Genomic DNA, 57,671 nt, shown 5'->3' with positions numbered 1-57,671 from the left:
CCTCTGCCTGTGCTTCGGTACGTGGAAAACCATCAAAAATAAATCCATTAGCTCCTTCGTTCTTCTCCACCTCAGCCTGCAGCATATTAATGGTTACCTCATCTGGCACCAACTGACCTTTATCCATAAAAGATTTAGCACTTAGACCTAATTCAGTTTGGTTTTTAATATTAAACCTGAAAACGTCTCCTGTAGAGATATGAATAAGTTGATACTTATCTTTAAGAATAGTTGCCTGAGTTCCTTTACCTGCGCCCGGAGGGCCAAAAAGCACTAAATTTGTCATTTTACTTATTTGCGTTTATATACTTGTGTGAGATTACGGCCTAAACCATCATAATCCAGACCAAAACCTACAATAAATTCATTTGGTATTTCCAATCCCTTATACTGAATAGGAATATTCTTGCTATAAGCCTCTGGTTTAAAAAACAGAGTAGCTACTTTATAATCTTTCACCTCAGCCTTTTTAAGAATCTGATCAATTTCAACCAGCGTATTTCCTGTATCTACAATATCTTCCAGCAAAATCACCTGTCGCCCTTTCAAATCCTGATTTAAACCAAGAAGGGTTCTCACATTTCCGGTAGTTTCAGTCCCATCATAAGATCCCATTTTCACAAAACTGACCTCGCAATCTCCATTAAATCGCTTAATAATTTCTGAAGCGAACATAAAAGAGCCGTTTAAAACTCCAAGGAAAACCGGCTTCTTATCTGCATATTCTCTGTTGAGTGTTGCTGAAATTTCGGTAATCGCAATCATAATTTTCTCCTCAGAAATGAAGGGTTCAAATTCAAGATCATGTAATTTCACCAAAATTGTCAAATTTTAAGTGGCAAAGATAAGGAATCTCAATAAGCCTTACCCCTTGATTTCTTATTGAATATCTATGGCAGGAATTACGAATAGGTTATTTTTGCGAAAAGCCTATTTAATTTATGGTAAATTATTTTTCTTCAGACTTTAAACTTGGAATTCTAGGTGGAGGCCAGTTAGGTAAAATGATGTTATATGAGACCAGAAAATATGATATCCAAACCCTGGTTCTTGACCCCAGTGAGGAAGCTCCATGTAAAATTTCATGCAATCACTTTGAGCAGGGTGATCTTATGGACTACGAAACTGTCCTGGCCTTCGGTAGAAAAGCAGATGTTGTTACCTTCGAAATTGAAGGAGTAAATATTGATGCACTCAAAAAACTTGAATCTGAAGGAATAAAAACTTTTCCATCAGCAAACACTCTGGAAAAAATCCAGAATAAGGCTGTTCAGAAAAAATTTTATCAGGAAAAAGATATTCCAACCGCAGAATTTAAAGTTTTTAAATCTATTCAAGACTTGAAAAATGCTGTAGAGAATGAAAATATAAAAATTCCTTTTGTATGGAAAAGCGCCACAGGCGGATATGATGGAAAAGGAGTTTCTGTTATAAAGAAAAAAGAAGAATTAGAAATTTTACCAGAAGGAGAATGTATTGCAGAAAAATTGATTCCGTTTAAGAACGAACTGGCGGTGATCGTGGCAAGAAATCCTTCCGGAGAAATGAAAACCTATCCCGTGGTTGAAATGGAATTTCATCCAACAGCCAATCAGGTAGAATATGTGATCTGTCCGGCTCGTATTAATGAGAAAATTGCCGGTAAGGCCAGGAAAATAGCAGAAAAAGTCTCCGAAGCCTTTCAACATGTAGGCTTACTAGCCGTAGAAATGTTCCAGACCGAAGATGATCAGATTTTAATAAACGAAGTCGCTCCCAGACCTCATAACAGTGGCCATTATAGCATTGAAGCCTCTTACACCAATCAATTTGAGCAGCATATACGTGCAATCCTTGATCTTCCCCTGGGAAATACCGAAAGTAAGGTAGGCGGCATCATGGTAAATTTAGTGGGAGATAAAGATCATGAAGGCGAGGTTGTTTATGAAAATATTGAACAGATCATGAAAATGGACGGAGTAACACCTCATATCTACGGAAAAAAGATCACCAGGCCTTTCAGAAAAATGGGACATGTAACTATTGTGGATAAAGACTTGAAGAAGGCACGTGAGGTTGCGGAAAAAGTTAAGAATAGTATTAAAGTGATAAGTAAACAACAGTAAGAATGGGAAAAGTAGCAGTTATTATGGGTAGTACCAGCGATATGCCGGTAATGCAGGAAGCCATCGATATTTTAAAAGGTTTTGATCTTGAGGTAGAAGTAGATATCGTGTCGGCTCACAGAACACCTGAGAAACTTTTTGAATTCAGCAAAGCAGCCCATGAAAAAGGAATTAAAGTTATTATTGCCGGAGCCGGTGGAGCGGCACATTTGCCAGGAATGGTAGCCTCCTTGTCTCCGCTTCCCGTAATTGGTGTACCTGTGAAATCCAGAAATTCTATTGATGGCTGGGACTCTGTACTTTCTATACTTCAAATGCCAGGAGGTGTCCCTGTAGCAACAGTTGCCCTCGATGGTGCTAAAAATGCCGGAATCCTGGCAGCTCAAATCATTGGAACTTCTGATAAATGTGTATTAGATAAAATTCTTGTGTACAAAGAAGGATTGAAACAAAAGGTTATTGAAGGAGCAAAATCTCTTAAAAAATAAGAAAGGCCGCTGATGCGGCCTTTCGAGTAGTAAACATTTTTTATCTGTACTTATTATTTATTAACCATTCTAAATATAAAACCAGAACTTTGTAAACTACTATATCTTAATAGGTTCATTTTAACTTGAATCGACTAAAATATTAAAAAAATCTTAAAAATCATCATTAGCGTTAATTTATTTCATCTATAGCGTTAAACTAAAATATACCAAAATGAGTTCTGAGAATATACTACTTACAGATTTCGAATACGCCCCCTTCTCAAAAATTAGAACCGGGGATTACCAACCGGCTATTTTAAAAGCGGTAGAGCTTGCCCGAGAAGAAATTAAGGAGATCGTAAATTCTGAAGAAACACCAACATTTGAAAACACCATTGAAGCTCTGGAATTCTCTGGCGAAAAACTGGATAGAGTCACAAGCATCTTTTTTAATATAAATTCTGCAGAAACTAACGAAGAAATCCAGAAGATAGCCCAGGAAGTATCTCCCGTTCTTTCAGAATTCAAAAATGATATTATTTTAAACAAAGAGCTTTTCGAAAGAATTAAAGAGGTATACGCTAAAATTGGTTCTCTAGATCTAACCAAAGAGCAAACTACACTCCTTGAAAAAAAATACAAAGCATTTACTCGCAATGGAGCCAACCTGCCAAATGAAAAACAAAATGATCTTAGGGAAATAGATAAAGAACTTTCAAAACTAAGCCTTCAGTTTGGAGAGAATGTCTTAGCTGAAACTAACAAATACGAACTACTTGTAACCGAAGAATCAAGACTTACCGGTTTGCCTGAAAGCTTTAAAGATGAAGCCAAATCTGTTGCTAAGTCTAAGAATAAAGAAGGCTGGGTTTTCACCCTAGAATATCCAAGCTATATTCCTTTTATGAAATATGCCAGTGATCGTGAACTTCGAGAAGAGCTATCTATGGCTTTTGGTTCAAGAGCATTTCATAATGATAAATTAGACAATCAGGAGAATGTTCTCAAAATTGCAAAATTAAGGTATAAGAGAGCTCAACTATTGGGCTTTGAATCTCATGCTCATTTTGTACTGGAAGAACGTATGGCAGAAACTCCAGAAAAGGTAAATTCTTTTCTGGATGAAATGCTTGATAAAGCAAAACCAGCAGCCGAGAGAGAATTCAAAGAACTTGAAAATTTCGCTAAAGATCTTGAGGGGATAGATCAGCTTCAAAAATGGGATGCTGCTTATTACGGAGAAAAACTAAAACAAAAGCTTTTTGAGCTTGACGATGAAAAGTTAAAACCTTATTTCAAGCTTGAAAATGTAATCGATGGTGTTTTCACAGTAGCCCAAAAGCTCTATGGGCTTAATTTTAAGGAGGTTCAGAATATTGACAAATATCATCAAGATGTAAAGACATTTGAAGTCACAAATGAATTAGGTGAAGAGGTTGCTTTATTTTATGCTGACTTCCACCCACGCCCAGGAAAAAGAGATGGTGCATGGATGACCATATACAAGAATCAATACGTGCAGAATAATAAAAATGAACGCCCCCATATTTCTATCGTTTGTAATTTCACAAAACCAACAGAAAAAGCCCCTTCATTACTTACTTTCAATGAGGTAACTACACTTTTCCATGAGTTTGGTCATGCTTTGCATGGTATGCTGGCTAACACTACCTATCCCAGCCTTTCGGGACCTAACGTATATTGGGATTTTGTAGAGTTACCAAGCCAGGTGCTGGAAAACTGGTGTTACGAAAAAGAATCGCTTCAGCTTTTTGCCAGGCATTATAAAACAGGGGAAGCCATTCCTCAGCAATATATAGACAAGATTAAAGAATCAGCAAATTTCCTCGAGGGAATGGCTACTTTAAGACAGTTGAGTTTTGGAATGCTGGATCTGAGCTGGCATGGGATTGACCCTTCTAATATTGAAGATGTTAAGCAGCATGAATTAAAAGCTTTTGAGGCAACCAAACTTTACCCGGATGTACCTTCAAATTGTATGAGCACCGCATTTTCTCATATTTTCCAGGGAGGCTATTCTGCCGGGTATTATTCTTATAAATGGGCAGAAGTTCTGGATGCTGATACTTTTGAGTACTTTACCGAAAATGGCATCTTCAGCAAAGACATAGCCGATAAATTCAGGGAAAATATACTATCTAAAGGTGGAACTGAACACCCAATGGAACTTTATAAACGTTTTCGCGGAAAAGAACCAAAACCAGATGCATTGTTGAGAAGAGCCGGTTTAATATCAAAATAGCCAAAACAGGTGTAGGCACCAGAAATCTTATGTTCTCTATAGCTTTAGATAAACTTTCTTTTGCTATTTTTGATTAGAATCGTTTTAATCTAGATCATGCCAGCTAACTCCCTCGACCCGAATAAATGGGTTGATAAATATTCAGATTATCTCTTTAATTATACGATCGTTCGGGTAAACAATCGTGAGGTGGCGAACGATCTTATTTCAGAAACTTTTCTGGCAGCATTAAAGTCGGCTAAAAATTTTAAAGGTGAGGCAAGTGAAAGAACCTGGTTAATTTCTATTTTAAAGAGAAAAATTATAGATTACTATCGCAAGATCAATTCAAGAAAAGGGAAAGCTGAAGTAAAGATCAAATATTCTGACGATTACAATGAAGGTGAATGGCTGGAAGAGCAAGTAGCAGATCAATTTGACAGAAGTGCGGAGGATGAAATGGAGAATAATGAACTGGGGTTGGCTATTTTAGATTGTCTTGATTCTATTAACGAAAAGCACGCAGAAATTTTCAAAAGAAAAACAATCGATGGTGCAGATACTGAAGCCATATGTAATGAATTTAATATCACCCCGTCTAACCTCTGGGTTATTATACATAGAGCCAGAACAGCACTGGCAGCTTGTTTAGAAAAAAACTGGTTTTAATTATGAGTAAGAAAGGTAAGTTTCTTTTTTTTGACTGTTCTGAAGCAGCTACGTGTTGCGATAAATCTCAGTACGACGAAGCGAATTTATTTGAAAAGGCAAAATTGTTATTACATCTTGCTTTCTGTAGAACCTGCCGGAAATTCTCAGCCAAGAATTCTAAACTTACAAATCTTATACACAAGTCTAAACTTGAACCATGTCCTGAGGAAAAAAAACAGCAATGGCGTGAGCAAATTAAAAAGGAATTTGCGGAAGAACGAACTCAAAAATAAGATATATTCCAAGGTATACTATTGGAACCCCTTCCACCCAGAATGAACAGTAATATTTTTTCTGTGTTTCTTTAGCCCGCCACAATAAAACTCCGCTTAACATAAGAATTACTATCAACACCAAAAATTCGTTTGATCTAAACGATTTCTGATATAGTTCTATTAAGAAAATCAAAACGATCAAAAAAGTTCCAAAAACCTTGGTCATAAAACTCCCAAGTTTCTGAGGAATTGTGCCCAGCCTCTCATTATCAAAGTTTAGATCTCTAATCTCAAAAGGAAGCGTGAGAATAATCACCAAGAGAAGCCTCTGTATAAAATCAACGATTAATTCTGTTCCTAAATATTTCTCAGCATTAATTAGGGGAAGTATTACTGTACTCCCGGCCCACACCGTTGCTATTATAAAGATTTTCATCCCTGGTAGACTGCGAAGACTATTGCCACTGCCAAAAACAGGAAGCACATAAAGCAACGTAAATATGCCTAATATTCCTGTTGCAATTAGAACATCCATTTTTAATTGGAAAGAAAAATAAACCAGTGCAATAAAGCAGATTCCAGAAAAGACCTGGATTATTCTAAGATTTTTAGCCAGGCTGAGATGATGAAGCTTTGCTATTCCAGCATACTTCACAAAATTATAGCCCGTAATTGAGGCAAAAAAAATGAAAAATATTAGAATTAGATCAAGGTTAAGATCATGTTCTAAAAAAGTGATAAATGTAAAAGCAACAACTGCGAGAGATACATGAATGCTGCTGTTTAGATAAAGTTCGAAAGCATTTCTCCAATACTTCATGCTGCGAAATTACGTATAAAATCACATAGTAATTAAAGCCCTCGAAATCTTAACAACTGTATCCCCCTAAACTTTAAAAAATTAGCATGAAATTATGTACTTTCGCAGCACGAAAAACACAACTATTTATTTTAATGAGAACAGATTCTTTCGCATTACGTCACATAGGCCCTAAAGCAGAAAATCTACAGGAAATGCTGGATACTATTGGCGTTGAGTCTATAGAGCAATTAATTTACGAGACGATCCCGGATGATATAAGGCTAAACGAGGCTTTGAATCTTCCAAAGGCGATGAGTGAAAATCAATATGCCGAGCATATTAAAAAGCTTTCGGAAAAGAACAGGGTTTTTAAAACGTATATAGGCCTTGGTTATCATCAGGCTATTCTCCCTGCCGTCATTCAACGAAATATTCTTGAAAATCCGGGTTGGTATACTGCCTATACACCTTATCAGGCAGAGATTGCACAAGGCCGTTTGGAAGCTTTACTTAATTTCCAAACCATGGTTAGTGATCTAACGGGAATGGAGATTGCAAATGCATCTCTACTTGACGAGTCTACTGCAGCAGCTGAGGCTATGGCATTATTGCATGCAGTTCGCGATAGAAAACAAAAGAAAGATAATGTAAATAAGTTCTTTGTTTCTCAACAAACTCTGCCACAAACGATCTCTTTAATGGAAACCAGGGCAGATTTTCTTGGGATAGACATGGTGGTTGGTAATCATGAAGAATTCGATTTTTCTGAAGATTATTTTGGTGCTTTAGTGCAGTATCCAGGGAAATTCGGACAAATTTTTGATTATGGAGATTTTATTGAAAATTGTAAAAAAGCAAATATAAAGACCGCCGTTGCTGCAGACATCTTAAGTCTTGTAAAACTTCAGGCGCCCGGAGAATTGGGAGTGGATGTGGTTGTAGGAACAACCCAACGCTTTGGAATTCCTCTTGGTTACGGAGGACCTCATGCTGCTTTTTTTGCTACCAAAGAAGAATACAAACGTAATCTCCCAGGAAGAATTATAGGTTTAACCAAAGATCTGGATGGAAACAATGCTCTAAGAATGGCTCTTCAAACAAGAGAGCAACATATCAAAAGAGATAAAGCAACTTCAAATATTTGTACTGCCCAGGTTCTACTGGCTGTAATGGCCGGGATGTATGCTGTGTATCATGGACCAAAAGGTCTTGAATATATTGCGAATATCGTACATGCATCGGCGGTATCCTTAGAAGACCGTTTAAAGGAACTTGGTTTTGAACAATTGAATTCAGCATATTTTGACACTATTCATGTTAAAGCAAGTGCATCAAAATTAAAAGAGATTGCTGAAAAGCATGAGATCAATTTCTTCTACCCAGATGCGGACAGCTCGTGTATTTCTATAAATGAAACAACCACTACCGATGATCTTAATGCGATAGTTGCCGTTTTTGCTGAACTTGCCGATAAAAATAAAACGGAGATCGAAGAGCTTTCTAAAAGATCGGCGATCCCTGAAAACCTTGAAAGAAAAACTGAATTTTTAACGCACGAAGTATTCAATCTTTATCATTCAGAGACTGAATTGATGCGTTATATCAAAAAACTGGAACGCAAGGATCTTTCTCTGAATCATTCCATGATCTCATTGGGGTCATGTACTATGAAGCTCAACGCAGCTTCAGAAATGCTTCCATTAAGCAACCCCCAATGGGGGAATATGCATCCATTTGCTCCGGTAGATCAGGCAGAAGGATATCAAACAGTTTTAAAAGAACTGGAAGATCAATTAACTGAAATCACCGGATTTTCTGCAACTTCTCTTCAGCCTAATTCAGGTGCGCAGGGAGAATATGCCGGATTGATGGTTATCAGAGCTTATCACGAATCGAACGGAGAAGGGCATAGAAATGTTTGTCTTATACCTTCATCTGCACACGGAACCAATCCTGCCTCTGCAGTAATGGCCGGAATGAAAGTGGTGGTTACAAAAGCTTCTGAAAATGGCAATATAGATGTTGATGATCTACGAGAAAAAGCTATAAAACATAAAGATAACCTTGCCGCATTAATGGTTACATATCCTTCTACGCATGGGGTGTTTGAATCTGCCATTAGGGAGGTTACAAATATTATCCATGAGAATGGAGGACAGGTGTATATGGACGGTGCCAATATGAATGCTCAGGTTGGATTGACCAATCCCGGAAGAATTGGAGCAGACGTTTGTCACTTAAATTTACATAAAACATTTGCCATTCCTCACGGAGGTGGCGGGCCTGGAGTTGGACCAATTTGTGTTGCAGAACAGTTAAAACCATTTTTACCTGGAAATCCAGTAATTAAAACCGGAGGAGAAAAAGCCATTGGAGCAATTTCTTCTGCACCATGGGGATCTTCTTTAGTTTGCCTTATTTCATACGGATATATAAAAATGCTTGGAACCGGCGGTCTTCAAAAAGCCACTGAGTATGCTATTTTAAATGCCAACTATATTAAGGCCAGGCTCAACGGCCATTATAAAACCTTATATTCAGGGGAAAGAGGAAGAGCTGCTCATGAGATGATCATAGACTGCAGACCTTTTAAAGACCAAGGAATTGAAGTAACCGATATCGCCAAACGACTAATAGATTATGGTTTTCATGCTCCAACTGTTTCCTTCCCGGTTGCAGGAACAATGATGATCGAACCAACAGAAAGCGAAAGTAAACCTGAATTGGACCGTTTTTGTGACGCCCTGATCTCTATTAGACAGGAAATAGATGAGCTAACATCTGAAGATACCAATAACGTATTAAAAAATGCACCGCATACTATTCATATGTTAACTTCAGATGAATGGAAACTACCATATTCCAGGGAGAAAGCGGCTTATCCGCTTGCACATCTTCATGATAATAAATTCTGGCCTAGCGTTAGAAGAGTTGACGAAGCTTTTGGAGACAGAAATCTTATGTGTACCTGCCCCCCAACAGAAGAATATGCAGAAGCATAGATAAATTATTAAATTTTATTACCGAAAAAAGCTTTTCAATTGAAAAGCTTTTTTATATTTAACACAACTCCTGTTAAATACTTAGATATAGTTGTGAGTAAAGCTTCCATTTTATCAGTGTACCTGATAATAATGAGCATAAATTGCTTTTTTATGGCAGTATATGCCCAGGAAGTAGATTATCGCTATTTAAAGAAAAAAGATCTCGAAACAGGTAACTATCTTAATAGAATCACCACTGCCAAAATAGAGGGATACGAGGGTAATCAGGATAAAAAAGTTACCGAATACTGGGAAAAATCAAGGGATAATTTTATTGAAAATATTGAAGACAGCCTCTTTATTTATAGCGAATCTATAGACCTAAGAGTTGGTGATATTTTAAGGAAAATCTATAGATCTAACCCTGAGATAGATCATTCAGATTTTAAATTTGTCGTTAGAACCTCCCCTATTCCTAATGCCTCTTCTTACGGCAATGGTATTTTTGCCATTCATAACGGTCTTTTTTCTATTACAGATAGCGACGATGAAATTGCCTTTATTTTGTGTCATGAAATTGCGCATTATAAACTAAAACATATTGATGAATCTATTGAAACCTTTTTTCGGAATACAGAGTCTAAGGCAGCTAAAGACCAGATAAGTGAAATTAAAGCGAGGCGATATGGCCAATTTTCTATGGCAAGGGAATTCTTTCAGGATCTGAGTTTCCTTATGAGAAAGAATTCCAGACAAGCTGAAATTTCTGCCGATTCATTAGGAAATACTTATTATTCAAAAACCACTTACGCCCCGCAAGCAGCTTCAGAAATATTGGAAAAACTGGATTTTGATGAAGGCGCATTCTTTAATCACCCAACAGATTTAAAAAAATATTTCTCCTTTGAAGAATATCCGTTTAAAGATTACTGGACAAAAAAAGAGGAAACAAATCTGTTTAGTATTGAAAAGCCAGATAACGAGTATTCTCTAAACGAAGATTCCCTGAGAACTCATCCTGCTGTTAAAGAGCGTGCAAATATCCTAAGAGAACATATCGATCAAAACAAACCTAAAATCAGTACAAATTCTGCTGAGCTTAGATCAATTTCAGCATTAATAAGCACACATGTAGCCTTAGACAGAAAACAATTTGACCTCGCGCTTTATTTCCTACTTCAGCAATATGAGTTGGGAAACATCAATGCCGAAGAGTTTAATATTCAAATAGCCACATTGCTCAGGAAAATTTATGAATTAAAAGGAAGTCATAGCATTGGCAAATACATAAGCCCTGAAAATCCATTTTCCAAGGAAGAAGAATTAGACAAGCTAAGACGCTTTATAGTGAATATAGAAATGAAGAACACCAGAAAAATTGGTTATTGGTTTTGCGTTTACAATAAAGCAAGTTTAAGTACCACCACTAAGGGTAAAGATTTAATCAATTATTTCGAAAATATTAACGCTAACTAACACCTATTAAATATGAAAAATTCAAAACTTCTTGTTTTCTGTTTTCTATTAACTACACTATGTTTTGGCCAGTCAAGAACATTAGACAATATTACCGATTTCAAACTCCGAAATTCTGGAGCAATGCTTAGCCACGAAAAAAATGTGGATGGTTACTACTTCTTTTATGAAATAGATAAAAAGAGCCGAAAAGATCGAGAGTTTGGAATTCAAATTCTGGATAAAAATCTAAATGAACTCGCGCTGAAATCTTATGTTGCCCACAAGAGAACGCAGCTTATTGATGGGAGGTATAATAATGAAGCAATCATGTTCGCTTTACTGGATAATTCAGAAAAGCAGATAAAACTTGTATCCTTTGATAAGAATGCTCAAAAATTGCCTGATGAAACTATTTCTTTAAGCAATAGAGAGTACAAGCTAATCAACCTGTATAGTGTAAGCAATGAATACTTTCCGCTATACGCAATTCCCAATAAAGGCTTTATTTTCAATAAGGTAACTGATGATAAAAAAATTGGCTACGATATAAATTTCTATCCTACGGGAGATTCAAAACCATGGTCATATTCCTCTCCAGAAGGAGCCAAAGACATGTTCTTTATCACCCCGCTAGATGTAAACGAGGAGTTTATTGTTTTTCTTGAATATAAGAAAGGTGGATTATTGTCACGACAGGTGGATGTCACTACAAAAATCCTTAATGCAGCTACAGGAGAACTCATCATAGAGAAAAAATATGAAGAAGATAATCCCAGGTTGATCACTAATGCCTTTTTAAAGAATGATAATCATCTTATTCTAATGGGAGAATATTTTAAACCCAATGCTAAAATTCTGAATGATAAAAGCGAGGGGGTATTTCTTGAAGAACTGGACGGTAATGGACAGAGTGTTCGTGAAAGTCTTGTAAACTGGGATGAGAATATTTATCCGTATATGCAGGTAGAAGAAAGAGATAATAGTTACGTTTTCTTTCATGATCTTATTCAAACCGGCGACGGAAAGTTTTTTGCCATAGGTGAAAAATTCAAAAAAACAGTAAGTGCTCTGGGTGTAGCCTCTCTTGCCCTGGGGGGCGGAGGAAGCGCAACTCAGCTTACTATTTCTGATGCTGTGGTTTTTGAATTTAAACCAAATTTTGAGTTGCAGGAGATCAAAACATTTGAAAAAGGAACTTCAAGGGTTTTATGTGCTACCGACTTTGGCAGCCCGCAATTGAACGCCAGAGCTTTAGTAAATTATGGAGCATTTGATTATACCTACACACAAAATGATCCTGAAAAAAATAGATTTTATAGCTCTTTTGTGGACTACGAAAGGATTAAAGGGGAAAAGAATAAGAATGCTTTTAAAACCCTCATCTATGACTATAATGAGATATCTGAAGATAAAATTTATTTAGAAAGAGGAGATATTAACTCCTCTATTCTACCAGCAAAACTAGGAAATGTTTTAATCGTAGAATATGACAAAAAGGAAAAAACCATCACAGCTCATCTGGAGAAGATGAATATCAAGTAAATCTATGAAAGTCTGGAACTCAGGCAGGATTGAGCTCCAGACTTTTAATAATTTTTCAAAAGCAATTAACGCATTTAATCAGCTATTTAGTAACTTACCCCCCAGAATAAAACCTATGGTCAGATGAATTGCAAAATAACCGGAACGGGGAGCTATATACCAAATGTCGTAACAAAAAATGCTGACTTTGATCAACACGAATTTTATAATCTTGACGGTTCTTCATTTCCTCATGATAATGAAACGACCATTAGAAAATTCAAAGCGATTACTGGAATTGAAGAACGACGCTATTTAGATGAAAATTTAAACACTTCAGATATTGCTGTTATTGCAAGTCAAAAAGCCATTGAAAGCTCTGGTATAGATCCCGAAACCCTGGATTACATTATAGTAGCCCATAATTATGGAGACGTAAGGTCAAATTCCATTCAAAGTGATACGGTTCCCAGTTTAGCTACCCGTGTAAAAGCACATCTAAGAATTAAAAATCCAAAATGCGTAGGCTACGATCTTCTTTTTGGTTGCCCGGGCTGGATTGAAGGAATGATACAGGCACAGGCATTTATTAAAGCAGGAATTGCCAAAAAATGCCTTATTATTGGAGCCGAAGCGCTTTCAAGAGTTGTAGATAAGCATGACAGGGATTCCATGATATTTTCAGACGGTGCTGGAGCAGTGATCCTTGAAGCTTCTGAGGATGCTTCAGGTGTACTTTCCCATGAATCTGCCACCTATTCTTTTCAGGAAGCTGAATATATTTATTTTGGGAAATCCAATCATACCACTGCACCAGAAGATATTAAGTATATCAAAATGCACGGCAGGAAGATTTATGAATTTGCTTTGGTAAACGTTCCTAAAGCGATGAAAGAATGTCTTGAAAACAGCGGGAAATCTATCAAAGATCTAAAGAAGGTATTTATTCATCAGGCTAATGAAAAAATGGATTATGCAATTATCCAGCGTTTCTACAAATTGCATGGCATGACTCCTCCAGATGATGTAATGCCAATGACCATCCATGAACTAGGCAACAGTAGCGTCGCAACGGTGCCTACCCTTTTTGATCTTGTTCGAAGAGGAAAAATTGACAACCAGAAACTTGAAAAAGGTGACATTGTCATGTTCGCAAGTGTGGGTGCAGGGATGAACATCAATGCGATCACTTATCAGATCTAGAATGTACGAGAATACTTTTCCTGAAAAGCGTTATCAAAAAACTCTGGAATTTCTAAAAGAACTGGTGCCTCCTCCGGCCAGAATTCTTGATCTGGGCGTAAAAAACCCATTTTCTGAGATCATGACTCAAAATGGTTATGATGTTTCAAATACTTCAGGTGAAGATTTGGACGATCATTTTGATGCTGTAAAAAGTGAGGAATATGATCTGGTTACTGCATTTGAAATTTTTGAGCACCTCCTGGCTCCTTATAATATTCTCCGGGAAATAAAAGCAAAAAAAATTATCGCCAGCGTTCCGCTTAGACTATGGTTTTCTCCGGCATATCAAAGTAAAACCGATAAATGGGACCGGCATTATCATGAATTTGAAGATTGGCAGTTTGACTGGCTATTTGAAAAAAGTGGTTGGGAAATAAAAAAAACTCTCAAATGGACCAATCCCGTAAATAAGATTGGAATAAGACCTGTACTTAGAAAATTCACCCCGCGTTATTATGCGGTTTACGCTGAAAAGATCTGAACATCTTCTTCTAAAATTTTATCTTAGCCCCTCATAATAACTAATTTTCAATTGAAGATCTATATTATCATTCCTGCTCATAATGAAGCCAGTTTTATAGGCCAAACGCTTCAGTCTCTGGCAGATCAAAGCCTTAAGCCGGATAAAATAGTAGTGGTTGATGATAGTTCTAAAGACAACACTTCTGAAATTGTTGAAAAGTTCGCCTCAAAATATCCATTCATCGAACTAGTTAAAAACAGTTCTTCCAACGAACATGCTCCGGGCAGTAAAGTGATAAATGCTTTTTATAAAGGCTATTATAAATTAGATGATAATTTTGACGTGATCTGTAAATTTGATGCAGATCTTATTTTTCCTGAGAGTTATCTGGAAAAGATTTCAGCATATTTTGAAAATGATAATCTGGCCGGGATAGTAGGTGGTTTTTGCAGCATTCAGCAAAAAAATAAATGGATTCCGGAAAACCTTACCGGGAAAGATCACATTCGCGGAGCCCTTAAAGCATATAGAAAACATTGTTTTATCCAGATAGGCGAATTAAAACCTGCGATGGGATGGGATACTGCAGATGAACTACTGGCTCGCTTTCATGGCTGGAAAGTAGTGACCGATGATTCTCTTTTGGTAAAACACCTTCGCCCTACAGGAATGAACTATTTTGAACATTCTGGAAGAAAGCAGGGTGAAGCTTTTTACAGATTACGATATGGCACTCTTCTAAGTCTTATTGCTTCGGCTAAATTAGCAGCCATGAAGATGAATCCGTTCGCATTTTTACATTATATCTCTGGATATTTCACGGCTAAAAATAAGAAACGACCTTTTCTTGTTTCAGAAGAAGAAGGCCGTTTTATTAGAAAATTACGTTGGGCGAATATCCGAAAGAAATTCGCTTAATCTTCCAGCATCTCAACCAAAGGTCGCCCTATGGAAGCATCAGGAAAGGAAATTCCTAATAATGCCGAGATCGTCGGAGCGATATCTGGAATTACCGAATGCTCAAACGTACTTCCAGGTTTGATCCCTTTTCCGAAGAAGATCAATGGCACATGCGTATCATACATAAAACCCGAACCGTGAGTAGTTCCTTTTTCGGGATAAATAATATACCCGGGATCCAGCACAAATAGAATATCACCACTACGTTCCTGATTAAATCCATTTTGAATCAGCGCGCTAATCCCTTCAGTAAAACTTGCAGATTGAAGTTGCTCCCTGGTATATACCCGAGAAATATTTTTCTGCTGAAGTAAGTAGTGAGCAATTTTTTGCTGCACTTCATGTGCATCAAGATCTTCTTCTTTTAATACCTTATAGTCCAGAAAAACCTGTGTATTTGAAATATTCTGAATTAGACTATCAACTTTAAATTCTTCGTTTACAAATTTTTCTATTTTCTCATTCATTTTTACGTCCTCAAAATATCCCGAAGGGATCTTTCTACTTTTTAAATAGGCAGGAACATCTACTCCACCATGATCTGCAGTTAGAAAAACGGTATACTCGCCCGCTCCTACTGTCTTATCCAAATACGCTAGAAAATCACCAATGGCAAGATCTAATCGTAAATACGTATCCTGAATTTCTTTAGAGTTCACCCCAAAGTTATGTCCCACATAATCTGTACTGGAAAAACTAAGCGTTAAAATATCTGTTATATCATCTTCCCCAAGGGATTCTCCTTCAACTGCCGCTTTTGCAAATTCAGCAGTTAGGTCATTCCCAAAAGGTGTTGCCTTGATTAGCTCAAAATTTCCGTTTTCAGCAGCGAGTGTTTTGAGGTCATATGGAAATGTAGCCTTTTCTTTCCCCTGGTACCCAAATTCAAAATTATTCTCATCTACTCCACTTTCTGTATAAGATTTGATATCCCTTAAAGTATTCCATGTTTTCAAATAGGCCTTCGCCTTCCCAGAATTATTAAATTCCTTTACCCAGCCAGGAAGATCACTCATGTAATAATTACTACTTATCCATTTTGCCTCATCCTGGCCATGAAACCAATATGCTGCATTTGCAGAATGACCTGCAGGAAGAATAGCTCCCCGATCCTTTAGAGCAATCCCAATAGTCTTCCCCTTCATTTGAGTATGAAGGCGGTTTTCATCTGTAAAAGTAGTAGACTTCATTCGGTGTGGAGACATCTTCCCTGCTTCACTTTCGGTTCCTACTGGTTGAACAGATTCGTCTGAAACACAATAAACAGATCTATCCTCAAATTTATCAAACCAGCCGTTGCCTATAATTCCGTGATATTCCGGCGTTGTACCTGTAAAAACTGAAGCATGACCAGGCCCGGTATACGTTGGAACATAATTAAAATGGTTATTCTTAAAATTATAGCCATTATTCACCAGCCTCTTAAAACCTTCTTCCCCAAACTGATTCCAAAAACGGGTTAAATAGTCATACCGCATTTGATCTACGACGATTCCAACCACGAGCTTCGGTTTCTCATTTTTAATCTGCGCTTTTAAGGGCGACATAAGAAGCAGCAAGAACATTGCTAATAAATACCTTTTCATTAGGTTAAGTTTTTAAATAGACCCCAAAAATACTAAACTTGAAACGCTAAAGTTTAATTAAGCGTTAAATAGTTTAGCGCGAAATTTTAGTATTTTAGCTTTTCAAAATTCAATTAATGACCTACCTGCACTCCATTGGGGAATATTTTTTAATGCTTAAAGGAGTTTTTGGCCGAATGACCAAAGGTTCGGTTCTTAAAAATCTTATTTTTAAAGAAATAAATGAACTCATCATGGGTTCTCTGGGAATCGTTGCGTTCTTGTCGTTCTTTATTGGAGCGGTAGTAGCGATTCAAACTGCATTAAACTTAAACAATCCTCTTATACCCAAGTCTCTTGTAGCATTTGCTGCAAGGCAATCTGTAATTTTAGAATTTGCTCCCACTTTTATATCCATTATCATGGCGGGTAAAGTAGGCTCTTTCATTACTTCCAGTATAGGATCTATGAGAGTTACTGAACAGATTGATGCGCTGGAGGTGATGGGTATCAATTCTAAGAATTACCTTATATTACCTAAGATTATCGCCATGCTAACCTATCCCTTTTTAATTGCTATAGCAATGTTTCTAGGGATCGCAGGGGCCTATTTTGCTGCAGTTCTTGGTGGATTTGTTACTTCAGATCAGTTTTTAACGGGACTTCAGGATGATTTTAATGGCTTTCACCTTACCTATGCTTTTATAAAAACATTTCTTTTTGCGTTTATCCTGGCAACAGTGCCTTCTTATCATGGTTATTATATGAAAGGAGGGGCGCTGGAAGTTGGAGAAGCTTCAACAACCTCTTTTGTATGGACCAGTGTGGTTCTAATTATCACTAATTATGCAGTTACTCAACTATTATTAAGCTAACGAATGATACAGGTAAAAGATTTACATAAAGGTTTTAACGATCAGGAAGTGCTGAAAGGAATAGACTATACCTTTGAAAGAGGGAAAACCAATTTGATCATCGGGCAGTCTGGATCTGGTAAAAGTGTTTTCCTGAAATGCATGCTGGGACTTTTTAAAGTTGATAAAGGCACTATTGAATATGACGGCAAACCTTATTCAACATTTTCAGATGAAGAACAACGCGAGCTAAGAACAGAAATGGGAATGCTTTTTCAGGGAGGCGCCTTATTTGATTCTATGACTGTGGAGGAAAATGTGATGTTTCCTTTAAGAATGTTTACCAGACAACGAAAAAAAGAAATGCTCACCAGGGTTCACGAAGTACTGGAACGTGTTAATTTAGATGGGACGGGAGCCAAAATGCCTTCAGAAATCAGTGGTGGAATGCAAAAAAGGGTTGCCATTGCCAGAGCGATTGTAAATAAGCCTAAATATTTATTTTGCGATGAACCTAATTCAGGCCTGGATCCGCAAACGGCCACTGTAATAGATAATTTAATTCAGGAACTTACCCATGAAAATGATATCACTACTGTTGTGATTACCCACGATATGAATTCAGTTCTAGAAATTGGGGAACGTATTGCATTTCTTAAAGATGGAGAATTAGCCTGGAAAGGTACTAAAGAAGAAATTTTCAGGACTGATGACCAGACGGTAACCGATTTTGTTTACTCTTCCAATCTTTTCCAAAAAGTTAGAAAAGCCCAATTAAAAGGTTTATAGTTAGCGAATATTTTTAATCGCAAGCGTATCAAGATCTAATCTCACCCTCATCCAGTCTGCAAATTTTTCCTGCTGTGAGTTTAACTCCTGCCTGGATATTTTAGTATTCCACAATACTGTAAAAGTTGGAATAGTATCGGTTTTTTGAAAATTGGTAGTTATTAAATTAGAATAACCAATTTCCTCGATGTTCTCATAATTGATCTTTGCTTCTTTACTTAAGTTAACAAAAGAAAATTTATCACCTCTATACTTAGAGAGTTCAGACTCGAGCAACTGTATTCGTCTATCTTTATTTTGCAAAACTTCCTGGTTCTTCACATAAAGATCTTCAAGTATCCCACTCCTAACCTCTGTGGAGAGTTGATTAATATCCTGACTCTGATCGTTACCCTGATGTACTATAAGTTGAGTTTCCTTTAAAGCTTCCACATCATCCAAAGATTCCTGCCAAGTAGTAATTGTTGCTAAAGGAATTGAATTACCTATCATATATACATCTATCGTTCTGTCTTTATAGTCACTTGTAAACTTTAAAGTTTCAGCACCCGAATATCTTACGGTATTTTCAATAAATTCTGTCGCCTTACTCTGGAAAACCTGCTCCCTGAGCAATTTTACAAAAAGAACAACACTGGGGATCATTACAATTATGGCAACGGTAGAAGCTATTTGAGCTGTTCTTCTTCGCCTTTTACTATTAGCATATTTAACTAAAGGAAAACCTAACAATTTTGAAACAACAAAAGTAGACAGTGCTATAAATACCGCATTTATCGAAAACAAATAAAGGGCTCCTAAAGCAAAATCCCATTTTGCAGTTGCCAAACCATAACCAACAGTACAAAGCGGTGGCATAAGTGCTGTAGCGATCGCTACCCCTAGAATAACACTTGCTATAGTTCCTTTTTTAGTTTTAGCCACAATTAGAGCAAGTCCGCCAAAAATAGCGACCAGTACATCTAAAATTGTGGGATATGTTCTGGCAATTAATTCAGGAGTTTCCTGTTTTACTGGTGAAATAAAGAAATAAATAGTGGCCGTGATTACACTTAGGCCCACCATAATACCCAGATTGACAAAAGAGCGTCTTAAAGTATCTACATCGTTAATAGCTACTGCCATTCCTATACCTACAATGGGACCCATAAGAGGAGAAATAAGCATCGCGCCAATAACCACAGCAGTACTACTAACATTAAGTCCTATGGATGCTACAAATATTGAAAAGATTAGAATCCATGCATTATGCCCTTTGAATGAGATATCCTTCTGGACAGCCTCAACCGTTGACTCCCTATCAGTATCTTCCCGAATATCCAGAAGGCGGCTTAAAAATGTACGTGCCTTTTTCTGAATTTCCTTTGCGTCCTCCCTAAGATTTTCTCCACTGGAATTCTTAGACTCAGTTTCTGTATTCTTTATTTCTGCCATTTTTAACCTAGGTCTTCACCAAAATCTTTCATAACCTGATCTCTTAATTCTTTAATATACTGTTCATCAGATTTTGGAACGATCATTAAAATATCTTTATCTTCAACTATTATAAAATCTGACAACCCTTTTAAAACTACGATCTTTTTATCAATTGCAGAAACAATATTATTTTTTGAATCTTCTGAATGAAGTCTGCAGTTTATCGTTGTATTATCATCTTCATCTGCAGGTAATTCGGTTTGTACCGAAGACCAGGTTCCAAGATCATTCCAGTCAAAACTTACCGGAATCACATACACATCATCAGATTTCTCCATGATCCCGTAATCAATTGAAATATTAGAAGCTTTGGAGTAATTCTCTTTCAAAAACTGCTGTTCTTCATTTGTATTCCACTTTCTTTCTCCTTTATTAAAAATATCAAACATATCTGGCAGATACTGCTTAAAATTTTCAATAATAAATTTTGCACTCCATATAAAAATACCGGCATTCCAGGCATAATTTCCAGCTTCAATAAATTTCTTCGCCTTTTTTACGTTTGGTTTTTCTGTAAAAGCATCTACCTTCTTAACGTTTTCCTTTCGCTCCTTATCATACTTAATATATCCGTAACCCGTATTTGGCATTGTTGGTTCCACACCAAGCGTTATAAGTTTGTCATCATTCTCTACATTGTCAAAAGCTTCCTGGATAGACTCGATAAAACCGTCTTCGTCCTTTATCCAGTGATCACTGGGAGCTACGATTGTTAAAGCATTCTCATTCTTTTTGAAAATCTTCAATGCCCCTAATAAAATGCTGGGTGCAGTATTTCTCATTTCGGGCTCCGGAACAATTTGCTCGTTTTTTATTTGCGGAACCTGATCTTTGATCATATCTACATACTTTTCATTGGTTAGCACATAAATATTTTCAGCAGGAATAAGTCTTGAAAGTCTTTTAAAAGTAGTTTGAAAAAGCGTTTCCCCTACGCCCAAAATATCTATGAACTGCTTAGGATTTGATGCTTTACTTGCTGGCCAAAATCTTGACCCAACACCGCCTGCCATAATAATTGCATAGTAATTATCTTTTTTAGTCCCCGTCATAATTTTTTAAACCTTAATTAAATGTACTTCAGCATTTGGCTGAAATAAATAAATTTTTCCTGAATCGATTTCCAGGCATTCGTATCGTTTCACTTTTCTAGGACCTTTTTTAAAAGTCTTCCCGTTATGGATCTTGAACACACTTCCTAAAGGAATCTCAAAAATATAGTTTTTACCATTCTCAGGATCAAAACTTTTGAGCGCAACAGATAATTTTGCATCTGTATCACTACTGGCTTTTGGATTTCTAAAATGATTTGCGATCACCGGCAATAAGGAATTTGGAAATATCTCTGGTCTTATAAAAGGTAACATCAAACTTCTAAAACAAAATTTCCATTCCAATCCATGAGGTTTTATTTCACGTCCATATTTTTCAAAAGCGATTAAATGAGCGATCTCATGAATACTGGTTATTAAAAACCGGTATTTATTCAAATTTGCATTAATGGTGATTTGCTGAGAGCCATCCGGTAATCTTCTGTAATCACCATGTCTGGTTACACGTTCATTGACAATCTTTAAGTGAACCCCATTCATTTTTATCAATTCTGAAACGGGTTCTACCGCATTTGCCGGCAGGTATTTTGAAAGAATCTCCTTCATTCATCAGGGTGTACTATTGGACACCTGCAAAATTTTACCGTTATAGAATTTTTGCCCGTTCAAACTAAAATCTGCAATATATTTGGCCATTTCCTGAGCATTCACAGGAGCTTTATACCCGGGAAAAGCCTCTTCGAGCATTTCTGTTTGAACTGCACCAAGGGCCAGTGCATTAAAAGATGGCCCACTCTCTTTATACTCTTCCGCTAGCAATTCAGTGAGTGTTAACAACGCACCTTTACTGGAACTGTACGCCGCTAGTCCAGGAAACTTCATACTTCCCTGAATTCCGCCCATACTACTGATATTTAGCACATGGGAGTCTTTGTACATAAAGCGAAGTAATTTTCTGGTAATGGAGGCAACCCCAATTACATTTACTTCATATACCTCTCTAAAATCATTTGACTTTGTTTCTTCAAACGGCTTATTTAAAAAGGCACCGGCGTTATTAACTAAAATATCTACTTTGGAGCTCCACTGATCTTCAATAAAACTTTCAGCTCGAATATGACTGTCTTCATCTGTGATATCAAAAGAAAAAGCATTTACATTAGATAATTCCATGTTTGCCACGGGTTTTTTATTGCGGGATAAGGCCAGTACATTATGCCCCATTTTTGACAAAATGGAAACCAGTTCAAACCCAATACCTCTGCTGGTACCTGTAACTACAATATTCTTCATTACTCGTTCATTTTAATTTCCTTCTCAGCAGAACTGGACATTTTCACTAATCCAGGAATGAGATCTTCTATCAGGGAAGCCATAAATTCAGCATTCAGAAATTCAGATTCGTCATCTACATGATGATAATATGGATAATTAGAAAAATCAAAAGTACTCACAGTTTGCGAAGGCACTCCAAAAACCTGATAGAACGGATAGTTATCACTTCGTTGGAAAAGGCTCATCTGCTGAGCCTGTGGCAAAAATCCCAGTACCTGTTCTCCATCAGAATATTCATTAAATTTTTCAGCGAGATTCGATTTTTCGAATCCGGTCAAGTAAGCCTTAAAATCTTTCGCCTTCATTGGTACCCCAATCATTTCAAGGTTGAACATCACATATAAGTTCAGATCTTCTTCTTTCAACTTTTCAGCCAAATGCTTTGAACCTTTTAATCCCATTTCTTCCCCTGAGAACAAAGCGAAAATAATACTCCTTTTATTTCCTCCATTTTCAGCAAAATATTTCGCCAGCTGAATTACTCCAACGGTACCTGCGGCATTATCGTTAGCACCATTCGCAATTGTATCTCCTTCAACTTCTTTTCCAGTTCCAATATGATCATAATGCGCCCCTATCACTATAAACTCATCTTTCAACTTGGAATCGCTACCTTCCAGATATCCTACTACATTAAATCCCTTAATGTCATTGATCATAAAATGATCTCTATAGGTCTCAAAATATGGTTTCAGCCCATAAGTCTGAAATTTATCTTCAATAAATACTGCAGCATCTTCAATCCCCTGGCTTCCTGTTTTTCTTCCCATTAAATCATCTGAAGACAGGTAGTTGAGATCATTCTGAACTTCAGCGATAGAAACTTCAGCATTTATTACTTCTGAATTGTTTTTGGTTTGGCCAGTACATGCCAGGATAGAAAACAGCATAATGAACATGCCGCAAAATGTATTGAACTGTGTTATTTTTCTCATAGCGCTAAAGATAAAAAAATCCCGCGATTAGGCGGGATTCTCATAATTTATTAAAGCTTCGAATTAAGCCAGCATGGTCACCGGGTTTTCCATATAAGTCTTTAAAGTTTGTAAAAATGCAGCACCTGTTGCACCATCAACCGTTCTGTGATCGCATGCAAGTGTAAGTTTCATGGTATTCCCAACCACGATCTCGCCATTCTTAACCACCGGCTTCTCTACGATTGTCCCAACAGAAAGTATCGCTGAGTTTGGTTGATTAATAATACTGGTAAATTCTACAATTCCAAACATTCCAAGGTTAGAAACTGTAAAAGTACTTCCTTCCATATCTGCCGGCTGGATCTTTTTATTTCTAGCCTTTCCTGCAAGATCTTTTACATTCCCGCCAATTTGCGTTAGCGACATTTGATCTGCAAACTTAAGCACAGGAACCACAAGACCTTCTTCTACCGCTACAGCCACACCCATATGGATATGCCTGGCAATTTTAGTTGCATCCCCTGTCCACTGACTGTTTACCTGTGGATGTTTTCTAAGAGCCATTGCTGAAGCTTTGATCACCATATCATTGAAAGACACCTTCACATCTGGCATTTCGTTGATATGTTTTCTTGAAGCCATCGCGTTCTCCATATTCACCTCGATAGTAAGATAGTAATGAGGAGCAGTAAATTTAGATTCACCCAAACGCTTGGCAATCACCTTACGCATTTGTGAATTTTTACGATCTTCAAAACTTTCTTCTCCCGCCGGAGTATATGGCTGAGCCGCAGCAGTAGATTTTTCAGCTGAATCTGCTTTTGCTTCTGCTGGTTTATCAGACTCTTTATAGTTTTCTATATCTTTCTTTACGATCCTTCCATTCTCACCAGATCCTGAAACATTGGAAAGGTCAATTCCCTTATCTTCAGCCATTTTTTTGGCCAATGGAGAAGCAAAAATTCTTTTTCCGTCCTTAGCTTCAGACTGGCTGGAAGAACTTTTCTCTTCTTTATCCTGTTTTTCTGAATCTTTAGAAGAATCGGTATTCTCTTCTTTTTTATCTGCTGAATCAGATTTCTTTTTCTTTTTATCGCTTCCGCCCGAAGTATCAATTTTTGAAACATCGGTTCCTTCAGGGCCAATAATTGCCAGAAGACTATCTACTTTTGCAGACTCCCCTTCCTGGATTCCTATTTTCAACAGCGTACCTTCATAGAAAGACTCAAATTCCATTGTAGCCTTATCGGTTTCTATTTCAGCAAGAATATCTCCTTCCTGAACTTTGTCCCCTTCCTGCTTAAGCCATGCAGCCACGGTTCCTTCTTCCATCGTGTCACTTAAACGAGGCATATTTATAATTTCCACACCCTCGGGAACACCTTCATCATCTCCACCGTCATCATCGGAATCTGACTCATCATCTTTATCAGAATCGTCTTTAGATTTTTTCTTATCCTTAGACTCTGCAGATTTATCCTTTTTCTCATCCTTATCATCTTCAGAATCATCATCACTGCCACCTCCATTGATAAGGTCAGAAATATCTTCACCTTCTTCACCAATTATAGCCAGCAATTCATCCACCGGGGCGCCATCGCCCTCTTCAACCCCAATATGAAGTAAAGTCCCATCATAAAAAGATTCAAATTCCATCGTGGCTTTGTCAGTTTCGATTTCAGCCAGAATATCACCTTCTTCTACTTTATCTCCCTTTTTTTTCAGCCACTTTGCAACGGTACCTTCTTCCATGGTATCGCTCAAACGTGGCATTTTGATAACTTCTGCCATAGTTTAGTCTAATTTATGTGCTAGAAAAGGATAATCCTCTTGTTCGTAAACAACGTCGTACATGATATTCTTATCCGGGAAATCTGATTCATCTGCAAATTTCTCACATTCTGAAACTTTCTCCTTAACGCGTTTATCGATCTCTTTTATTTCTTTTTCTGAAGCGTATTTCTTCTCCTTAATTATCTCCTTAACTTTAGTGATAGGATCTAGTTTCTGATATTCAGCAACTTCATCCTTGGTACGATATTTCTGAGCATCACTCATAGAATGACCTCTATATCGATATGTTTTTAACTCAAGGAAAGTTGGACCATTTCCTTTTCTCGCTCTGGTGATTGCCTCATCCAGTGCTTCAGCAACTTTTACGGGATCCATTGCATCTACAGGGCCACATGGCATCTCATAGCCATTACCCAATTTCCATATTTCAGTATCCTTGGAAGTACGTGCCACAGAGGTTCCCATAGCATACCCATTATTCTCCACACAGAAAACAACCGGTAAATTCCAGTTTACAGCCATATTCAGGGTTTCATGAAGAGCTCCCTGTCTTACTGCACCATCACCCATAAAGGTTAAGGTTACATTATCTCTTTTGTGGTATTTATCGGCAAAAGCAAGTCCAGCTCCCAGAGGAATTTGACCTCCAACAATCCCGTGACCACCATAGAATCTTTGTTCTTTGGCGAAAATATGCATAGAGCCCCCAAGTCCCATCGAGGTACCAGTCTTCTTTCCATAAAGCTCTGCCATTACTCTTTTAGGATCCACTCCCATCCCGATTGGCTGAACATGGTTTCTGTAGGCGGTAATCATACGGTCTTTTTCAAGATCCATCGCATGAAGTGCACCTGCTAAAATAGCTTCCTGCCCGTTATATAAATGTAAAAATCCTCTAACTTTTTGTTGAATATAAACCTGCGCAAGCTTATCCTCGAATTTGCGCCAAAACAACATATCCTCGTACCACTTTAAGTAGGTGGCTTTTGTAATTTTCTTCATCTAAAATTTATATTTAATGGCCAGACAGATTGGTTTTGCCAAGCGGATAACAAAAATACTATTTTCGACAAGAAACGAAAACAGTTTTACTGCAAAAAAATTACGAAAACCTTATAGACAGGAATTATCAAACACTAAAGGCAACAAATCCTTTATAGACTCAGCTTTTACAACTTTTCCTGTTTCTCCCATGAAATAAAGTTCAATGGCATCTTCCTGCTTTACTTCATATTCAACCATAGCTTGTCTGCATGCACCGCATGGAGGCACCGGCGAAACAACTTTATGTCTTAAAGATTTTGCTGTGATCGCAATTTTTAAAATTCGGGAATTAGGAAACTTAGCCCCAGCTGCATAGATAGCCGTTCTCTCAGCACATAAACCGGATGGATAGGACGCATTCTCCTGATTACTCCCTACTACGACTTCTTCATTCTCCAAAAGAATAGCAGCCCCTACTTTAAATCTGGAATATGGCGCATAAGCATGCTCCCTCACATCAATAGCTTTCTGCATTAGATCCTGAACATCCTGAGGAATTTCATCTATAGATTCATAAACTTCTAAACGTGAAGTAATGGTAAGTGGCTTCATATAAAATTATTGGAAAAACAAGGTAAGAGAAACCCCTAAGGTTTCAAGTAGCAATAAGAGAGTTTTAAGAAATGTTTTTATTAATTATTGAAGCTATCTCCAAAATTAAAACTTAATCCAAATCTAAGTGTTCCTTCTAAAGGACTTGGAACAGAAGACGTGGAAAATAAATAAGAGGCGTCTATAATAATATTCTCATAGGCAAAACCAGCACCTAACGAGAAAAATCTTCTAAACCCCTTTTCTTCACTTTCATTGAAGTATCCTGCGCGAAGAGCAAATTTCTCCTGATACCAGTATTCAGCTCCTAAAGCAAGTGTTACCTCTTTTAACTCTTCAGAAAAACCATCTGGAGCATCCCCAAAAGATTTAAAAACACCTTCTATAGAACCTACTGAATTATATTCTTCATCATCTTCACCATCAATATCCCCGTCATCATCAAAATCCTGTGGAGTTGGCACCAACAACTTATTAAACTCCACATAAGTTCCTAAACGATTATCCGCATCAAAAATAAAGTCGAAACCAGCACCAAGTTTAAGATTGGTTGGAATAAAGTTTTCCTGACCCGCGTCATCATATTTCATTTTAGGCCCAATGTTGGAAATCGCAGCACCCAAACGCCATCTACCGTCAAAATTACTTAACGTAAGCTGTTCTCCTTCATAATATGCGGCCACATCTACCCCAAAAGTGGAAGCAGCTCCTAAATCTTCACTATCCTGAAGTCCAAGATCTGATCTAAGATATCTCCCGGCGACAGCCATAGATAGTGTTTCACTTAATTTCAAAGAATAAGAAACATCAAATGTAAGTTCATTAGGACTAACCAAAAGAGGAAGATCTTCAAAGCCCTGACGGGTCTCAATAGATCCCAAACTAAAATATCGAAGACTTGCCGCAACTGCACTACGATCATCTAATTTATGGAAGTAGTTAAGACTTCCAAGAAAGATATCATTAACAATCTCACTTAAATATGGAGTGTAGGACACTGCCACGCCATTTTCTCTGTCTGCAAAAGCATACTTCGCCGGATTCCATTGTTGAGAAAAAACATCTGGAGAGGTAGCAACCCCCTGGTCACCCATCCCGGCAGCACGCGCATCTGCAGCAACCAATAAAAAAGGAACAGCCGTAGTAATTACCCTATCCCTATCATTTTCCTGAGCAAACAATGAAAGATCGGCAAACAAAATGGCGACGATCAAAAAGAATGTAATTTTTTTCATTATAGTAGTTAATGATAAACAAATATATAGTAATATTCCCGTTAAGAAAGAACCTCTTCACAAAAAAGCTTTCTCAACAATTATAAAAACATGAAATTTAAAATGGCAATTAAGTTTGGGCTTAATGAATATAACTCAAATTAATATAAATTATTGCATTCATGGGACGAGAGACTATTATATTCGACCAAAATTAGAATTCCATATAATTTTTAAGTTAATTAGCCGTTTATAAATCTTCTTAGGCCTAAAACTTAAAAGCCTAATAATAAACCGAATATAAAACGATCTTAGGTCATGGCATATCAGGGAGTTATGTAATTTCCAACTCTTTTAGAATTAACAAAATAATCTTGTACATTTATCGTTAATTAGTATATTGCAAAGCCTAAATTTCTATCATAAAGAAGGGAATACTATGAAATTGAATGTAGCTTTAAAAGCCGTTATTGCTGTAGTTTGTGGCGTTAGCTTACTAAGCTGTAATAAATCGAACAATTACAAAAACACCTCTCGCGCAACCGGATGGGATATAAATTCGGATGAAGGCGGATTTCAATACAACACCGATTATAAGGAGCAGGAAGCTGCCCCGGGTCTTGTATTTGTAGAAGGAGGAACTTACACTATGGGACGTGTGCAAGATGACCCTATGCACGACTGGAACAACACACCAACACAACAACATGTTCAGTCCTTTTATATGGACGAGACCGAAGTTACCAACAAAATGTATCTGGAATACCTAGATTGGCTAAGACGTGTTTTCCCTCCAAGTGAAGAAAATTATAAGAATATTTATGACGGAGCTCTTCCAGACACCTTGGTATGGAGAAACCGTTTAGGATATAATGAAACGATGGTAACTAATTACCTACGTCACCCAGCTTATGCAGAGTACCCTGTTGTTGGAGTTAGCTGGATTCAGGCTGTGGAATTCAGTAAATGGAGAACAGATCGTGTAAACGAAAGCAACCTGGAAAAAGAAGGTTTTATTAAAGAAGGCGCAAGATATACAGATGTAGATGCCTCTTCTACGTTTAATACTGAAACATATATTCACACCCCGAGTAAAGCTTATGGAGGCAATACCGAAATTAGTCAGGGTGGTGATGAATCTCAAGACAGGCTGAATGAAACCAATGAAGCCGGTGATCCAATTAAAAAAGTATATCCAGGTCGTGAAAGCGGATTAATTTATCCAGAATACAGACTTCCAACAGAAGCCGAATGGGAATATGCTGCACTGGGATTAACGGGAATTAGAAGCTACAACACTTATAGAGGTAGAAAAAAATATCCTTGGGATGGTCAATACACCAGAAATGGTGATGTTAAGAGAATGGGAGATCAACTTGCCAATTTCAAACAGGGAGATGGTGATTATGGCGGAATTGCAGGATGGAGTGATGATGGTGCCGATATTACAGCGGAAGTAAAAACTTATGAACCTAACGATTTTGGTCTATATGATATGGCTGGAAATGTTTCTGAATGGGTTGCTGACGTTTACAGGCCTATCGTAGATGATGAATTTAATGACTTCAATTATTACCGTGGTAACGTTTACACCAAACATGCCATCAATGAAGATGGTACCGTAAAAATTGTTGGAACAGATGATGTTGTGTATGATACTTTAAGCAATGGAAAACTGGTAGCTCGAAACCTTCCTGGTGAGATCGCTCAGGTGCCTGTTACTGAAGAAGACACTTACATGAGAACTAATTTCACTGAGAGTGATCAAAGAGATTACCGTGATGGTGATAAAAGCTCCAGTAGATATTACCAGCCCTTCCAGGAAACAGAAGAAGATCCTGCTAAAAGGATGTATAATTCTCCTACTTACGACAATTTCACTTATGCTGATAGCACATCTGAAGGTGGAATTACAGAAAGGGGTTACGACAAAGAAAAAAGAACCACACTGGTTAGTGATGAAGTAAGAGTTTATAAAGGAGGTAGCTGGAGAGACAGAGCTTATTGGCTAGACCCAGCTCAGCGCCGCTATTTTCCACAAGACATGGCCACAGACTATATTGGTTTTAGAAATGCAATGTCTCGAGTTGGCTCTAAATCTTTAGATAAAAACAAGACAGCCAGAAGTAATTAAACGAGTAACTACTATAAAATAAACTTAAAGCCCTAATTTGTTTAGGGCTTTTTTTATAGATTTATTTTATGAATACAGCTAGATTACATCAACGCTTCCTGCTTTGCTCAGGCGCTGACACAGATACCAGAAATATCAGAAAGGATAGTATGTTTTTTGCACTCAAAGGCGAAAACTTTAATGGCAATGAATTTGCTCAAGCTGCACTTCAAAATGGTGCCCGGTATGTAGTGGTAGATGACAAAAAGCTTGCAAAGGACAAAGAAGATTATATCTTAGTTAAAAATGTTCTTGAAACACTTCAGAATCTAGCTAAATTTCACAGAAACTACTTGCAAATTCCCATTCTTGCCATAACGGGCAGTAACGGAAAAACAACCACTAAGGAGCTTGTCCATTCCGTTCTTTCAAGAAAATTTAAAACCATCGCTACAAAAGGGAACCTTAATAATCATATAGGGGTTCCTTTAACCTTATTATCCATGGATGCTCAAACTGAGTTTGGTATTATTGAAATGGGAGCAAATCATCCTTTAGAGATAGAGTTTCTGTGCAGCATTGCAAATCCAGATTACGGTTATATTACAAATTTCGGGAAAGCTCACCTGGAAGGCTTCGGAAGCCTGGATGGAGTTGTTAAAGCTAAAACTGAACTTTATAAGGATTTACAGGAAAGACATAAATTGATTTTTTTAAATATCGATGACGAGATCCAGAGAAAACATGAAAAATACAGTCATGTATTTAGCTTTGGAGAAAGTAAAGATGCTAATGTAAAAGTTCAATACCATACCGGTCTACCCCATGCACAACTAAATTATAATCAGACTGATTTCAAAAGTAAATTAACAGGTTCGTATAATACCACGAACATGGCTGCAGCTTTATGTATAGGCTTATACTTTAAAGTTAAGTTTGAAGAAATAAGAGAAGCTATAGAACATTATAGTCCTAACAATAATCGTTCTCAGGTTTTAGAAACAGGCACCAACACCATTATCATGGATGCCTATAATGCCAATCCAACCAGTATGCACGCAGCGCTGGAAAATTTTAGTCAGCTACGCACAAACAAGCAGAAAATTGCCATTCTGGGAGATATGTTTGAACTAGGAAGCTCTGCAACTACCGAACATCAGGTCATTGCAAATTATGTTCAGAACAGTGATTTTGCAGAAATTTATTTACTAGGAGATCATTTTAAAAACACTGATACCAGTAGCAATTTCATCTTTAAATTCAAATCTATAGAAAGTTTAAAAGAACATTTAGCAGATTCAGATTTTCAGAATTGTTATTTTATGATCAAAGGATCCAGAGGAATGGCCCTGGAAAGGGTTTTAGACTCTATAAAGAAATAATATCCAGATTGGAAATTGGTACGGTAAACTAATTCTTGTAAACCTGAAACAAAAAAGCCTCACTTCTCTAGTGAGGCTTTTTTTGTGAGTGATACTGGATTCGAACCAGTGACCCCTACCCTGTCAAGGTAATGCTCTGAACCAACTGAGCTAATCACCCGTTTGTAACAAATATATCAAAAAGAGAATTGCCGCCATAAACTATTATTTATCAATATCTTCTTTTCAAAGCTGACGACTCCTTTGAAAGTTTCATTCATTCTCCCATGCAAAATACCACACCCTTCTATTATAACCTCTAACTATAATTTCACTATTATGTATCCGTACAGAACCAATAGATATAACCCTTCTGAATAGCTTTTTCTTGCTTCAACAATGCCTGTGCCTGCAATTAAGAATTTATCAATTTTCCTCAGATTTTTTTACTTCAAAATACACTCTCATTCTAAGATCAAAAAGTACCTCCTGAATTTAAGTAAATTTAATGGCGAAATGAAATTGGACAATCTGAATTATAGAAAAATAAAAAGGCTTCCAATTCTGGAAGCCTTTTTGATTATGTGGGCGCGAAGGGATTCGAACCCCTGACCCCTTGGGTGTAAACCAAGTGCTCTGAACCAACTGAGCTACGCGCCCTTGCGTGATTGCGGATGCAAATATATCAAAAATGAGTAATCTGATATATATTTTTTAAAGGATTTTCAATTTAATTTTTATGCATAAAAAAAGGCTTCCAATTCTGGAAGCCTTTTCGATTCTGTGGGCGCGAAGGGATTCGAACCCCTGACCCCTTGGGTGTAAACCAAGTGCTCTGAACCAACTGAGCTACGCGCCCTTGCGTGATTGCGGATGCAAATATAGACTAGATTTTCATTTACACAAAACAATTTCATTGAAAAATGAATTTAATTTTGTCAATTTAATTTATCCCTCTAAACATTTAAAAACACCCTGAGGTAAAAACCTCAGGGTGAGCATTCTATTTCATTAGTTCGGGAACACTCCGGTAAACATAATCTCCGTGTCTTCCGGTAAATAATTTGCCCATATCATCAATAAAAGCATTTCTTTCATTTTCATCTAGCCAGGAGGCAGATGTTAACTCCTGTTCTTCATCAAAGAAATCTTCTATCTCACCCAGACTATCAAACACAAAAACTTCACTAAATTCCCTGCTATTGGACCCCCATAAATGTCTATGGGTATAGTATCCCTTTAGTTTTTTGCTCTTTTTAGTGACTTTCTCAAAATATTCTTTGAATTTTTCCGGAGAGCCCTCTCCATTCATAGAAAGCTCGCTAGTTCTAACATAATAAATACGAGGCTCCTCCCCTCCTTCAGTTTCAGGGATCATGTATTCCATGGATTGATAGATCTCATCATTGTGATCTGGTTCATAATAGCCAGCCTGTTTCTCAAAAAATTTCTGTCTTTCATCCTCATCTGGCCAGGCTTCTTCCACGAGTTTTTGATTAATTTCATTCGCTTTTTCAATATCTTCCCAGGTCCTGTATACATTCACCAGCATCACTTCAGAATTGTCTGCGGTAAAATAATGGGTATAAACGCCCGAACTAAGAATTAGATCGTTCTTTTTAGTAACGTTCTCGAAATACTGTTTTTCAGTGTCAAGCCAATCTGAAAAATCTGTTTCTGGATCATCACTCCAGTGTGTGGTAGTCATTGTAATGTAAACAGGCTGGTACTCCTGCTCTTCTGATTGATTGGTCTCTTCCTGACCCGTGGCAGCTCCAATAATGGAGAGCATAAGTACAAGAACCAATTGTTTGGTGATTGTTTTCATTTTTAGTTGATTTTTTTAGTGAATAAATATTCATAGCTAAAAAGTCAACTCATGATATAGAAAATGGGTTAAACCAAAGAAAGTAAGTGTAGAAGGGAGTTACTAAACAACATATTATTTACAGAGCCTAATAAAGATAAGGTAAATTATCCTGAAAATTTAGTTTTGATTTATAATACTTCTGCAACCGTAAAATTACTTCCTCCAACGTAGATTAGGTCTTCATCCAGCGCTTCCTGTTCCGCAGCCAGGAAAGCATCCTTGATGGAATTATAAACCAGTCCCTCTAAATTGTATTTTGATGCCTCAGCTTGAAGCTGCTCAGCATCAAGCCCTCGAGGTACATTTGGTTTTGAGAAATAGAAATATGCGCTCTTAGGAAATAAAGGCAATATTTTAGAAAGATCTTTATCATTAACTACCCCCAAAACTATATGCAGATGAAGAAAGCTTTCTTTTTTGAGCTGTTTCATTACGAGATTGAGTCCCTCAGCATTGTGTGCCGTATCACAAATTATTTTCGGTCTTTCGCGAATTATATCCCACCGGCCCTGAAGCCCAGTATGGAGTTTTACATTATTAAGAGCATTTTTAAGAGCTTCTTCCGGTATATCCCAGGAATTCTTTCTTAGCACCTTAATACATGTAAGCACTGTCCTCAAATTCTTTTTCTGATAATCCCCTTTTAAATCGGTAGAATACTCTTGAAATTTAAAGTCTTCCGCAAAAAAAATATTCGAGTTTAAGTTTTTTGAAACTTTTCTAAAAACAGTTTCTGTTTCCTTTTGTTTTTCACCTATGACTACTGGAACATTCGTCTTAATGATACCTGCTTTCTCTTGAGCGATCTCTGAAAGGTTTTCTCCAAGAAATGCAGTATGATCCAGGCCAATATTGGTAATGACCGATAGTTGCGGGGAAATGATATTAGTCGAATCCAGCCTGCCCCCCATTCCGGTCTCAATAATAGCAATATCAACTCCTTCTTCTGCGAAATGATGGAAAGCCATTCCCACGCTCATTTCAAAAAAACTCAGCTTATTATCCTCCAGAAAGCTTTGATTTTTCCCAATAAAATCAACTACATTTCTCTCCGGAATCATCTTACCGTTAATTCTAATTCTTTCTCTAAAATCTTTAAGATGCGGGGAAGTATACAAACCGGTTTTATAACCAGCAGACTGAAATACCGAGGCAAGCATGTGGCTTACAGAACCTTTACCGTTAGTACCGGCTACATGGATACTCTTGAATTTGTTTTCTGGATGATCAAGATGTTCAGCCAGTTTAAGGGTGTTGGAAAGATCCTTTTTAAAAGCCTGTTTCCCTATTCTTTGAAACATAGGTAACTGTTGAAACATCCAATCAACAGTTTCTTGATAAATCTTCACCTATTCAGTAAGTTTAAAATTGTAGATAATGGTTCCAACCTGTTGAGAAGGCGCATTGGAATCGCTGTTAAATCTTGTAGCCAGCGCTGCTCTTTTTGCCGGTGCGGTTAAACAGGAGGCACTATTGGTAGTTCCTTTCATTCCCGGTTGGGCACTTACCACACGTCCAGATTGATCTACTACGATCTTAACCACCACAATTCCAGATTCATTGCAATCCTGGACAAATTTTTCTTTGTTTAATGCCTTTCTACCACCCAATCTGTAATTCCCATCACCATCAAGACCTGATCCCTGGCCATAGTAAGAACTGGCATTTGGATCCCCATCTGGACTTCCTTTATCTCCGGCAACATTTTCATTTCCCTCTCCACCGGTAGCGGTCCCAGATCTCTCTGGCCCATTTAATATACTGCTTAGAGCATCATTGGTAGACTTATCTGGTTTTGGCTCTGGTTTTTTAACCGGCTTGGGGTCTTCTTTTGGTGGTTCAGGCTGTTTGGTTTCTACTGGAGTAGGTTTCTTTTTTTTCTTTTCAATTACCGGCGCTTCCTCAATATCCTGGGTAACCACCTCTTTTTCAATCACCGGTTCAGACTTTACAGGTTGAGTTGCAGATTGTTTTGGAGCAGATTTCACAGGCTCCTTTGGCTGTTCATTTCCAGAACCTACTTCAGAGGTTCCAAAATTAATCGCTATCCCATTTTCAGGTGGCGGATCTAAATAGGTTAAACCGAAAAAAATCAAAAGAAGAATCAGTAGTACGTGTAGTACTACCGTAATCGTAAAAGATTTCTTCTCATGTTTTGTTTCCAGCATCGACATTCTATTCAGGTTTTACCGCTAAAACTATCTTGTAACTATTCCTATTTGCAATATCCATTACGTTTACCGCTTTTTCTATAGGCACTCCTTCTTCTGCTCGAAGGATAATCGTTGGATTTTCTTCTCCAGCCAACCGGCTTTTTAGTGTAGACTCCAGTGAACTATTGCTTATTCTCTCACTATTAATATAGACCTGAAGATCTTTTGTAATACTAACAGATAGTGTTTGCTTGCTGGTAGTTTTTCCTTTGGCTTTTGGCAGAATTAGATCCAGAGCTTCAGGAGTAATTACCGGTGAGGTTAACATGAAGAAAATGAGAAGTAGAAAAACTACATCTGTCATTGAACTCATGCTAAACTCCGGACTTATCTTATTTCTTCCTCTTAAATTCATATTAAGCAGGTTCGTTTAAAAGGTCAAGGAAATCTACCGCGGTAGCTTCCATTTGATGCACCACTTTATCTGTCTTTACTACAAGGTGGTTATAACCTATATAAGCGATAATCCCAACGATCAAACCAGCAACGGTAGTAGTCATGGCGGTATAAATACCTTCAGCCAATGCTCCCATTTGCGCCTGTCCGCTACTTGTGGCCAGTTCATGAAAAGCAAGCACCATACCAATTACCGTCCCAAGGAACCCAATCATTGGTGCTGCACCAGCGATAGTCGCCAAAATACTTACATTTTTTTCCAGCTTATACACTTCCAATCTACCAGCATTTTCTATAGCTGTATTAATGTCCTCTAAAGGACTTCCAATTCTGGAAATTCCCTTTTCAGTAAGCCTGGCAACCGGAGAATCACTTTGTGCACATCTGATCTTTGCAGATTCAATATTTCCACTTTGAACACTGTCTTTAATTTGAAGCATAAAGTTCTTATCTACCCTACTGGCTGCTTTAACGGCAAAGAGCCTCTCAAAATAAATATAAACAGCTGCGAATAACAGAACGAATAAAATGATAATGATGATCTGGCCACCAAGACCTCCGCTAAACATAAGATCAAATAAGGATAAGGTCTTTTCTTCTACGATGGGTTCTGCTGTTTGTGCAGCTTCAGTAACCTCGTCCTGCTGAATAAAATTAAGCATATGTATAAATGGGTTTTTTAATGTAACGTGTTATTCTAAATTTAATTGTAAATCAAATTTAAATAATCAGTGGTCTGCTTTTACCAGAACTTTTAAATTATATGCACAAACTTTTAAACAAGCTGTTTAAGAGCTACTTCAAAAGCTGTTTTGCTAATATTGGTTTTGCTTCTGTTATTATCAAAAGTATTCTGAATTGCATTTTTAATAGTCATGGAAGTATCATTAAAAATCGCCTCGTCGGTCATTTGCACCCTTCTTTCCATAAAATATGCAAATACACGCGCCATACCGCAGTTAGAGATAAAGTCTGGAATAAGACTTACTCTTTCGTCGGTATATTCCATAATAGGACCAAAGAAAATTTCTTTATCGGCAAAAGGAACATTGGCTCCACAGGAAATGACTTCCAGTTTACGATCTATAAGATTAGTAATCTGATCTTTTGAAATTAAACGAGAGGCAGCACATGGAGCAAATATTTCGGCATCAAGCTTCCATACCTTTTCATTGATCTCTTCAAATGACATTGCATCCTTATGCCTCAATGCATTCCCGTCTTTATCCAGGAACATTTTCTTGATCTCTTCAAAACTGAAACCATCTTCGTTAATTAATCCACCAGCACGATCTATAATACCAACAATTTTAGCGCCCATCTGGGAAAGATAATAAGCGGCTGCAGATCCAACATTTCCAAATCCCTGAACAATGGCTCTTTTACCATTAATATCCCCACCGTAAATAGTGTAGTAATGATGAACAGCTTCAGCAACCCCATAACCGGTGATCATATCTGCTACCGTATATTTTCTACTCACATCTGGTGAAAATTTAGTATTCTCCAGAACTTTGATCACGCCCTGCCTTAGCTGACCTATTCTATTAATCTTATCTGCTTCTGTAGGATGAAAATGGCCATTAAAAACCCCCTCCTGTGGATGCCAGACACCACAATTTTCAGTGATTGGAATTACTTCATGAATCTCATCTACATTTAAGTCACCCCCGGTGCCATAATAGCTCTTCAGCAAAGGCGACACTGCTTTATACCAACGCTCCAGAACTCCTTTTTTACGGGGATCTGCTGGATCAAAGTTAATTCCTGATTTTGCACCACCAATAGATGGTCCTGAAACTGTAAATTTCACCTCCATGGTTTTTGCCAGGGAAAGCACTTCGTTTTGATCCAGGCCTTTTCTCATTCTGGTTCCACCACCAGCAGCTCCGCCACGAAGTGAATTGATCACTGTCCAGCCTTCGGCTTCAGTTTCAGAATCTTTCCAGTTAAAAACAATTTCAGGTTCTTTATTTTCGTATACTTTGAGTAATTCTTTCATTTTTGAAATATTTTGAAGCAAATATAAAAAACTAAGCAGGCTCCTTTCCGAATTTGGCAAAATTTTCAGGGTTCAAAAATCCTACCTGAAGAATGATCAATTTTAGCCCCGGTTACCGAACTTAAGACATTTATCTCGCCTCTTAATTTTAGAATTCCGAGCAATGCGAAAATAAGGGCTTCTTTGAAGTCTATTACCTCTTTATCTGGAATTATAAAATTACAGGAAGATCTCGATTTTAGTTCTTCTATAAGGTAGGTATTGAATACACCCCCACCGGTTAAAAGCACATTAGAATTTGAATCACCATCCAGGCTATTTGCAATTTGCATCGCAACATGAACGGCATAGGTTTTAAGAATTTCAGGAATCTCGATCCTGTATTTTTCAATTATTGGAAGTACATCAGAATTTACCCATTCTATACCTAAAGACTTTGGTGGTTTTTTAGCGTAGAATTTAAGAGAATTAAGCTCCTGCAATAATTCTTCATTTAGTTCTCCAGACCTGGCTAACTTTCCATTTTCATCATACTCCTCACCAATTTTCTGCATGAAATAATTAAAGACCGTATTAACCGGACATATATCATAGGCTATCCTTTGGGAGTGCTCTTCCAATGAAATATTGGCAAACCCCCCCAGGTTTATACAATATTTATATTGATCAAATAGCAATCTATCCCCAATGGGAACTAATGGTGCTCCCTGACCTCCCAGCTCAACATCCTGTACCCTAAAGTCACACACCACTGGAATTCCCAATGCTTCAGAAAGTTTTGGAAGATTCCCTATCTGCAAGGTAATACCATGTTTTGGGCGATGTTTAACTGTATGACCGTGACTACAAACTGCGTCCAGAAGATCTATATCATATTTCTGAATAAATTGAACAATAATTTCAGATAGATAAAAAGTATAATCTATATCCAGTTGATGCAATTCAGCAGGCTCCAAATTAATTGCGGAAGATAATTTTTGGCGCCATTCTGCTGAATATGGAATAGTTTGAGAGTTTATTATAGAAAAACCAACTTCGTCTTTAAAACTGATCTCGGTAAAAACCAGATCAATTCCATCAAGCGAGGTTCCAGACATTACTCCTACCGCTCTATAATTTGTTTTTTCCATATTCGTAAAAATACTCAATATCAATTGAAAAATAGCCATCAAAAAGCTATCTTTGGCCTCCAAAAATCAATTTTTTACAAATTTTTTTTCATATGGATTTTAAACTTACCGAAGAACATATAATGATACGCGATGCCGCTCGTGATTTTGCAAAAACAGAATTATTGCCGGGTGTGATCGAGAGAGATGAAAAACAGGAATTTCCAAAAGAGCTTGTCAAAAAAATGGGAGATCTTGGATTTCTTGGAATGATGGCTTCTCCGGAATACGGTGGTGGGGGAATGGACACGATCTCTTATGTACTGGCTATGGAAGAAATCTCGAAAATCGATGCTTCGGCCTCAGTGATGATATCTGTGAATAATTCATTAGTATGCTGGGGGCTGGATACCTTTGGGAACGAAGACCAGAAGAAAAAATATCTATCTAAATTAACCACTGGTGAAAAACTGGGAGCTTTTTGTCTTTCAGAACCAGAAGCAGGAAGTGATGCAACTTCACAACGAACAACTGCAATAGATAAGGGAGATCATTATATTCTTAATGGAACAAAGAACTGGATTACCAACGGTAATTCAGCCGATTATTATTTAGTGATCGCTCAAACAGATAAAGAGAAAAAACATAAGGGAATTAATGCCTTTATCGTTGAAAAAGATTCTGAAGGTTTTGAGATAGGCCCTAAAGAACAAAAACTAGGAATTAGAGGTAGCGATACACATTCATTGAATTTTAATGATGTAAAGGTTCCAAAAGAGAACAGAATTGGCGAAGATGGTTTCGGATTTAAATTTGCAATGAAAACGCTTTCTGGTGGAAGAATTGGAATTGCTGCTCAGGCTTTGGGTATCGCTTCTGGAGCTTATGAACTAGCCAAAGATTACTCCAAGCAACGAAAAGCTTTTGGAACCGAAATTTGCAACCATCAGGCTATCGCATTTAAGTTAGCCGATATGTATACCTCCATTGAGGCTTCGAGGCATCTTGTAATGAAAGCGGCATGGGATAAAGACCAGGGACAAAATTATGATCTTTCTGGTGCCATGGCAAAATTATATGCTTCGAAAACAGCCATGGATGTTAGTGTAGAAGCAGTTCAGGTTCATGGGGGAAATGGTTATGTAAAAGAATATCATGTAGAACGGTTAATGAGAGATGCTAAGATCACTCAGATCTATGAAGGTACTTCTGAGATTCAGAAAATTGTGATCTCAAGAAGCATTCTTAAAGACTAATTTTTGTAAAATATTATAAAGCAAAAGAGCAGCCAATGGCTGCTCTTTTTTTTAAGGTTAAAATCTATTTACTTTCTCGAAGATGAGATCACGTTTTTAGTTAATACTTCACGATCTGTCACCATCCTCAGGATATATACCTGATTCGATTTCATTGCAAAATCAATATTCAGCTCTTTCGTGTCTCCTTTAGTCACTTTCTTGTCATGATAAGTTCTAAGAAGTCTACCACTTAGGTCATAAACCTGAATTTCTACTTTTTTGGAAGTATATTCAAAGTCATACTGAATTGTTAACCTGTCATTGAATGGCACTGGAGAAGCACTAAAACTATTTTCCGCAATTCTACTATTATTGCGAGGCTTACCTTTACCTGGTTTGGTATCATCTGTATTAGGACAATCACCATTTGGTGCTGAAGTAGCTCTTGATCCTCCAAGCGTACAACCGGCGTTGTTCAATTCATCTAAATAACTACCGGCAGCACCAGCATTGTTAAAATTAGCATTTACATAAGCAATAACCTCCTCAGGTGAAGCTATTTCATAATTCACTTCGCCTTTACAGGAATTTAATAACGCCGCTACTGATTGACGAGCTAAGTTATATATTCCGCCACCTTTTGCATTTAAAGCTTCTAGCAAGCTCATTCCACTAATCGATGAAGGAGCATTGGTAAACACTTTTCCATACTCAGTACAAGTTTCAAACGTATTACAAATATTGTCGCTTGGATCTTCTGGTTGAGCAGCAGGCCATCTATCTGTATGATTTTTCCAATAACCTAAGGTACAACCTTCGAATTCTTCACAGATAGGTTCTTCTAGAACTATCTCAATTCTTCCGGAATCACAACCATTATCACTGATACCAAAGATAACATAGTTACCTGGAGGAAGATCAAATCCGGCTAGTGTTTGCTTTTGATCATAATAAACAGTTTCTCCACTAGTAATTCTGTATGTAAAGAATCCTGTATCAATATCAGTGTTTATGCCAACTCTTATCACTACATTTCCTAAACCAGTTTCACAATCTGGCTGAGTAATTGTTGGGTTAAGAGGGAAGTTAGTTGCCGGAAGTTGCTGAATTTCTACTTGTCCAGAATCACTCACACATCCATCTTCTCCATATTTGATTACAAAATCGTGAGGCCCTACTGAAAGTGAAATTGCTCCCACATATAGATCAAAGGTTTCTCCATCATCAAAACTAATATATAAGTTCTGCGGATTTCCAAGGAATATAAAACTTCCATCTCCACCAATACAATCAGCTAGCTGGGTTTCAATTTCTGGGATTTCAGGAAGAGGAAGAACTGTAATGGTCGCTGTGTCGGAACAAGTATTACCATCACTATAAGTAATCGTCGCACTACCAGCACTTACACCGGTCACTACCCCATCAGTATCGACGGTCGCTACCGAAGTGTCGGAAGAACTATATGTACCTGCTCCAATACCCATATCCACCGTTGATCCAACACATACGGAAGCATCACCTAGATCTGGATTCGAACTTACTGTAATAGTCGCTGTGCCCTGACAGCCATTGCCATCAGTATACGTAATGGTCGCACTACCTCCACTTACTCCAGTGGCTACCCCATCATTGTCGATGGTCGCTACCGAAGTATCCGAAGATGTATAGGTGCCACTTGGACCAAAGTCCACAGTCGAACCAACACACACGGACTTGTCCGCAACTACTGGTAGCGCATTGACCGTAATGGTCGCTGTGCCCTGACAGCCATTGCCATCAGTATACGTAATAGTCGCACTACCTCCACTTACTCCAGTGGCTACCCCATCATTGTCGATGGTCGCTACCGAAGTATCCGAAGATGTATAGGTGCCACTTGGACCAAAGTCCACAGTCGAACCAACACATACGGACTTGTCCGCAACTACTGGGTTCGCATTGACTGTAATGGTCGCTGTGTCGGAACAAGTATTACCATCACTATAAGTAATCGTCGCACTACCAGCACTTACACCGGTCACTACCCCATCAGTATCGACGGTCGCTACCGAAGTGTCGGAAGAACTATATGTACCTGCTCCAATACCCATATCCACCGTTGATCCAACACATACGGAAGCATCACCTAGATCTGGATTCGAACTTACTGTAATAGTCGCTGTGCCCTGACAGCCATTGCCATCAGTATACGTAATGGTCGCACTACCTCCACTTACTCCAGTGGCTACCCCATCATTGTCGATGGTCGCTACCGAAGTATCCGAAGATGTATAGGTGCCACTTGGACCAAAGTCCACAGTCGAACCAACACACACGGACTTGTCCGCAACTACTGGTAGCGCATTGACCGTAATGGTCGCTGTGCCCTGACAGCCATTGCCATCAGTATACGTAATAGTCGCACTACCTCCACTTACTCCAGTGGCTACCCCATCATTGTCGATGGTCGCTACCGAAGTATCCGAAGATGTATAGGTGCCACTTGGACCAAAGTCCACAGTCGAACCAACACATACGGACTTGTCCGCAACTACTGGGTTCGCATTGACTGTAATGGTCGCTGTGTCGGAACAAGTATTACCATCACTATAAGTAATCGTCGCACTACCAGCACTTACACCGGTCACTACCCCATCAGTATCGACGGTCGCTACCGAAGTGTCGGAAGAACTATATGTACCTGCTCCAATACCCATATCCACCGTTGATCCAACACATACGGAAGCATCACCTAGATCTGGATTCGAACTTACTGTAATAGTCGCTGTGCCCTGACAGCCATTGCCATCAGTATACGTAATGGTCGCACTACCTCCACTTACTCCAGTGGCTACCCCATCATTGTCGATGGTCGCTACCGAAGTATCCGAAGATGTATAGGTGCCACTTGGACCAAAGTCCACAGTCGAACCAACACACACGGACTTGTCCGCAACTACTGGTAGCGCATTGACCGTAATGGTCGCTGTGCCCTGACAGCCATTGCCATCAGTATACGTAATAGTCGCACTACCTCCACTTACTCCAGTGGCTACCCCATCATTGTCGATGGTCGCTACCGAAGTATCCGAAGATGTATAGGTGCCACTTGGACCAAAGTCCACAGTCGAACCAACACATACGGACTTGTCCGCAACTACTGGGTTCGCATTGACTGTAATGGTCGCTGTGTCGGAACAAGTATTACCATCACTATAAGTAATCGTCGCACTACCAGCACTTACACCGGTCACTACCCCATCAGTATCGACGGTCGCTACCGAAGTGTCGGAAGAACTATATGTACCTGCTCCAATACCCATATCCACCGTTGATCCAACACATACGGAAGCATCACCTAGATCTGGATTCGAACTTACTGTAATAGTCGCTGTGCCCTGACAGCCATTGCCATCAGTATACGTAATGGTCGCACTACCTCCACTTACTCCAGTGGCTACCCCATCATTGTCGATGGTCGCTACCGAAGTATCCGAAGATGTATAGGTGCCACTTGGACCAAAGTCCACAGTCGAACCAACACACACGGACTTGTCCGCAACTACTGGTAGTGCATTGACCGTAATGGTCGCTGTGCCCTGACAGCCATTGCCATCAGTATACGTAATAGTCGCACTACCTCCACTTACTCCAGTGGCTACCCCATCATTGTCGATGGTCGCTACCGAAGTATCCGAAGATGTATAGGTGCCACTTGGACCAAAGTCCACAGTCGAACCAACACACACGGACTTGTCCGCAACTACTGGTAGTGCATTGACCGTAATGGTCGCTGTGCCCTGACAGCCATTGCCATCAGTATACGTAATAGTCGCACTACCTCCACTTACTCCAGTGGCTACCCCATCATTGTCGATGGTCGCTACCGAAGTATCCGAAGATGTATAGGTGCCACTTGGACCAAAGTCCACAGTCGAACCAACACACACGGACTTGTCCGCAACTACTGGGTTCGCATTGACTGTAATGGTCGCTGTGTCGGAACAAGTATTACCATCACTATAAGTAATCGTCGCACTACCAGCACTTACACCGGTCACTACCCCATCAGTATCGACGGTCGCTACCGAAGTGTCGGAAGAACTATATGTACCTGCTCCAATACCCATATCCACCGTTGATCCAACACATACGGAAGCATCACCTAGATCTGGATTCGAACTTACTGTAATAGTCGCTGTGCCCTGACAGCCATTGCCATCAGTATACGTAATGGTCGCACTACCTCCACTTACTCCAGTGGCTACCCCATCATTGTCGATGGTCGCTACCGAAGTATCCGAAGATGTATAGGTGCCACTTGGACCAAAGTCCACAGTCGAACCAACACACACGGACTTGTCCGCAACTACTGGTAGCGCATTGACCGTAATGGTCGCTGTGCCCTGACAGCCATTGCCATCAGTATACGTAATAGTCGCACTACCTCCACTTACTCCAGTGGCTACCCCATCATTGTCGATGGTCGCTACCGAAGTATCCGAAGATGTATAGGTGCCACTTGGACCAAAGTCCACAGTCGAACCAACACATACGGACTTGTCCGCAACTACTGGGTTCGCATTGACTGTAATGGTCGCTGTGTCGGAACAAGTATTACCATCACTATAAGTAATCGTCGCACTACCAGCACTTACACCGGTCACTACCCCATCAGTATCGACGGTCGCTACCGAAGTGTCGGAAGAACTATATGTACCTGCTCCAATACCCATATCCACCGTTGATCCAACACATACGGAAGCATCACCTAGATCTGGATTCGAACTTACTGTAATAGTCGCTGTGCCCTGACAGCCATTGCCATCAGTATACGTAATGGTCGCACTACCTCCACTTACTCCAGTGGCTACCCCATCATTGTCGATGGTCGCTACCGAAGTATCCGAAGATGTATAGGTGCCACTTGGACCAAAGTCCACAGTCGAACCAACACACACGGACTTGTCCGCAACTACTGGTAGCGCATTGACCGTAATGGTCGCTGTGCCCTGACAGCCATTGCCATCAGTATACGTAATAGTCGCACTACCTCCACTTACTCCAGTGGCTACCCCATCATTGTCGATGGTCGCTACCGAAGTATCCGAAGATGTATAGGTGCCACTTGGACCAAAGTCCACAGTCGAACCAACACACACGGACTTGTCCGCAACTACTGGAGCTTCATCCACGGTTACAACCACTTGACATATATTAGTACCAAAAGCAGAGGTAATTGTCACTCTCACAGTATAACTACCACTAGCGGTAGTTATAATCTCGGCCTGAGTACTCAAATCATTTGGGACAGGATCTACAAAAGAAGCTCCGGCTGTATTATTTAAGATTTCCCAGATATACGTGGGATCTTCCGCCCCCAAAGGAGTTAACGTATAAATAACACCTTCCTGTCCTTCGCAGATCAAATCTGGTCCTGCAAGTTCACAGGTAGGAGCAGGTACAACAGCATCAGCAGATAGAGACCTGTCTTGATTACCAAGATTATTTAAATTCCAATCAATTAATCTCATATGGTACGGAGACCCTGAAATACCACCTGCTGATTGAGGCACACCGCCAAATTCTCCCCAATCTATTCTACTAGCGATATGACCTCCCCATGCAAGAATTACAGTACCAGAATTGATTACCGTAAAAGAAACGGTGATTTGCTGGGCAACTTTATCCTCGCTTAAATTTCCTGCTGCTGCAGGTCCATAGAACACATCTGTTAGAGTAGCATTCCATATGGACATTTCTGCATCTCCTGCATCACTAATTAACTCAAAACTATCCCCTGGTTGTCCTGAGACGGGAGAACCAACAGACGGCGGAGTTGGAATAGGATGAGTATCATCAGGTGGTTCGGAAAAACCTGTAATTCCTATTGTTGGATCAATCTCTTCCTGATTGGGATGCCCAAATGCTAATTCATGAGGTTGGAGTCTATCGTAACTAGTCAAATAATCTAAAGCATGTTTTCCACTATGCTTTACATCATATTCTAATATTAATTCTACGGTTTGACCAGCAGTCATATCCTCCATGATTACTCTATAGGGAATTGACATACCCTCAGCATAATGAGAAGTTTGTTTACCAGCATTTCCATTTACCCAATCTCCTGGATCAGTGACATTATCAATGCCTCCATTCCTTACCTGATCCAAATCTGCAGATTGTCCGAAAAGAAACGGACCATTGAATACCAAAAGGAGTAAAGGAATAATCCAAATGGTTTGTTTTATAACTAATCTTTTTTTGGATTTTAAAAACCAATCAAAAGATTTCAATGTAAAATCATTCATAATTAATAGTTTTTAATGGTTAGACCATAGGTGCAGGAAAAAGGAAGATTGGGTACTGTGACGTTTCCCAATGATATGAGGAAAACATCGCTCAAAATTTTTAAGAGTAGGGCAGAGAACCTGAGCTATAAAAAGCCAGGGAATTATGTCGTGATGACATACCATCTACCGGGGGGAAGAAAATTTACGATCCAGGGGACCTTTTAATAAAAATTGAATATGTACTAAAAATGTAACAAATTCAATGCAAGTACTATTTCAGGAATTTTTTGCATCTGATCTATTTAAAAACAGTCAGTAAATTTCAACGGGGGGAGTAAATAAAAATTTTAGGGGGCAAGAAATCAACTATTAGAAAATAGTAGGGAATTGATTTTGTAACAATAGTATTTCAAATATAAAATAAATTGAACTAATTTTCTCAATATCAGAATTTTACACCCTAAAAACTGCACTTAAAAACAAAAAATAAGTGTTTCCCCCTATATAAACACTTCCAAAAAAAAGCAGCCATATTAGGCTGCTTTTTAATAATTATTTCAATTAAATTATTCCGAAGAAATAATTGTTTTAGAGAAACTTTCTCTGTCGGTGTTCACTTTTATAATATAAGCCTGACCAGACCTAACAAAGGCACCCACATTCAAGTCATTGATATCCCCGGTGGAAACGCCCTTAAACTTGAAGTTTTGAAGCATTTGTCCGCTTAGATTAAAGAACTGAATATTTACATTCGAAGTATAATCAAAATGATACTTCACACTTACCTGGTCACCAAAGGGCACCGGTGACACACTAAATCCACTAGAAGCAACATCTGCCAGAAGACTTGCAGCTGGCGCATCACATTCAGGTGAAGTAGGTGCAGTAGTTGCCGAAGATCCACCTAACGGGCATCCTGCCTGGTTTAATCCGTCTAAATATGTTCCAAATGATCCCGCCTCTCCATTGGCAAAAGCGTCATTTACATCACTGATTAGACTCTCTACACTGGAATATGTAAACCCTACTTCTATACTACAGGTGTTTAACAATGCAGCTACTGATTGACGACCCAGATTATAGATATCTCCACCTCCAATATTCAATACTTCCAGTAAGCTGAGACTGGCTATAGCCGCTGGTGCATCTATATAGATATCACCATAAGTATCACAGGTTGCGTAAGCATCACACCATCTGTCTGTATGGTTTTTCCAATACCCAAGAGTACAACCTTCATCTACAATACAATTTTCAGGTGGATCTATAGCTACAGGATCCTGAGAGATACATTCGTTAGCATCCCGAGTATACACGGTATAATTTCCAGCAGCCAATCCGTCAAACATATTAGATAATTGATATGATACTCCATCTAAAGAAAACTCGTAAGGAGATGTGCCTCCAGAAGCATTCACCGTAATCACTCCATCATTGAATTCACAACTTTCTGGAGTGGGTACTAGATCTACCATAAGTTTCAATGGTTCATCAAGCATGATATTCTCCAGCTTGAATTCACAACCATTAGCATCGGTGGCTGTCACGTTATACGATCCTCCACCAATATTAGTCCTGTCTGCAGGGTTATTGTCACCTTCAAGATCGGCCCAATCATAGGTATAAGGTGGTGTACCTCCGCTAATAGTTATATCTATAAAGCCATCTGTAAATCCGAAGCATGTTGGATTCATAGAATCTGAAACTTCACCCTGTAAAGCGGGTGGCTCATTAACCAGAATGTCGTTAAGACTATAGATACAACCATTATCATCTGTAATAGTTACAGAATATGATCCGGCAGTAATTCCTGTACGGTCTTCCGGATTATCGTCTCCTTCAAGATCATCCCAGTTATAAGTATATGGAGGAGTTCCTCCACTCACACTTATATTAATAGCTCCATCACTAAATCCAAAACAACTCACATCTTCCACAGAATCTACCTGAGCTTCAAGATCTGAAGGATCTTCCAATTCAATATCTTCAAGTTCTGTAGTACATCCATTTGCATCTGTAATCACTACTGAATAGAATCCTGCGGCAACACCAATTCGATCTTCCACATTATCATCACCTTCAAGATCGGCCCAATCATAAGTATAAGGAGGGGTTCCTCCACTAGCACTTATATAGATCTCTCCGTTCTCGAAGCCACTACAAGTTGCGTCTACTATATTATCTACCTGGGCAGTCAATTCTGTTGGTTCATCCACCAGAATATCGTCAAGACTTACTTCACATCCATTATCATCTGTAATGATTACGGAATAAGTGCCTGCGAAAAGACCTGTTCTGTCTTCCGGCTCATTTTCTTCGGCGATATCATCCCAATCATAGGAATAAGGAGGAGTACCTCCACTAACCGAAATATCTATGGCTCCATCGGAAAATCCAAAACAGCTAACATGGGTCACTTCATCTACCTGAGCCATCAATTCTGTTGGCTCGGCTACCATAATATCATTCAGGCTTGCAGTACAACCATTATCATCGGTAACGGTTACAGAATAAGACCCGGCGATAAGACCTGATCTATCTTCCACGTTATCATCACCTTCAATATCTTCCCAATCATAAGTATAGGCTCCGGTTCCACCCGAAGCGGTTATAGAAATAGCTCCATCGGCAAAGCCAAAACAGTTAACATCTATCACATCATCTAAAACCAGTTCCAGAAGTGGTGGCTCTTCAATTTCAACAGTATTACTGGTTGTGGAACAAGTAAGCTCTGCTTCTGCCTCAAGTGAAGCGACCACATAATACTCACCAGGTCCAAGACCTGTAAAATTACTTCCATCTGTATTACTGTCTATAAAATTATCATCTCCTTCATTATTTACCTGATACAGTTCCAGAAGATCATATCCACTCGCACTGGCAATAGATACTACTCCATCATCTTCTCCAAAACAACTTATATCTGTAGAGCCAATTTCTATAGCAGGTGAGTCATAAATTGTAATTGTCACCTTCGCTCTTGGGCCCTCACATTCATTAACCGTACAACTTGCCCAATATGAGGTAGTTTCGGTAATTTCGCCAGGTGAAAAATTTGCACCTGTATGAATTGAAGAACCACCTTCTTCCTGAGCGTACCAATTAACGGTACCTTCGCAGCCTTCAGCGATAAGTGTATCATCCCATAAATCACAAGCCGAAACATCTGTAAGTTGCGGTGCTGGAGGAGTAAGGTCTATGGTAATTTGAATTGGTTTACCTGGAAAGTCTTTTAACTCAGACTGAGTTGAATTACCAGAAGTTCGGGTTCTTACGAATAAAGTACTCAAATTCACACAAGCATCTTCAGGAAAAAAGGAAGTAACATTTACGGCTCCTTCTGCCCACTGGTTGATAGAGTATTGATAAAAACCAGCTGGATTAATAGGATCCTGAAAATAGATAGAATAAGGTACAATGGTAGCCACATCGTTTTCAGTACCAAAAATGGTTCCCATAACCGGTGTGAATATTTCATAAATAAAACCGTTTCCGTTAGCCACCCAGCGCCTGGTCACAACTTTTGCTGCTCCTCCTCCATTGGTAAATTCAATAGTGATAAGGATATCTCCAAGCGTTCTACCCCCTTCTGTTCCCAAGGATGTAAAGGTTCCACCAGGCTCTGCAGTTAATGGTTTCTGAAGAATTTCAAAATCTATATAGCTACTCCCATTTGTTACCTGCCGGTCTGCGGCAAAGATTAACCAGAGGTCTCCTTCATTTCCGTGAGGTAAATTGGGATCGGCGAATGAAAAATGCGAGATCGCATTTTGAATCTCGTTTTTATTAGGTGAAGATCCTGTTCCCCAGGTATAGGTGTTGGGATTGTCATTTATTTTGTTGGAGCTGGTAAAAATGGTAGGATCATTATTAGTAATATTATCTCTAAAAAAAGTGGTTTGCCCGGGATAGAGATAAAAATCATCTGGAAACGGAACATCTGGAATTCCCTCTGCAATCCCGTCTGATGCTGAAGGAGGAAATACTCCTCCTGGATTCTTGTTCACAGGATCTGTCCCAAACTCAAAGAGCCAGTCCCCTCCGGGTTCACCATTAACATTTACATATGCATTCCCATCAATATTGTGACCGCCCAGAGGTTGTAAAACAGGTACAAGTCCCTTAATATTAGTTTGTGCAATTAACGCTTCCTGATATCCAAAAAGTAAAAAAGCTACTGTTAAAAACAGGCTCCAATTTTTGGATAATTGTTTCATAACAGAACCCACAACAGGTTCCCTGTCTTTTTCATTTAGGATAGGAATCTTTGCAGACCCCATCCGGGATGTAATAATTTCCATACGATTGATATTAAAATTAGAATGATATTTACTCCCATAAACAGTATGGAGACAGTATGGCTTAGGGCATAAAAAATGAATATGATTATACTAAATCTGAAGAGGGGGGAAGAAACATCTCTTCTTCAAAGAAAAAGAAGAAAGAAAATTATATCCAGAAGATATCCCTGACAATTACAACTGGATAAATAATCCAGTAACTATTCTCAAAATCAACCTACACAATGTTTCAATGATGGTTTAGTGCCCATCAAAATCTCTTAAAGTTAGCTCAAAAACTACTTTTATTAAAAATTTTAGCGTTAAAAACTGTTGGGGGAAATCCTGTAAAAAAGGAATTGAAAGTAAAGTTGGCTCTATTAATTTCAGAATTCAGTATCATCTAATTGCTAAATGGAAATTCAGCTAATTCTAAAATTAATAGTTTTCTCCTTCAGTCTAAAATAAATAGTGAAATGCATTATCTATTTCTCAAATTAAGAACGATATTTTTCCATATTCATATTTTCTTAGCTTCATTTTAGCAATTCCTAAAAACTTGATTTAAAGCTTCTTAATGTTTTTAAAGTTCATTGGCTTTTATTTAACTTTAACAGAATAATTCAGAATGAACACGTATGAAAATGAAAGAACAGGGACTCTACTCCCCTCTTTATGAGAGAGATAATTGTGGAGCGGGATTTATTTGTAATCTTAACGGAGAAAGAACTAATAATATAATTCATAAGGCTATAGATATCCTTGTTCGGCTAGAACATAGAGGTGCCGTAAGTGCTGATGGAAAAACAGGGGATGGTGCTGGTATTCTTATTGAAGTACCGCACGAATTCTTTAAAAAAGTATGTGAATTCAATTTACCCGGGTCCCGGGAATATGCGGTTGGGATGGTCTTTCTTCCAAAGAATAAGAGCCAGGCAGCGATCTGTAAAGATACTTTTGAAAAAGAAATTAAAAAACAGCAATTGCAAGTGCTTGGATGGAGAAAAGTTCCGGTAAATCATTCCTGTCTGGGTAAAATGGCAAGTAATGTAGAACCTGCAATTCAGCAGGTTTTTGTTGGACGTCCTGAAAAACTGGAAGATCGGGATTTTAATGCCAAGCTTTATACAGCCCGTAAGATCGCAGAACACAACATTGAAAATTCTGGTCTTGCCGAGAGTGAATATTTTTACTTCTCAAGTCTTTCCACCAATACCATTATATATAAAGGTCTTTTGATGCCCCAGGATATCAATGAATATTATAAAGACCTTAATGATCCAGATGTGATCACAAAACTGGCTCTGGTGCACCAGCGATTTTCAACCAACACCTTCCCAACCTGGGACCTGGCACAACCATTTAGATATATGTGTCACAATGGGGAAATTAATACCCTGCGTGGTAACCTGAGTAGAATGAAAGCCCGGGAAGAGCTTTTTGAAAGCGACACTTTTGGAGAAGACATCAAAAAGATAGTTCCTATTACTATGGAAGGGAAATCTGATTCCGCTTCTATGGATATGGCATTAGAGCTCCTGCTACAAACCGGGAGATCCCTGCCCGAAGCTATCATGATGATGGTTCCGGAAGCCTGGGAAAAGAATCCTTCTATGAAGGATAAGAAAAAAGCATTCTACGAATATAATGCCTGTATCATGGAACCATGGGATGGGCCGGCATCTATTCCGTTTACCGATGGAAATTATATAGGTGCCTTACTCGATAGAAATGGATTACGTCCTTCAAGATATACGGTTACCAAAGATGGGTATGTAGTAATGTCATCTGAAACCGGTGTATTGGACATCAAGCCGGAAAATGTACTAAAACATGGTAGACTGGAACCTGGAAGGATGTTTCTAGTCGATATGATTGAAGGTCGAATTATTGAGGATGAAGAAGTAAAAGAGAAAATTGTTACAGAAAGACCTTATAGGAACTGGCTTGACGAGAACCTGTTGCCCCTGGCAGAGGTACCTTATACTGGTAATAAAACGCCTGTGGAAGACATCCCGTATATCACAAGACTCAAACTTTTTGGATATACCTATGAAGATATCTCCACGATCATATCGCCTATGGCCTCTCAGGCTAAAGAAGCTATTGGTTCTATGGGTACCGATATTCCTTTGGCAGTACTCTCTGATAAACCACAACTATTATTCAATTATTTCAAGCAGCTTTTTGCGCAGGTGACCAATCCGCCACTAGACGGGATCCGGGAAGAAATAGTGACCGATATAAGCCTCTCTGTTGGAGAAGATATTAACCTGTTCAAAATTATTCCCGAGCAGTGTAAAAAATTGAAAATTCAGAATCCAGTTATTTCCAATGAGGATCTTGACAAGATAAAATATATAGATTATCCCGGCTTTAAGGCAAAGTCAATTTCTATGCTTTATGAAGCTGAGAAAGGCATGAACGGTCTTGAGGATCGTTTGGAGGAAATGATCACAGAAATTAAACATGCTGTAGATGATGGTTGTAATGTGATCATACTTTCAGACAGGAATGTAAACCCAAAACTGGCTCCAATTCCATCGTTACTGGCCTGTTCATTTGTACACCATCGGGCGAAAGACCATAATAAAAGGTCTTCTTTCGGCATAGTAATAGAATCTGCCGAACCACGGGAACCACATCATTTTGCTGCTTTATTTGGATATGGAGCAAGTGCCATTAATCCTTATATGGTTAATGAAGTGATCTACGACCTTGTAGAAAGAAAGGAGATCGATGTAAAAGATCCTGAAGTAGCCGTTGAAAATTTCAATATCGCCATCGGAAAAGGGATCGTGAAAATTATGAACAAAATTGGTATTTCAACACTTCTCTCCTATCGGGGATCACAGATCTTTGAAATTTTAGGGCTTAATAAGAAATTCGTCAATAAATATTTTTGTAATACACCCACAAGAATCGAAGGTATTGGCCTTTACGAAGTAGAGAAGGAAATTCAAAAACGTTATCAACACGCTTTCTTTCCACCCGAAACTGAAACCGATCTGGATCTTGAAATGGGAGGAGATTACCGCTGGAGAAGAAATGGAGAACGTCATGTTTTTAATCCTGCCAGCGTTGCAAAACTTCAGCAAGCTGTAAAACAGAATTCATACGAAACCTATACTGAATATTCCAACATCATCAATGAGCAGAATGAAAAGCTTATGACCATAAGGGGAATGTTCAAATTCAAGGAACTAAATCCAGTTCCAATTGAAGAAGTTGAGCCGTGGACGGAGATCGTAAAAAGATTTAAAACTGGCGCTATGTCTTTTGGATCTATAAGCAAAGAAGCACACGAGAATTTGGCCATTGCCATGAACCGAATCAAGGGGAAAAGTAATTCTGGTGAAGGTGGTGAAGATGCCGATCGTTTTCAGAAAGACATTAATGGAAACTGGAGAAATTCTGCTATTAAACAGGTAGCTTCAGGAAGATTTGGGGTGAGTATAGACTATCTCTCCAGTGCAGGTGAGATTCAAATAAAGATGGCTCAGGGAGCTAAACCCGGGGAAGGTGGACAATTACCCGGAGCAAAAGTAAATCCGGATATTGCGAAAACGAGAAATTCTACGCCATATGTAGGATTGATCTCCCCTCCTCCTCACCATGATATTTATTCTATTGAGGATTTGGCGCAGTTAATTTTTGATCTTAAAAATGCTAATAGAGAGGCACGTATCAATGTAAAACTGGTTTCAAAGGTTGGCGTTGGTACTATTGCCGCTGGTGTAGCGAAAGCAAAAGCCGATGTAGTCCTTATTTCGGGCTATGATGGAGGTACAGGAGCTTCTCCATTAACTTCCTTGCGACACGCGGGATTACCGTGGGAACTTGGAGTTGCTGAAGCACAGCAAACGCTCTTATTAAACAATCTAAGAAGTAGAATTGTTGTGGAATGTGATGGACAGTTAAAAACAGGTCGTGACGTGGCGATTGCCTGTCTACTAGGTGCTGAAGAATTTGGATTCTCTACGGCTCCTCTTGTTGCAACGGGATGCATCATGATGCGTGCCTGTCATCTGAACACCTGTCCCGTGGGTATTGCCACTCAGGATCCTGAGCTCCGTAAGAATTTTAAAGGAACTCCTGAAAATGTGATCAATTTCATGTATTTCATTGCACAGGAATTGAGAGAAATCATGGCTCAATTAGGCTTTAGAAGTATGAAAGAAATGGTAGGTCAGTCTCAAAAACTGGATACCAATAAAGCCATTAAGCATTATAAAGCCCAGGGAATTGACCTTTCTAACATCCTTCACAAACCTAATATCAAGCCTGGTGTGCCGCTTTCAAATACTGAAAAGCAACTGCATAATATTGAAGGGGTGCTGGATTTTGAAATTTTAAGACAGGCGCATCCGGCGATTTACAGGAAAGAACCTGTAACACTTAGTTATCCCATTAGTAACACCAACCGAACTACCGGAACGATCATTAGTAATGAAATTTCCAAAATTCACGGTTCTATAGGATTACCGAAAAATACTTTAACGCTGAATTTTAATGGATCAGCCGGTCAAAGTTTCGGCGCATTTGCTGCCAAAGGTTTAAACCTGAATATTGAAGGTAATTCCAATGATTATTTTGGTAAAGGACTTTCCGGAGCAGTACTTTCAATTAGAAAACCTAAAGAAGCAACCTTTAAATCTAATGAAAACATCATTATTGGGAATGTTGCCTTGTACGGAGCTGTAACCGGTGAAGCATATATAAACGGAATTGGAGGAGAACGTTTTTGTGTTAGAAACTCTGGAGCCAAGGCTGTAATAGAAGGAATTGGAGACCATGGTTGTGAATATATGACCGGTGGGGTAGCCGTAATTCTAGGAGAAATAGGTAGAAATTTTGCTGCCGGAATGAGCGGTGGAATTGCTTACATTTTTGATCTGGAGAATAATCTGGACAGGAATAATTTCAATATGGAAATGATAGAACTGGAAGCTCCTTCTGAAAATAATTTACAGGAACTGGAAGAGCTTATCGTGAAGCATTATCAGTATACCGAAAGTGAAGTGGCTAAAGAAATTTTAAATAATTGGGAGCAGACTTCAAAAGGATTTATAAAGGTAATGCCTACAGAGTATAAAAAAGCGCTTCAAAAGATTGAAGCAGAAAAACGAAAAGAAGAAGAGGTAGATCTTAAAACAGCATAAGAATGGGTGAAATAAGAGGATTTTTAGAATACGATCGTATCCAGGAAGAAGATATCAAACCCGAAGAAAGGGTTAAGAACTATAAAGAATTTCATAAAGAGCTTCCCACCGAAGAACTTAAAAAACAAGGTGGACGATGCATGGATTGTGGGATTCCATTCTGCCATAGTGGTTGCCCGCTTGGGAATCTAATTCCAGACTTTAATGATGCGGTTTATCGCAATGAATGGCAAAAAGCACTGAAAATATTACATGCCACCAATAATTTTCCGGAGTTTACAGGAAGATTATGTCCGGCACCATGTGAGTCGGCCTGTGTATTAGGCATTATAGAGCCCCCTGTGGCCATTGAAATGATTGAGAAGTATATTGTGGAGCGAGGCTTTAAAGAAGGCTGGATAAAGCCTGAACCGCCTGCAAATCGTACGGGTAAAAAAACTGCGGTTATTGGCTCAGGACCTGCTGGTCTGGCAGCCGCGCAACAATTAAATAGAGCAGGGCACCATGTGACTGTTTTTGAACGTGATGCAAAGATCGGTGGCTTATTAAGGTACGGAATTCCAGATTTTAAAATGGAAAAGAAAGTGATCGACCGTCGTTTGGAACAAATGATAGCTGAAGGAATTGAGTTTAAAACAAATATTGAAGTTGGTAAAAATTATGATGTAGCAGAATTAAAAAACTTTGATGCCGTAGTTCTCTGTGGTGGTGCTACTTCAAGAAGGGAACTTCCAATTCCAGGTGCAGATGCTAAAGGTGTTGTCCAGGCGATGGAATTCTTAAAACATAACAATGAAGCTGTAGACGGACTTCATGAAGTTGAAGAAAAATTGAATGCAAAGGGCAAAAATGTGATTGTAATTGGAGGTGGTGATACAGGATCTGATTGCGTGGGAACTTCCAACAGGCATGGAGCTACTTCTGTAACTAATTTTGAAATTCTTCCAATACCAGCAGAGTCCAGAACAATAGAAAACCCCTGGCCTTACTGGCCTTTTACCTTAAGTACAAGTTCTTCTCATGAAGAAGGTGTGAATAGAAACTGGAGTATCCAAACAAAAGAATTTGTAAAAGATCCAAATGGAAATTTGAAGGCTCTTAAAACTGTAGAAGTAGAATGGGTAAGAAGACCCGGCCAAAGACCCGAATTAAAAGAAGTCTCTGATTCTGAAAAAGAATGGCCTTGTGATCTTGCATTACTATCTCTAGGATTCACGGGTCCTGAAAAGACACTAAGTGAAAAATTAGGTCTTGAATTAGATGCTAGAACTAATATAAAAGGCGCTAAAAACTATAGAACTAATATAAAGAATATTTTCGTTGCCGGAGATATGAGAAGAGGTCAGTCCCTTATAGTTTGGGCAATCTCTGAAGGTCGAGAGGCAGCACATCATGTGGATAAGTTCCTCATGGGGAAATCAAAATTACCCATAAAAGGAGAGGGCGATCTTCCTACCCTATAAAAAAAGCCCCCGCGATTAACGGGGGCTTTCTAATTTCATATTTTCTAGGATTACAAGCCTAAAAGACCTGTAAAGGAAATTTGAAGATTAACTTCAGAATTAGCTCCTACAGTAAATCCGCTCAAATCTATATTACTGGCCGTATTCGCCTCTACCATACTCGTGAATTCAAGTTTACCATCTGAATCTTCATCGGAGTAAGAAGCGAAATGTAATTCATAATCGCCTTCCTCAAGAAAGTGGATCTCAAATTCTCCATTGGGATCTGAAACAACAGAACTACTCACCGCGTTTGAGAAGTTTACTCCTTCGCCATTCATATTTGTTTCTGATTCTTCAAACGCTCCTTCAAGATAAGCATAAGCTACCACAACATCTCCATTGGCCTCACTTGTATTATTAACACTACCAGTTACAATTCCTG

40 protein-coding genes and 3 tRNA genes (2 of these 43 cut by a window edge) are annotated in these 57,671 nt (G+C 38.6%); 17 read left to right on the top strand and 26 right to left on the bottom strand.

Annotation, left to right across the window (positions count from 1 at the left end):
- Nucleotides 1–286, bottom strand: partial view of an adenylate kinase gene (locus BLT95_RS12410; protein WP_089666482.1) — the 5' end (the start) only. Its footprint begins 296 nt before the window's first position; the window shows 286 of its 582 coding nt (coding positions 1–286); its start codon is at nt 284–286; its stop codon lies beyond the left edge, outside the window.
- Nucleotides 287–291: 5 nt separating this feature from the next.
- Nucleotides 292–819 carry a hypoxanthine phosphoribosyltransferase gene (gene hpt, locus BLT95_RS12405; protein WP_089666481.1) on the bottom strand — a complete coding sequence of 176 codons (528 nt, stop codon included), beginning with the start codon at nt 817–819 and terminating at the stop codon, nt 292–294.
- 122 nt (nt 820–941) lie between these two features.
- Between hpt and BLT95_RS12400 the strand changes: the two genes are divergently transcribed.
- The 4 genes from BLT95_RS12400 (at nt 942) to BLT95_RS12385 (ending at nt 5,486) form a co-directional block, all read left to right on the top strand.
- Complete coding sequence (locus tag BLT95_RS12400) at nt 942–2,105, top strand: 5-(carboxyamino)imidazole ribonucleotide synthase (RefSeq protein WP_089666480.1); 1,164 nt, start codon at nt 942–944, stop codon at nt 2,103–2,105.
- 2 nt (nt 2,106–2,107) lie between these two features.
- Nucleotides 2,108–2,593, top strand: coding sequence for a 5-(carboxyamino)imidazole ribonucleotide mutase (purE, locus tag BLT95_RS12395; protein ID WP_089666479.1), 486 nt, complete (start codon nt 2,108–2,110; stop codon nt 2,591–2,593).
- 214 nt (nt 2,594–2,807) lie between these two features.
- A complete protein-coding gene (locus BLT95_RS12390) occupies nt 2,808–4,838 on the top strand; it encodes a M3 family metallopeptidase (protein ID WP_089666478.1) in 2,031 nt (676 codons plus the stop codon).
- 96 nt (nt 4,839–4,934) lie between these two features.
- Complete coding sequence (locus BLT95_RS12385) at nt 4,935–5,486, top strand: sigma-70 family RNA polymerase sigma factor (protein WP_089666477.1); 552 nt, start codon at nt 4,935–4,937, stop codon at nt 5,484–5,486.
- Nucleotides 5,487–5,723: 237 nt separating this feature from the next.
- Here the strand turns inward: BLT95_RS12385 and BLT95_RS12375 are convergent, their stop codons facing one another.
- The gene (locus BLT95_RS12375) at nt 5,724–6,563 is read right to left on the bottom strand and encodes a hypothetical protein (RefSeq protein ID WP_089666475.1); all 840 of its coding nucleotides are present in this window, start codon (nt 6,561–6,563) and stop codon (nt 5,724–5,726) included.
- 134 nt (nt 6,564–6,697) lie between these two features.
- On the opposite strand from BLT95_RS12375, the gene gcvP reads away from it, so the two are divergent.
- From gcvP to BLT95_RS12345, 6 genes are all read left to right on the top strand, one after another.
- A complete protein-coding gene (gene gcvP, locus BLT95_RS12370; protein WP_231896433.1) occupies nt 6,698–9,547 on the top strand; it encodes an aminomethyl-transferring glycine dehydrogenase in 2,850 nt (949 codons plus the stop codon).
- 153 nt (nt 9,548–9,700) lie between these two features.
- Nucleotides 9,701–11,005: a M48 family metallopeptidase gene (locus tag BLT95_RS12365; RefSeq protein ID WP_157718057.1), complete on the top strand. Its 1,305-nt coding sequence runs from the start codon at nt 9,701–9,703 to the stop codon at nt 11,003–11,005.
- 12 nt (nt 11,006–11,017) lie between these two features.
- On the top strand, nt 11,018–12,529 hold the full coding sequence (locus BLT95_RS12360; protein ID WP_089666472.1) for a DUF6770 family protein: 1,512 nt from the start codon (nt 11,018–11,020) through the stop codon (nt 12,527–12,529).
- A 123-nt stretch (nt 12,530–12,652) separates the two neighbouring features.
- Nucleotides 12,653–13,711: a ketoacyl-ACP synthase III gene (locus tag BLT95_RS12355; protein ID WP_089666471.1), complete on the top strand. Its 1,059-nt coding sequence runs from the start codon at nt 12,653–12,655 to the stop codon at nt 13,709–13,711.
- A gap of 1 nt (nt 13,712) precedes the next feature.
- Complete coding sequence (locus BLT95_RS12350) at nt 13,713–14,234, top strand: methyltransferase domain-containing protein (protein ID WP_089666470.1); 522 nt, start codon at nt 13,713–13,715, stop codon at nt 14,232–14,234.
- Between the two features lie 51 nt (nt 14,235–14,285).
- Nucleotides 14,286–15,134, top strand: coding sequence for a glycosyltransferase family A protein (locus BLT95_RS12345; RefSeq protein ID WP_089666469.1), 849 nt, complete (start codon nt 14,286–14,288; stop codon nt 15,132–15,134).
- Here BLT95_RS12345 and pafA read toward each other — a convergent pair.
- The gene (gene pafA, locus BLT95_RS12340; protein WP_089666468.1) at nt 15,131–16,762 is read right to left on the bottom strand and encodes an alkaline phosphatase PafA; all 1,632 of its coding nucleotides are present in this window, start codon (nt 16,760–16,762) and stop codon (nt 15,131–15,133) included. The two genes, BLT95_RS12345 and pafA, sit on opposite strands and share 4 nt — an antisense overlap.
- A 116-nt stretch (nt 16,763–16,878) precedes the next feature.
- On the opposite strand from pafA, the gene BLT95_RS12335 reads away from it, so the two are divergent.
- Nucleotides 16,879–17,616, top strand: coding sequence for an ABC transporter permease (locus tag BLT95_RS12335; protein ID WP_089666467.1), 738 nt, complete (start codon nt 16,879–16,881; stop codon nt 17,614–17,616).
- A gap of 3 nt (nt 17,617–17,619) precedes the next feature.
- Nucleotides 17,620–18,384, top strand: a complete 765-nt coding sequence (locus BLT95_RS12330; RefSeq protein ID WP_089666466.1) for an ATP-binding cassette domain-containing protein — start codon at nt 17,620–17,622, stop codon at nt 18,382–18,384.
- Here BLT95_RS12330 and BLT95_RS12325 read toward each other — a convergent pair whose 3' ends face one another.
- The 9 genes from BLT95_RS12325 to porV all read right to left on the bottom strand — a co-directional run bounded on the left by BLT95_RS12325 (nt 18,385) and on the right by porV (nt 27,789).
- Nucleotides 18,385–19,818: a DUF389 domain-containing protein gene (locus tag BLT95_RS12325; protein ID WP_089666465.1), complete on the bottom strand. Its 1,434-nt coding sequence runs from the start codon at nt 19,816–19,818 to the stop codon at nt 18,385–18,387.
- A gap of 2 nt (nt 19,819–19,820) precedes the next feature.
- Nucleotides 19,821–20,912 (bottom strand): mannose-1-phosphate guanylyltransferase, encoded by a 1,092-nt coding sequence (locus BLT95_RS12320; RefSeq protein WP_089666464.1) that lies wholly within the window; start codon nt 20,910–20,912, stop codon nt 19,821–19,823.
- A gap of 6 nt (nt 20,913–20,918) precedes the next feature.
- A complete protein-coding gene (locus tag BLT95_RS12315) occupies nt 20,919–21,518 on the bottom strand; it encodes a SprT-like domain-containing protein (protein WP_089666463.1) in 600 nt (199 codons plus the stop codon).
- 3 nt (nt 21,519–21,521) lie between these two features.
- A complete protein-coding gene (locus tag BLT95_RS12310; RefSeq protein ID WP_089666462.1) occupies nt 21,522–22,205 on the bottom strand; it encodes an SDR family NAD(P)-dependent oxidoreductase in 684 nt (227 codons plus the stop codon).
- The gene (locus BLT95_RS12305; protein WP_089666461.1) at nt 22,205–23,182 is read right to left on the bottom strand and encodes a M20/M25/M40 family metallo-hydrolase; all 978 of its coding nucleotides are present in this window, start codon (nt 23,180–23,182) and stop codon (nt 22,205–22,207) included. Before BLT95_RS12305 ends, BLT95_RS12310 begins: the two co-directional genes overlap by 1 nt.
- A 63-nt stretch (nt 23,183–23,245) precedes the next feature.
- Nucleotides 23,246–24,955, bottom strand: coding sequence for a pyruvate dehydrogenase complex dihydrolipoamide acetyltransferase (locus BLT95_RS12300; protein WP_089666460.1), 1,710 nt, complete (start codon nt 24,953–24,955; stop codon nt 23,246–23,248).
- Nucleotides 24,956–24,958: 3 nt separating this feature from the next.
- Nucleotides 24,959–25,960, bottom strand: a complete 1,002-nt coding sequence (pdhA, locus tag BLT95_RS12295) for a pyruvate dehydrogenase (acetyl-transferring) E1 component subunit alpha (protein ID WP_089666459.1) — start codon at nt 25,958–25,960, stop codon at nt 24,959–24,961.
- A 111-nt stretch (nt 25,961–26,071) separates the two neighbouring features.
- Entirely contained in the window at nt 26,072–26,554 is a 483-nt protein-coding gene (cdd, locus tag BLT95_RS12290; RefSeq protein WP_089666458.1) for a cytidine deaminase, read from the bottom strand.
- 80 nt (nt 26,555–26,634) lie between these two features.
- On the bottom strand, nt 26,635–27,789 hold the full coding sequence (gene porV / locus BLT95_RS12285; RefSeq protein WP_089666457.1) for a type IX secretion system outer membrane channel protein PorV: 1,155 nt from the start codon (nt 27,787–27,789) through the stop codon (nt 26,635–26,637).
- A gap of 418 nt (nt 27,790–28,207) precedes the next feature.
- Between porV and gldJ the strand changes: the two genes are divergently transcribed.
- Together gldJ and murF are read left to right on the top strand one after the other, a co-directional pair.
- The gene (gldJ, locus tag BLT95_RS12280) at nt 28,208–29,902 is read left to right on the top strand and encodes a gliding motility lipoprotein GldJ (protein WP_089666456.1); all 1,695 of its coding nucleotides are present in this window, start codon (nt 28,208–28,210) and stop codon (nt 29,900–29,902) included.
- Nucleotides 29,903–29,970: 68 nt separating this feature from the next.
- Nucleotides 29,971–31,263 carry a UDP-N-acetylmuramoyl-tripeptide--D-alanyl-D-alanine ligase gene (murF, locus tag BLT95_RS12275; protein ID WP_089666455.1) on the top strand — a complete coding sequence of 431 codons (1,293 nt, stop codon included), beginning with the start codon at nt 29,971–29,973 and terminating at the stop codon, nt 31,261–31,263.
- Nucleotides 31,264–31,348: 85 nt separating this feature from the next.
- Here murF and BLT95_RS12270 read toward each other — a convergent pair.
- From BLT95_RS12270 to BLT95_RS12220, 10 genes are all read right to left on the bottom strand, one after another.
- Nucleotides 31,349–31,423: transfer RNA gene (locus BLT95_RS12270), tRNA-Val, on the bottom strand.
- Nucleotides 31,424–31,827: 404 nt separating this feature from the next.
- Nucleotides 31,828–31,902, bottom strand: a tRNA-Val gene (locus tag BLT95_RS12260).
- A gap of 124 nt (nt 31,903–32,026) precedes the next feature.
- Nucleotides 32,027–32,101, bottom strand: a tRNA-Val gene (locus tag BLT95_RS12255).
- Nucleotides 32,102–32,245: 144 nt separating this feature from the next.
- Complete coding sequence (locus BLT95_RS12250) at nt 32,246–33,070, bottom strand: hypothetical protein (RefSeq protein WP_089666453.1); 825 nt, start codon at nt 33,068–33,070, stop codon at nt 32,246–32,248.
- A 170-nt stretch (nt 33,071–33,240) separates the two neighbouring features.
- Nucleotides 33,241–34,413: a folylpolyglutamate synthase/dihydrofolate synthase family protein gene (locus tag BLT95_RS12245; RefSeq protein WP_231896369.1), complete on the bottom strand. Its 1,173-nt coding sequence runs from the start codon at nt 34,411–34,413 to the stop codon at nt 33,241–33,243.
- Nucleotides 34,414–34,461: 48 nt separating this feature from the next.
- Nucleotides 34,462–35,286, bottom strand: coding sequence for an energy transducer TonB (locus tag BLT95_RS12240; RefSeq protein WP_089666451.1), 825 nt, complete (start codon nt 35,284–35,286; stop codon nt 34,462–34,464).
- Between the two features lies 1 nt (nt 35,287).
- Nucleotides 35,288–35,680, bottom strand: coding sequence for a biopolymer transporter ExbD (locus BLT95_RS12235; protein WP_089666450.1), 393 nt, complete (start codon nt 35,678–35,680; stop codon nt 35,288–35,290).
- Nucleotide 35,681: 1 nt separating this feature from the next.
- Nucleotides 35,682–36,383: a MotA/TolQ/ExbB proton channel family protein gene (locus tag BLT95_RS12230; RefSeq protein WP_089666449.1), complete on the bottom strand. Its 702-nt coding sequence runs from the start codon at nt 36,381–36,383 to the stop codon at nt 35,682–35,684.
- Nucleotides 36,384–36,496: 113 nt separating this feature from the next.
- On the bottom strand, nt 36,497–37,723 hold the full coding sequence (locus BLT95_RS12225; RefSeq protein ID WP_089666448.1) for a Glu/Leu/Phe/Val dehydrogenase dimerization domain-containing protein: 1,227 nt from the start codon (nt 37,721–37,723) through the stop codon (nt 36,497–36,499).
- A 65-nt stretch (nt 37,724–37,788) separates the two neighbouring features.
- Nucleotides 37,789–38,916 carry an anhydro-N-acetylmuramic acid kinase gene (locus BLT95_RS12220; protein WP_231896368.1) on the bottom strand — a complete coding sequence of 376 codons (1,128 nt, stop codon included), beginning with the start codon at nt 38,914–38,916 and terminating at the stop codon, nt 37,789–37,791.
- 29 nt (nt 38,917–38,945) lie between these two features.
- On the opposite strand from BLT95_RS12220, the gene BLT95_RS12215 reads away from it, so the two are divergent.
- Nucleotides 38,946–40,088 carry an acyl-CoA dehydrogenase gene (locus BLT95_RS12215; protein ID WP_089666446.1) on the top strand — a complete coding sequence of 381 codons (1,143 nt, stop codon included), beginning with the start codon at nt 38,946–38,948 and terminating at the stop codon, nt 40,086–40,088.
- A 68-nt stretch (nt 40,089–40,156) separates the two neighbouring features.
- On the opposite strand, the gene BLT95_RS12210 is transcribed toward BLT95_RS12215, so the two are convergent.
- Both BLT95_RS12210 and BLT95_RS12205 read right to left on the bottom strand, forming a co-directional pair.
- Nucleotides 40,157–46,360, bottom strand: coding sequence for an Ig-like domain-containing protein (locus BLT95_RS12210; RefSeq protein ID WP_089666445.1), 6,204 nt, complete (start codon nt 46,358–46,360; stop codon nt 40,157–40,159).
- Nucleotides 46,361–46,908: 548 nt separating this feature from the next.
- Nucleotides 46,909–50,643: a T9SS type A sorting domain-containing protein gene (locus BLT95_RS12205; protein ID WP_089666444.1), complete on the bottom strand. Its 3,735-nt coding sequence runs from the start codon at nt 50,641–50,643 to the stop codon at nt 46,909–46,911.
- A 617-nt stretch (nt 50,644–51,260) separates the two neighbouring features.
- On the opposite strand from BLT95_RS12205, the gene gltB reads away from it, so the two are divergent.
- A complete protein-coding gene (gltB, locus tag BLT95_RS12200) occupies nt 51,261–55,784 on the top strand; it encodes a glutamate synthase large subunit (protein ID WP_089666443.1) in 4,524 nt (1,507 codons plus the stop codon).
- A gap of 2 nt (nt 55,785–55,786) precedes the next feature.
- On the top strand, nt 55,787–57,247 hold the full coding sequence (locus BLT95_RS12195; protein ID WP_089666442.1) for a glutamate synthase subunit beta: 1,461 nt from the start codon (nt 55,787–55,789) through the stop codon (nt 57,245–57,247).
- Nucleotides 57,248–57,297: 50 nt separating this feature from the next.
- On the opposite strand, the gene BLT95_RS12190 is transcribed toward BLT95_RS12195, so the two are convergent.
- Nucleotides 57,298–57,671, bottom strand: partial view of a DUF4382 domain-containing protein gene (locus BLT95_RS12190; RefSeq protein ID WP_089666441.1) — the final stretch only. Its footprint extends 571 nt past the window's final position; 374 of the gene's 945 nt are visible here — the last part of the coding sequence; its start codon lies beyond the right edge, outside the window; its stop codon occupies nt 57,298–57,300.

The sequence above is a fragment of the Gramella sp. MAR_2010_147 genome (assembly GCF_900105135.1).
In the GTDB taxonomy this organism is placed as follows: Bacteria; Bacteroidota; Bacteroidia; order Flavobacteriales; family Flavobacteriaceae; genus Christiangramia.
This window is presented reverse-complemented; position numbering and strand designations above follow the sequence as displayed.

What these genes read in the sequence shown, in the direction of transcription:
- BLT95_RS12400 (WP_089666480.1), top strand. Translation starts at nt 942, where the DNA reads ATGGTAAATTATTTTTCTTCAGACTTTAAACTTGGAATTCTAGGTGGA.
- purE (WP_089666479.1), top strand. Translation starts at nt 2,108, where the DNA reads ATGGGAAAAGTAGCAGTTATTATGGGTAGTACCAGCGATATGCCGGTA.
- BLT95_RS12390 (WP_089666478.1), top strand. Translation starts at nt 2,808, where the DNA reads ATGAGTTCTGAGAATATACTACTTACAGATTTCGAATACGCCCCCTTC.
- BLT95_RS12385 (WP_089666477.1), top strand. Translation starts at nt 4,935, where the DNA reads ATGCCAGCTAACTCCCTCGACCCGAATAAATGGGTTGATAAATATTCA.
- BLT95_RS12375 (WP_089666475.1), bottom strand. Translation starts at nt 6,563, where the DNA reads ATGAAGTATTGGAGAAATGCTTTCGAACTTTATCTAAACAGCAGCATT.
- gcvP (WP_231896433.1), top strand. Translation starts at nt 6,698, where the DNA reads ATGAGAACAGATTCTTTCGCATTACGTCACATAGGCCCTAAAGCAGAA.
- BLT95_RS12365 (WP_157718057.1), top strand. Translation starts at nt 9,701, where the DNA reads ATGGCAGTATATGCCCAGGAAGTAGATTATCGCTATTTAAAGAAAAAA.
- BLT95_RS12360 (WP_089666472.1), top strand. Translation starts at nt 11,018, where the DNA reads ATGAAAAATTCAAAACTTCTTGTTTTCTGTTTTCTATTAACTACACTA.
- BLT95_RS12355 (WP_089666471.1), top strand. Translation starts at nt 12,653, where the DNA reads ATGAATTGCAAAATAACCGGAACGGGGAGCTATATACCAAATGTCGTA.
- BLT95_RS12350 (WP_089666470.1), top strand. Translation starts at nt 13,713, where the DNA reads ATGTACGAGAATACTTTTCCTGAAAAGCGTTATCAAAAAACTCTGGAA.
- pafA (WP_089666468.1), bottom strand. Translation starts at nt 16,762, where the DNA reads ATGAAAAGGTATTTATTAGCAATGTTCTTGCTGCTTCTTATGTCGCCC.
- BLT95_RS12335 (WP_089666467.1), top strand. Translation starts at nt 16,879, where the DNA reads ATGACCTACCTGCACTCCATTGGGGAATATTTTTTAATGCTTAAAGGA.
- BLT95_RS12330 (WP_089666466.1), top strand. Translation starts at nt 17,620, where the DNA reads ATGATACAGGTAAAAGATTTACATAAAGGTTTTAACGATCAGGAAGTG.
- BLT95_RS12325 (WP_089666465.1), bottom strand. Translation starts at nt 19,818, where the DNA reads ATGGCAGAAATAAAGAATACAGAAACTGAGTCTAAGAATTCCAGTGGA.
- BLT95_RS12320 (WP_089666464.1), bottom strand. Translation starts at nt 20,912, where the DNA reads ATGACGGGGACTAAAAAAGATAATTACTATGCAATTATTATGGCAGGC.
- BLT95_RS12315 (WP_089666463.1), bottom strand. Translation starts at nt 21,518, where the DNA reads ATGAAGGAGATTCTTTCAAAATACCTGCCGGCAAATGCGGTAGAACCC.
- BLT95_RS12310 (WP_089666462.1), bottom strand. Translation starts at nt 22,205, where the DNA reads ATGAAGAATATTGTAGTTACAGGTACCAGCAGAGGTATTGGGTTTGAA.
- BLT95_RS12305 (WP_089666461.1), bottom strand. Translation starts at nt 23,182, where the DNA reads ATGAGAAAAATAACACAGTTCAATACATTTTGCGGCATGTTCATTATG.
- BLT95_RS12300 (WP_089666460.1), bottom strand. Translation starts at nt 24,955, where the DNA reads ATGGCAGAAGTTATCAAAATGCCACGTTTGAGCGATACCATGGAAGAA.
- pdhA (WP_089666459.1), bottom strand. Translation starts at nt 25,960, where the DNA reads ATGAAGAAAATTACAAAAGCCACCTACTTAAAGTGGTACGAGGATATG.
- cdd (WP_089666458.1), bottom strand. Translation starts at nt 26,554, where the DNA reads ATGAAGCCACTTACCATTACTTCACGTTTAGAAGTTTATGAATCTATA.
- porV (WP_089666457.1), bottom strand. Translation starts at nt 27,789, where the DNA reads ATGAAAAAAATTACATTCTTTTTGATCGTCGCCATTTTGTTTGCCGAT.
- gldJ (WP_089666456.1), top strand. Translation starts at nt 28,208, where the DNA reads ATGAAATTGAATGTAGCTTTAAAAGCCGTTATTGCTGTAGTTTGTGGC.
- murF (WP_089666455.1), top strand. Translation starts at nt 29,971, where the DNA reads ATGAATACAGCTAGATTACATCAACGCTTCCTGCTTTGCTCAGGCGCT.
- BLT95_RS12250 (WP_089666453.1), bottom strand. Translation starts at nt 33,070, where the DNA reads ATGAAAACAATCACCAAACAATTGGTTCTTGTACTTATGCTCTCCATT.
- BLT95_RS12245 (WP_231896369.1), bottom strand. Translation starts at nt 34,413, where the DNA reads ATGTTTCAAAGAATAGGGAAACAGGCTTTTAAAAAGGATCTTTCCAAC.
- BLT95_RS12240 (WP_089666451.1), bottom strand. Translation starts at nt 35,286, where the DNA reads ATGTCGATGCTGGAAACAAAACATGAGAAGAAATCTTTTACGATTACG.
- BLT95_RS12235 (WP_089666450.1), bottom strand. Translation starts at nt 35,680, where the DNA reads ATGAATTTAAGAGGAAGAAATAAGATAAGTCCGGAGTTTAGCATGAGT.
- BLT95_RS12230 (WP_089666449.1), bottom strand. Translation starts at nt 36,383, where the DNA reads ATGCTTAATTTTATTCAGCAGGACGAGGTTACTGAAGCTGCACAAACA.
- BLT95_RS12225 (WP_089666448.1), bottom strand. Translation starts at nt 37,723, where the DNA reads ATGAAAGAATTACTCAAAGTATACGAAAATAAAGAACCTGAAATTGTT.
- BLT95_RS12215 (WP_089666446.1), top strand. Translation starts at nt 38,946, where the DNA reads ATGGATTTTAAACTTACCGAAGAACATATAATGATACGCGATGCCGCT.
- BLT95_RS12210 (WP_089666445.1), bottom strand. Translation starts at nt 46,360, where the DNA reads ATGAATGATTTTACATTGAAATCTTTTGATTGGTTTTTAAAATCCAAA.
- BLT95_RS12205 (WP_089666444.1), bottom strand. Translation starts at nt 50,643, where the DNA reads ATGGAAATTATTACATCCCGGATGGGGTCTGCAAAGATTCCTATCCTA.
- gltB (WP_089666443.1), top strand. Translation starts at nt 51,261, where the DNA reads ATGAAAATGAAAGAACAGGGACTCTACTCCCCTCTTTATGAGAGAGAT.
- BLT95_RS12195 (WP_089666442.1), top strand. Translation starts at nt 55,787, where the DNA reads ATGGGTGAAATAAGAGGATTTTTAGAATACGATCGTATCCAGGAAGAA.